At 65.8% G+C, this 56,048-nt stretch carries 56 protein-coding genes (1 of these 56 running past the window's edge); 25 read left to right on the forward strand and 31 right to left on the reverse strand.

Annotated features, from left to right (window positions below):
• Nucleotides 1-389: response regulator transcription factor (locus AC1DYK_RS12285; protein ID WP_478166559.1), on the forward strand; the 389-nt coding region annotated here is incomplete at its 5' end.
• A gap of 130 nt (nt 390-519) precedes the next feature.
• Nucleotides 520-831, forward strand: a complete 312-nt coding sequence (locus AC1DYK_RS12290; RefSeq protein WP_478166560.1) for a hypothetical protein — start codon at nt 520-522, stop codon at nt 829-831.
• A 13-nt stretch (nt 832-844) separates the two neighbouring features.
• Here the strand turns inward: AC1DYK_RS12290 and AC1DYK_RS12295 are convergent, their stop codons facing one another.
• Nucleotides 845-1,924: an AraC family transcriptional regulator gene (locus tag AC1DYK_RS12295; protein WP_478166561.1), complete on the reverse strand. Its 1,080-nt coding sequence runs from the start codon at nt 1,922-1,924 to the stop codon at nt 845-847.
• 138 nt (nt 1,925-2,062) lie between these two features.
• On the opposite strand from AC1DYK_RS12295, the gene AC1DYK_RS12300 reads away from it, so the two are divergent.
• Nucleotides 2,063-3,589, forward strand: a complete 1,527-nt coding sequence (locus AC1DYK_RS12300) for a coniferyl aldehyde dehydrogenase (protein ID WP_478166562.1) — start codon at nt 2,063-2,065, stop codon at nt 3,587-3,589.
• 12 nt (nt 3,590-3,601) lie between these two features.
• Here the strand turns inward: AC1DYK_RS12300 and AC1DYK_RS12305 are convergent, their stop codons facing one another.
• Nucleotides 3,602-3,934, reverse strand: a complete 333-nt coding sequence (locus AC1DYK_RS12305) for a cell envelope biogenesis protein TolA (RefSeq protein WP_478166563.1) — start codon at nt 3,932-3,934, stop codon at nt 3,602-3,604.
• A 309-nt stretch (nt 3,935-4,243) separates the two neighbouring features.
• Here AC1DYK_RS12305 and AC1DYK_RS12310 point away from each other — a divergent pair, with 309 nt between their 5' ends.
• Entirely contained in the window at nt 4,244-4,834 is a 591-nt protein-coding gene (locus tag AC1DYK_RS12310; RefSeq protein ID WP_478166564.1) for a hypothetical protein, read from the forward strand.
• 323 nt (nt 4,835-5,157) lie between these two features.
• Here AC1DYK_RS12310 and AC1DYK_RS12315 read toward each other — a convergent pair whose 3' ends face one another.
• From AC1DYK_RS12315 to AC1DYK_RS12355, 9 genes are all read right to left on the reverse strand, one after another.
• Complete coding sequence (locus tag AC1DYK_RS12315; protein ID WP_478166565.1) at nt 5,158-5,406, reverse strand: hypothetical protein; 249 nt, start codon at nt 5,404-5,406, stop codon at nt 5,158-5,160.
• Between the two features lie 47 nt (nt 5,407-5,453).
• On the reverse strand, nt 5,454-5,660 hold the full coding sequence (locus AC1DYK_RS12320; RefSeq protein WP_478093228.1) for a hypothetical protein: 207 nt from the start codon (nt 5,658-5,660) through the stop codon (nt 5,454-5,456).
• A gap of 784 nt (nt 5,661-6,444) precedes the next feature.
• A complete protein-coding gene (locus tag AC1DYK_RS12325; protein WP_478166694.1) occupies nt 6,445-7,446 on the reverse strand; it encodes a cysteine synthase A in 1,002 nt (333 codons plus the stop codon).
• Between the two features lie 202 nt (nt 7,447-7,648).
• Nucleotides 7,649-9,139 (reverse strand): arylsulfatase, encoded by a 1,491-nt coding sequence (locus tag AC1DYK_RS12330; protein ID WP_478166566.1) that lies wholly within the window; start codon nt 9,137-9,139, stop codon nt 7,649-7,651.
• 63 nt (nt 9,140-9,202) lie between these two features.
• Nucleotides 9,203-9,601, reverse strand: a complete 399-nt coding sequence (locus tag AC1DYK_RS12335; protein WP_478166567.1) for a hypothetical protein — start codon at nt 9,599-9,601, stop codon at nt 9,203-9,205.
• A gap of 12 nt (nt 9,602-9,613) precedes the next feature.
• A complete protein-coding gene (locus AC1DYK_RS12340; protein WP_478166568.1) occupies nt 9,614-10,027 on the reverse strand; it encodes a YidH family protein in 414 nt (137 codons plus the stop codon).
• Between the two features lie 47 nt (nt 10,028-10,074).
• Entirely contained in the window at nt 10,075-10,833 is a 759-nt protein-coding gene (locus AC1DYK_RS12345) for a hypothetical protein (protein WP_478166569.1), read from the reverse strand.
• 26 nt (nt 10,834-10,859) lie between these two features.
• The gene (locus AC1DYK_RS12350; protein WP_478091745.1) at nt 10,860-11,453 is read right to left on the reverse strand and encodes a hypothetical protein; all 594 of its coding nucleotides are present in this window, start codon (nt 11,451-11,453) and stop codon (nt 10,860-10,862) included.
• Between the two features lie 31 nt (nt 11,454-11,484).
• Complete coding sequence (locus AC1DYK_RS12355) at nt 11,485-12,333, reverse strand: DUF2092 domain-containing protein (protein ID WP_478166570.1); 849 nt, start codon at nt 12,331-12,333, stop codon at nt 11,485-11,487.
• A 273-nt stretch (nt 12,334-12,606) separates the two neighbouring features.
• On the opposite strand from AC1DYK_RS12355, the gene AC1DYK_RS12360 reads away from it, so the two are divergent.
• Nucleotides 12,607-12,969: a hypothetical protein gene (locus tag AC1DYK_RS12360; RefSeq protein WP_478166571.1), complete on the forward strand. Its 363-nt coding sequence runs from the start codon at nt 12,607-12,609 to the stop codon at nt 12,967-12,969.
• 98 nt (nt 12,970-13,067) lie between these two features.
• A complete protein-coding gene (locus tag AC1DYK_RS12365; protein WP_478166572.1) occupies nt 13,068-13,649 on the forward strand; it encodes a BPSL1445 family SYLF domain-containing lipoprotein in 582 nt (193 codons plus the stop codon).
• Between the two features lie 35 nt (nt 13,650-13,684).
• Here AC1DYK_RS12365 and AC1DYK_RS12370 read toward each other — a convergent pair whose 3' ends face one another.
• The 9 genes from AC1DYK_RS12370 to AC1DYK_RS12410 form a co-directional block, all read right to left on the reverse strand.
• Nucleotides 13,685-14,950: a PP2C family protein-serine/threonine phosphatase gene (locus AC1DYK_RS12370; protein WP_478166573.1), complete on the reverse strand. Its 1,266-nt coding sequence runs from the start codon at nt 14,948-14,950 to the stop codon at nt 13,685-13,687.
• Entirely contained in the window at nt 14,913-15,800 is an 888-nt protein-coding gene (locus tag AC1DYK_RS12375) for a patatin-like phospholipase family protein (protein ID WP_478166574.1), read from the reverse strand. The genes AC1DYK_RS12370 and AC1DYK_RS12375 overlap by 38 nt, the downstream gene beginning before the upstream one ends.
• Nucleotides 15,797-16,141, reverse strand: a complete 345-nt coding sequence (locus AC1DYK_RS12380; protein ID WP_478166575.1) for an STAS domain-containing protein — start codon at nt 16,139-16,141, stop codon at nt 15,797-15,799. Before AC1DYK_RS12380 ends, AC1DYK_RS12375 begins: the two co-directional genes overlap by 4 nt.
• Nucleotides 16,142-16,156: 15 nt before the next feature.
• Entirely contained in the window at nt 16,157-16,627 is a 471-nt protein-coding gene (locus AC1DYK_RS12385) for an ATP-binding protein (protein ID WP_478166576.1), read from the reverse strand.
• The gene (locus AC1DYK_RS12390) at nt 16,624-18,087 is read right to left on the reverse strand and encodes an ATP-binding protein (RefSeq protein ID WP_478166577.1); all 1,464 of its coding nucleotides are present in this window, start codon (nt 18,085-18,087) and stop codon (nt 16,624-16,626) included. The genes AC1DYK_RS12385 and AC1DYK_RS12390 overlap by 4 nt, the downstream gene beginning before the upstream one ends.
• Nucleotides 18,088-18,148: 61 nt before the next feature.
• Nucleotides 18,149-19,549, reverse strand: a complete 1,401-nt coding sequence (locus AC1DYK_RS12395) for an ATP-binding protein (protein WP_478166578.1) — start codon at nt 19,547-19,549, stop codon at nt 18,149-18,151.
• Nucleotides 19,546-21,738 (reverse strand): ADP-ribosylglycohydrolase family protein, encoded by a 2,193-nt coding sequence (locus AC1DYK_RS12400; protein ID WP_478166579.1) that lies wholly within the window; start codon nt 21,736-21,738, stop codon nt 19,546-19,548. Before AC1DYK_RS12400 ends, AC1DYK_RS12395 begins: the two co-directional genes overlap by 4 nt.
• Before the next feature lie 52 nt (nt 21,739-21,790).
• Nucleotides 21,791-22,852 carry a LacI family DNA-binding transcriptional regulator gene (locus tag AC1DYK_RS12405; protein WP_478166580.1) on the reverse strand — a complete coding sequence of 354 codons (1,062 nt, stop codon included), beginning with the start codon at nt 22,850-22,852 and terminating at the stop codon, nt 21,791-21,793.
• 178 nt (nt 22,853-23,030) lie between these two features.
• Nucleotides 23,031-24,122 carry a LacI family DNA-binding transcriptional regulator gene (locus AC1DYK_RS12410; RefSeq protein WP_478166581.1) on the reverse strand — a complete coding sequence of 364 codons (1,092 nt, stop codon included), beginning with the start codon at nt 24,120-24,122 and terminating at the stop codon, nt 23,031-23,033.
• A 93-nt stretch (nt 24,123-24,215) separates the two neighbouring features.
• Between AC1DYK_RS12410 and AC1DYK_RS12415 the strand changes: the two genes are divergently transcribed.
• A complete protein-coding gene (locus AC1DYK_RS12415) occupies nt 24,216-25,205 on the forward strand; it encodes a tripartite tricarboxylate transporter substrate binding protein (RefSeq protein ID WP_478166582.1) in 990 nt (329 codons plus the stop codon).
• Between the two features lie 124 nt (nt 25,206-25,329).
• Here AC1DYK_RS12415 and AC1DYK_RS12420 read toward each other — a convergent pair whose 3' ends face one another.
• The 3 genes from AC1DYK_RS12420 to AC1DYK_RS12430 form a co-directional block, all read right to left on the reverse strand.
• Nucleotides 25,330-25,680: a DUF2845 domain-containing protein gene (locus AC1DYK_RS12420; RefSeq protein ID WP_478166583.1), complete on the reverse strand. Its 351-nt coding sequence runs from the start codon at nt 25,678-25,680 to the stop codon at nt 25,330-25,332.
• Nucleotides 25,681-25,817: 137 nt separating this feature from the next.
• Nucleotides 25,818-27,692 (reverse strand): serine hydrolase domain-containing protein, encoded by a 1,875-nt coding sequence (locus AC1DYK_RS12425; protein WP_478166584.1) that lies wholly within the window; start codon nt 27,690-27,692, stop codon nt 25,818-25,820.
• Nucleotides 27,693-27,793: 101 nt separating this feature from the next.
• Entirely contained in the window at nt 27,794-29,752 is a 1,959-nt protein-coding gene (locus tag AC1DYK_RS12430) for a serine hydrolase domain-containing protein (RefSeq protein ID WP_478166585.1), read from the reverse strand.
• Between the two features lie 258 nt (nt 29,753-30,010).
• Between AC1DYK_RS12430 and AC1DYK_RS12435 the strand changes: the two genes are divergently transcribed.
• Nucleotides 30,011-31,177, forward strand: coding sequence for a glycoside hydrolase family 5 protein (locus tag AC1DYK_RS12435; protein ID WP_478166586.1), 1,167 nt, complete (start codon nt 30,011-30,013; stop codon nt 31,175-31,177).
• 102 nt (nt 31,178-31,279) lie between these two features.
• Complete coding sequence (locus AC1DYK_RS12440) at nt 31,280-31,477, forward strand: hypothetical protein (protein WP_478166587.1); 198 nt, start codon at nt 31,280-31,282, stop codon at nt 31,475-31,477.
• Between the two features lie 117 nt (nt 31,478-31,594).
• Here AC1DYK_RS12440 and AC1DYK_RS12445 read toward each other — a convergent pair whose 3' ends face one another.
• From AC1DYK_RS12445 to AC1DYK_RS12470, 6 genes are all read right to left on the reverse strand, one after another.
• Nucleotides 31,595-32,413 carry a c-type cytochrome gene (locus tag AC1DYK_RS12445; protein WP_478166588.1) on the reverse strand — a complete coding sequence of 273 codons (819 nt, stop codon included), beginning with the start codon at nt 32,411-32,413 and terminating at the stop codon, nt 31,595-31,597.
• On the reverse strand, nt 32,410-34,029 hold the full coding sequence (locus AC1DYK_RS12450; protein ID WP_478166589.1) for a cbb3-type cytochrome c oxidase subunit I: 1,620 nt from the start codon (nt 34,027-34,029) through the stop codon (nt 32,410-32,412). Before AC1DYK_RS12450 ends, AC1DYK_RS12445 begins: the two co-directional genes overlap by 4 nt.
• Nucleotides 34,016-34,579, reverse strand: coding sequence for a cupredoxin domain-containing protein (locus tag AC1DYK_RS12455; protein WP_478166695.1), 564 nt, complete (start codon nt 34,577-34,579; stop codon nt 34,016-34,018). Before AC1DYK_RS12455 ends, AC1DYK_RS12450 begins: the two co-directional genes overlap by 14 nt.
• 5 nt (nt 34,580-34,584) lie before the next feature.
• Nucleotides 34,585-34,779: a hypothetical protein gene (locus AC1DYK_RS12460; RefSeq protein WP_478166590.1), complete on the reverse strand. Its 195-nt coding sequence runs from the start codon at nt 34,777-34,779 to the stop codon at nt 34,585-34,587.
• A gap of 20 nt (nt 34,780-34,799) precedes the next feature.
• Nucleotides 34,800-36,011 carry a c-type cytochrome gene (locus AC1DYK_RS12465; RefSeq protein ID WP_478166696.1) on the reverse strand — a complete coding sequence of 404 codons (1,212 nt, stop codon included), beginning with the start codon at nt 36,009-36,011 and terminating at the stop codon, nt 34,800-34,802.
• 84 nt (nt 36,012-36,095) lie between these two features.
• Nucleotides 36,096-36,800 (reverse strand): c-type cytochrome, encoded by a 705-nt coding sequence (locus AC1DYK_RS12470; RefSeq protein WP_478166697.1) that lies wholly within the window; start codon nt 36,798-36,800, stop codon nt 36,096-36,098.
• A gap of 529 nt (nt 36,801-37,329) precedes the next feature.
• Between AC1DYK_RS12470 and AC1DYK_RS12475 the strand changes: the two genes are divergently transcribed.
• Complete coding sequence (locus AC1DYK_RS12475; protein ID WP_478166591.1) at nt 37,330-38,199, forward strand: crotonase/enoyl-CoA hydratase family protein; 870 nt, start codon at nt 37,330-37,332, stop codon at nt 38,197-38,199.
• Nucleotides 38,200-38,266: 67 nt separating this feature from the next.
• On the opposite strand, the gene AC1DYK_RS12480 is transcribed toward AC1DYK_RS12475, so the two are convergent.
• The gene (locus tag AC1DYK_RS12480; protein WP_478166592.1) at nt 38,267-39,517 is read right to left on the reverse strand and encodes an ABC transporter substrate-binding protein; all 1,251 of its coding nucleotides are present in this window, start codon (nt 39,515-39,517) and stop codon (nt 38,267-38,269) included.
• Nucleotides 39,518-39,717: 200 nt separating this feature from the next.
• Nucleotides 39,718-40,443: a GntR family transcriptional regulator gene (locus tag AC1DYK_RS12485; protein ID WP_478166593.1), complete on the reverse strand. Its 726-nt coding sequence runs from the start codon at nt 40,441-40,443 to the stop codon at nt 39,718-39,720.
• A 180-nt stretch (nt 40,444-40,623) separates the two neighbouring features.
• Here AC1DYK_RS12485 and leuC point away from each other — a divergent pair, with 180 nt between their 5' ends.
• From leuC to AC1DYK_RS12560, 15 genes are all read left to right on the forward strand, one after another.
• Nucleotides 40,624-42,030: a 3-isopropylmalate dehydratase large subunit gene (gene leuC, locus AC1DYK_RS12490; RefSeq protein ID WP_478166594.1), complete on the forward strand. Its 1,407-nt coding sequence runs from the start codon at nt 40,624-40,626 to the stop codon at nt 42,028-42,030.
• A gap of 24 nt (nt 42,031-42,054) precedes the next feature.
• Nucleotides 42,055-43,224, forward strand: a complete 1,170-nt coding sequence (locus AC1DYK_RS12495) for an enolase C-terminal domain-like protein (protein WP_478166595.1) — start codon at nt 42,055-42,057, stop codon at nt 43,222-43,224.
• Nucleotides 43,225-43,239: 15 nt separating this feature from the next.
• The gene (locus AC1DYK_RS12500) at nt 43,240-44,169 is read left to right on the forward strand and encodes a ketopantoate reductase family protein (RefSeq protein ID WP_478166596.1); all 930 of its coding nucleotides are present in this window, start codon (nt 43,240-43,242) and stop codon (nt 44,167-44,169) included.
• Entirely contained in the window at nt 44,166-44,813 is a 648-nt protein-coding gene (leuD, locus tag AC1DYK_RS12505; RefSeq protein ID WP_478166698.1) for a 3-isopropylmalate dehydratase small subunit, read from the forward strand. The genes AC1DYK_RS12500 and leuD overlap by 4 nt, the downstream gene beginning before the upstream one ends.
• Nucleotides 44,814-44,833: 20 nt before the next feature.
• A complete protein-coding gene (locus tag AC1DYK_RS12510) occupies nt 44,834-45,772 on the forward strand; it encodes a Bug family tripartite tricarboxylate transporter substrate binding protein (protein WP_478166597.1) in 939 nt (312 codons plus the stop codon).
• A 219-nt stretch (nt 45,773-45,991) separates the two neighbouring features.
• Nucleotides 45,992-48,142 carry a fatty acid oxidation complex subunit alpha FadB gene (gene fadB / locus AC1DYK_RS12515; protein WP_478166598.1) on the forward strand — a complete coding sequence of 717 codons (2,151 nt, stop codon included), beginning with the start codon at nt 45,992-45,994 and terminating at the stop codon, nt 48,140-48,142.
• Nucleotides 48,143-48,187: 45 nt separating this feature from the next.
• Entirely contained in the window at nt 48,188-48,970 is a 783-nt protein-coding gene (locus tag AC1DYK_RS12520) for an SDR family NAD(P)-dependent oxidoreductase (RefSeq protein ID WP_478166599.1), read from the forward strand.
• A 177-nt stretch (nt 48,971-49,147) separates the two neighbouring features.
• A complete protein-coding gene (locus AC1DYK_RS12525) occupies nt 49,148-50,326 on the forward strand; it encodes an acetyl-CoA C-acetyltransferase (RefSeq protein WP_478166600.1) in 1,179 nt (392 codons plus the stop codon).
• 75 nt (nt 50,327-50,401) lie between these two features.
• Entirely contained in the window at nt 50,402-51,217 is an 816-nt protein-coding gene (locus AC1DYK_RS12530) for an ABC transporter ATP-binding protein (protein WP_478166601.1), read from the forward strand.
• The gene (locus AC1DYK_RS12535) at nt 51,214-51,930 is read left to right on the forward strand and encodes an ABC transporter ATP-binding protein (RefSeq protein ID WP_478166602.1); all 717 of its coding nucleotides are present in this window, start codon (nt 51,214-51,216) and stop codon (nt 51,928-51,930) included. Before AC1DYK_RS12530 ends, AC1DYK_RS12535 begins: the two co-directional genes overlap by 4 nt.
• 11 nt (nt 51,931-51,941) lie before the next feature.
• On the forward strand, nt 51,942-52,814 hold the full coding sequence (locus AC1DYK_RS12540; protein ID WP_478166603.1) for a branched-chain amino acid ABC transporter permease: 873 nt from the start codon (nt 51,942-51,944) through the stop codon (nt 52,812-52,814).
• Between the two features lie 103 nt (nt 52,815-52,917).
• The gene (locus AC1DYK_RS12545) at nt 52,918-53,850 is read left to right on the forward strand and encodes a branched-chain amino acid ABC transporter permease (protein WP_478166699.1); all 933 of its coding nucleotides are present in this window, start codon (nt 52,918-52,920) and stop codon (nt 53,848-53,850) included.
• Nucleotides 53,851-53,877: 27 nt separating this feature from the next.
• Complete coding sequence (locus AC1DYK_RS12550) at nt 53,878-54,891, forward strand: phosphotransferase family protein (RefSeq protein WP_478166604.1); 1,014 nt, start codon at nt 53,878-53,880, stop codon at nt 54,889-54,891.
• Nucleotides 54,891-55,262 (forward strand): DUF6285 domain-containing protein, encoded by a 372-nt coding sequence (locus AC1DYK_RS12555; protein WP_478166605.1) that lies wholly within the window; start codon nt 54,891-54,893, stop codon nt 55,260-55,262. The genes AC1DYK_RS12550 and AC1DYK_RS12555 overlap by 1 nt, the downstream gene beginning before the upstream one ends.
• Nucleotides 55,263-55,265: 3 nt before the next feature.
• On the forward strand, nt 55,266-56,048 hold the 5' portion of the coding sequence (locus AC1DYK_RS12560; protein WP_478166606.1) for an acyl-CoA dehydrogenase family protein. Its footprint extends 507 nt past the window's final position; 783 of the gene's 1,290 nt are visible here — the first part of the coding sequence; its start codon is at nt 55,266-55,268; its stop codon lies beyond the right edge, outside the window.

Here is a 56,048-nt window from a genome sequence, read left to right on the forward strand (position 1 = left end):
ATCGTATCGTCTTCATCAGCGGCCATGGCGACATCACGATGGCGGTCAAGGCGGTCAAGGACGGGGCCGTCGACTTCGTACAGAAGCCCTACCGCGAGCAGCAGTTGCTGGACGCGATCGACGAGGCCTTGCGCCGTGATGCCGGCATGCGGGCAGGGCCAGTCGCCGATGTGCATCAGGGCCTGGCCAAGCGGATCGCCGCCCTGACCGATCGCGAACGCGAGGTGATGTCGCTGGCGCTCAAGGGCTTGCCGAGCAAGGTCATTGCCAAGGAGCTCGCGATCAGTCACCGCACCGTCGAGCAGCATCGCAGCCGGTTGATCGAGAAGCTGAAGGTGAATTCGATCACCGATCTGCTGCGATTGAATCTCGATGCGCCGGACGAATGAGCAGCCGCCGCCCGCCATCCCCGCAGCCACTTGGAACCACGTACGTGGTGAAGGCGGTGGAGACAACGGCCAGGCCCGCCATAGAATGGCCCTGCACTTTGCACGCCTTATGTCACGACATCGTTTGAGTTTGAAGAAGCCGCTGCTTGCCGCGATGGTCCTCGCGAGCGGGTGGAGTTCGAGCGCGCTGGCCTTCGATGACTTCGAGGGCACGTACGTGAGCGGCGACACCACGATCACGTGGCGGGCGGGCGGCCGTTCGGGCAACGAGTTCCTGTCCAGTCGCTGCCCTGGCGAGAAGTTTCGCCACCGCACGCAGCCGGGCGACGCCCATAAAGGCAAGGACTACGCCGTCAAGTCAGACTTCGGCTTCACGAAGCTGGTGGTCACCGGCTCCAGCAAGTGCCTGCCTCCTGGCACCTACCCGCGCGCGGGTCCGTAGGCGCGCCAGCGCTTCAGCCCCGAGGCGCGCGGAAATACGCCGGGGTCTGGCCGGTCCACTTGCGGAACGCCTTGCGGAAGTTGGACGTATCGGCGAAGCCGCTGCGCTCCGCGATCTCGTCCACCGACAGCTCCGTGCGCTCGAGCAGTTCGATGGCCAGGCGCTTGCGGATGCCGTCGATGATGTCCTGGTAGCACGTGCCTGCATCGACCAGGCGGCGATGCAGCGTGCGCGTCGACACGTGCAGCCGGCTGGCCATCTCGTCCGCCCGGGGCATGCCGCCCGCACCACGGTTGAGGCAGGCTTCCTTGATCGACTTGACCAGGGCGTCCTCGCCGCCGATGGCTTCGAGCATGCGGGCGCAGAAGTCGGTGGAGAGGCTGGCCGTGAGGGGGTTGGCGTTGGGCAGCGGGAGCCCCAGCAGGCTGGCGTCGAATTGCATCTGCATGACCTTCGCCTCGAAGCTCACGGGGCAATTCAGAATCTCCGGGTAGCGGCTGGCACAGGCCGGCGGCGCGTAGGGCAAGAGCATGCGCCGCGGCTGGAACGGTCGCTCGAGCACCCGCCCCAGCAAGGTCAGGATCGAGCTGAACCAGAACTCCGTCGCCAGCGGCAGCAGGTGCCCGAGGTCCAGCACATCCCGCCCTTCGAAGATCGCCAGTTCGCCCTCGATGCGGAACCCTTTCTCGAGCACAGGTCCGGCGAGCCGGATGTGCCGGATGCCGAAAGCCACCGCATCGGCCAGGGTCGCGCTGCTCAGCAGCACATAGCCGAAGACACCAAAGTCCGGAATCCGCTGCCGCTGCCCGGCCAGCAGGCCGATGGCCGGGTCCGGCGACAGGCGCTGCACGTTGTCGAACAGCGCCACCTTCTGGCGCTGCGACAACCGCGCGTTGTGGTCCGTGAGGGCCAGCGGCGAGATCCCCGTGCCTTCGAGCACCGCAGCCGCGTCGACGCCCAGCGCCGCCATCGTCTCGACCAGCGCGGGCAGGCCCAGCGTGCTCTCGGTCGGCGTGTCGAGGTCGCCGCGGCCGTGGCGATGCAGCAGGGGCGAGAGGGCCGGGGACGGGCGGGCAGTGGACTTGCTGGGCACGGGTCTGCTTGGAGGGTTGGCAGATTTTCACCCGAATCTGGCGAGCTGCAACCTGGGCGCCGAGGCCCGGCCCGCCTACAGTCGAGATCGACGCAGGCGGCGCCGACCCGGGCGCCCATCCAATCACCCGGAGACCGCATGAGCCATACCCTGAACGCGTCGCGCCCCGCGCCGGCCGTCGACCCCGCGTGCGAACGCGTCGCACGCCTCTTCGCTGCACAGCAGGCCGCCTTTGCCGCGGCGCCCTTCCCGGAGGCGGACCAGCGGCGTGCGCACCTGCGCTCGCTCAAGAAGCAGGTTTCGCGCTACCAGGATCTTCTCGCGGAGGCCATGAGCCGCGATTTCGGCTATCGCGCCGAAGCGGAATCGAAGATGCTCGACCTGCTGGGTTCGATGCTCGAACTCAACCATGCGATCTCGCATGTGCGGCGCTGGATGAAGCCCAGCCGCCGCTCGACGGAACTGCTGTTCCTCAGCAACGGCCTCAAGGTCGTCTATCAGCCCAAGGGCGTGGTCGGCGTGATCGTGCCCTGGAACTTTCCGGTCTATCTGGCGCTGGGCCCCATGGCGGCCGCGCTGGCCGCCGGCAACCGGGTGATGGTGAAGATGCCCGAGGTCACGCCGGCCACCAACGCAGTGCTCAGGCGGATGCTCGGCGAAGTGTTCCCCGAGGACCTGGTGGCGGTGGTCGGCGAGGAACTGGTCGACCCCAATGCCTTCACCTCGCTGCCGTTCAACCATATCGTCTTCACCGGATCGCCGGCCATCGGCCGCGTCGTGATGCGCACGGCCGCGGACAACCTCACGCCGGTCACGCTCGAACTGGGGGGCAAGTCGCCGGCGCTCGTCACCCGCAACTATCCGATCGCCGACGCCGCCAAGCGCATCACGCACGGGAAGTCGACCAACTGCGGCCAGATCTGCGTCTCGCCCGACTATGCGCTGGTGCCGCGCGAGCATGTCGACGCTTTCGTGGCCGCCGTGCGGCGCACCTTCAAGCAGTTCTACGACCACACGACGGTGGGCAACGCCGACTACACGGCCATCGTCAACGAGCGGCAGTACCAGCGCCTGAGCGGCCTGCTGGCCGATGCCCGCGCCAAGGGGGCGTCGGTCGTGAGCTGCGCGCCGATGCCCACCGGGGACGGCCGCCAGATGCCGCTTCAGATCATCACCGGCCTCTCGCCCGACATGCGGGTGATGTCGGAGGAGCTGTTCGGCCCGATCCTGCCGGTCGTGCCCTACGACACGATGGACGAAGCCATCGCCTTCATCAACGCCCGGCCCCGTCCGCTGGCGCTCTACTGCTTCAGCCATGACCGAGCCGAGCGCGACGCGCTGCTGCGCCGAACGCATTCGGGTGGCGTCGCGATCAACGACTGGGGCTGGCAGGTGGTCAACCACGACGCGCCCTTCGGCGGCATCGGCAACTCGGGCATGGGCACCTACCACGGCGTGGAGGGCTTTCGCGAACTCTCCCACGCAAAGACCGTGTTCAAGCGCCAGCGACTGTTCCCCATCGATCTCTTCTACCCGCCCTACGGCACGCTCGTGCAGCGACTGGCGCTGAAGTTCTTCGTCGGGCGCGCAGACGCCAGCCTGGCGGCCGGGGCGCCCGCCGCTGCGCATGCGGCCCGCGCCGGGACCGAGACGATCGGGACCTGAAAATCCCCGGCCCTACTTGGCGGGCGGCATGCCGGGCGTGTTGGGCGGGGCCTGGTACTGGCCTGGCGCCTTGCCCGGGTTGGCGGCTTCGCGGGCGTTGGCGCGCGACTGGCCGGCTTCCGCCGCCTTGCCCGAGCCGATGTTGTCGTTCAGGGGCGAATTCACTTCGTCACCCCCGACCTTCTTGACTTTGTCCTGCGGCCGTGCATTGACCTTGTCCTGCGCGCGGTCCTGCGGCTTGGTGTTGGTGATGACCTGTTCCTGCGACGATGCACCCGGCGGGTTTTGCGCGTAGGCGCCTGCCACGGACAGGCCAGCGATCAGGGTTGCGAGAATCTTGCTCATTCCGGGCTCCTCGGTGGGGATTGATCGATGCCTCATTGCCACGAAGATCTCATGCCGGCTCATGCCATCCGCGATGGGTCTGGCGAAATCATTCTGGGAGCGTCCACACGGCAAATCAACCCCGGCGGCCACCTACCTCCACGTACGTGTTCATGCGTGGCCGTCGGGATGGCGCGCGCCCCAGCAGCGGTGAGAATCGGCGGTCGGAGTGCAAGGGATTACTGCGAGGGATGCCCGGCTTGTCGATGTCCCGCGTGGCGAACGCGTTCCGCCTACCTGATCTTCCTGAAAGTGAAAGGAAAACGTGAAATGAAAGCAGCCTACTACCCCCTTCTCGCGTTGGCTTCGGCCCTGGCTTTCACCCCGCCGGCCATGGCGCAGTCGGGCACGCCTTCAACCTCACCCAAGGTGCTGGATGTCCGGGACATGATGAAAGAGGTCTCGATCTCCGCGCAGGTGACCGCGATCGACTCGAAGAACCGCATCGTGACCCTCAAGGGACCGGAGGGGAATGAATTCGCGGTGATGGTCGATCCGAGAGTCCGGAACCTGGCCCAGGTCAAGGTCGGCGACATGGTCGATGCCACCTACATCCAGTCGGTGGCGCTCGACTTCCAGACAGGCAGCGGGATCCGCATGGCGACGTCGACGACGGCCGTCGACCGCGCCCAGGTCGGACAGCTCCCCGGCGGGGCGGCGATGAAGCAGACGACGCTGGTGTCGAACATCTGGGCGATCGATCAGGCCAAGGGCACCGTGATGGTTCGGGGTCCGTTCGGTCACTTCACCGAAGTGAAGCTGAAGGACCCGGCCATGCTCAGTGGCGTCAAGGTCGGCGACCAGATGAAGATGACCATCACGCAGGCGATCGCCACTTCGGTGGTGGTGAAGAAGGGCTAGCTGGACCAACCACTGCCGTGATCCCGCCTCCTTGAGCGTGAGGCGTAAAACCTATGAGAACGTGGTGTTGAGTTTCAGCGTGCTCATTGAGCTGAGCTTGGTCGATTTCTAGTCGCGCGCGGCTTGTGGTTTTTCGGCAGCCTTCTGTCGAGCCGCAAGCTGGCGCAGCGCGGCGGCCATCGCTGCCGCGCTCTCTCGAAGTTGCGCGCCCAGTCAGCTAAGTGGGTCGCCGACCTCACTCCCAGCAAGCGCGGCACTGCCTGGGCTCCTGCTGGCGCAGGCCATCGGCCGCACGCGGCCACAAGGCCGGCGCACGCGTGATGTCAGGGCCCGGAAAACTCAAATTTGATGCGGCAGGCCTCGCAACGCGCTACGACCAGGGGGCCTACGCTGGGGAGCAGTTCCAGGCGCTGAAGGCTGCCGTCAAGGAAGCACTCAGGGCAAGGCAGCGGTTCATCAGGAAATCTCTGCGCCTGATACCACGCGCTCTCCCAAGCGTCGATCACAAACTGCACGGCTCCCTTTTGTCTCAGATAGCCCAGCAGTACGTGGTGCATGCCTTCGGGCGCCATTTCCACCTCCTTCCATCGGAGCGGTGCTCTCCATTCCTTTCGCGAGCCTACGGCCCAGCATCCAGCTCCTTGATCGCCGCGATGGCTTCGTGCCTCGCCTCGATCAGCGCCTCTTCCTCCGAGCGTGCACCGGACTCGGCAATGTCAACAGTCTTCCGGTCGTCGATCTGGTACGACCAACTCCAGCGCGCGCCGGTTGGCCAGACGTTGATCGTGACTTGGTGGCCGTGGTGTTCAAAGCTGGTGTCGGACATGTGTTTCCTCCAACGAAGAGGACGGACGTATCAAAGACCGCCCCACCCGCCTGTCGACGCCGAGGGCGCGCCCTTCTGGCCATGAGACTCGTCGAAAGCCCTCGTCAGGTTCTTCCCGTTTGGGATGAATGCCTCATCCCTTCCTTCGAGTTCGTCTGCTCGCCGACGTGTTCTTCCGACGCAGATCCTCCGGTCGCCATCACGGTGTCGATGTCTCTGTTGCGATGTTCCCTCGGCGGAATCAGGGCCGAGGGGTCCTCTGCAGCCAGCTTCGGGTCTTCTGAAAGTTGGGAGTTCTTGCGAGCGCGTGGCATAGGCGGTACCTCCAAACGTTCGGCCTACCCTAGACCTTCGCAGACAACGTTGCAAGTAGGGGCGAGCCGCAGAAGGGCCATCGCATGCAGCGTCCTCGAGGAGGCCTGAACCGATGACCCTCGCCCGCTTCAAATCAGCACTGCCGCATGGGCCGTACGAGCGTGAACCCACTTCATGGCCTGCGCTTCGGCGTGCCGGATGGCTTCCGCCTCGGTTCGACAAGTATCGGCGTCACTCAGCAAAGACACTCGCCCTTCGCTTGGCCAAGCAAGCCGACGCACGAGGACCGGCCGGTACACGCCACGGTCCAGACGCTCTGCCGAGCAGAGGAATCGATAGCCCTCGTATACGAGCAACACGCTTCTCGCCATGGTCGGCTCCCGATAGCCAACTTTATTTGGACATCGGGCACCCCATAAATGTTCCCGATCGCAACACCGGCGATCAGGCCTGCGATTTGGCTAACAGTTCACGCAAGCCACGCCGGAACCGGAAGATTCTTCTCGCGCAGGAAGGCGGGGTTGTACAGCTTCGACTGGTAGCGTGTGCCGGCGTCGGCCAGGATCGTCACGATCGTGTGGCCCGGCCCGAGCTCACGCGCCAGGCGGATGGCGCCGGCCACGTTGATGCCGCTGGAGCCACCCAGGCACAGGCCTTCCTCCCGCAGCAGGTCGAACAGCACCGGCAACGCCTCCTGGTCTTCGATCTGATAGGCGTCGTCCATCAAGGCGCCTTCCAGGTTGCCCGTGATGCGGCTCTGGCCGATGCCTTCGGTGATCGAGCTGCCGGTGCTGCGCAATTCGCCATGCTTGATGTAGTTGTACATCGCGGCGCCCATCGGATCGGCGGCGGCGATCACGACACCCGGCTTGCGTTCCTTCAGGTACTGGCCGACGCCGGCCAGCGTGCCGCCTGTGCCGATCGAGCAGATGAAGCCGTCGATCCGGCCGTCCGTCTGCTGCCAGATCTCAGGGCCGGTCGAGCGGACGTGGCCATCCCGGTTGGACAGGTTGTCCCACTGGTTCGCATAGAGCACGCCATGGGGCTCGCTGTGCGCGAGCTCTGCCGCGAGGCGTTCGGCCACGTGCACGTAGTTGTTCGGATCGCTGTAGGGCACCGCGGGCACCTCGCGCAACTCGGCTCCGTACAGGCGAAGCGCGTCCTTCTTCTCCTGACTCTGTGTCTGTGGGATCACGATCACCGTGCGGTACCCGCGGGCGTTGCCCACCAGCGCAAGGCCGATGCCGGTGTTGCCGGCCGTGCCCTCGACGATCACGCCTCCCGGCTGCAGGTCGCCGCGCGCTTCGGCATCGAGCACGATATAGAGCGCTGCGCGATCCTTGACCGATCCGCCGGGATTCATGAACTCGGCCTTGCCGAGAATCGCGCAGCCGGTCAGCTCGGAGGCCTTGCGCAACCTGATGAGCGGTGTATGGCCCACCGCCTGGATGAAGCTTTCACGCACGTCCATGATGAAGGTGGATAGTCTGCGCGTCCGGGCGTTCCAGGTTTGCGCGGCCCGCATCAGACTACCGGCGGAAAGGTCTTTGGCCGGGCGTCCCAGGCCCGGCCAGCCCCGCGGCCCATTGAGGGGCTGAGGTCCGCGGCTCCTGAAGAGCCGCTGCCTCTGTCAGCGACCCCGGGCGCCGAAGCCGCTTCGGGGGTGGGCCATTTCAATGCGCGGCGCTGGAGGATTCTTGCAATTTCCGCATGAGTTCGTCCAGGTTGAACGCGGCCGGCTTCTGGCGCGGTGGAAACTTCTCGAACGCTTCCATCTGCTGCGCGACCGCGCCCTGCATCGCGTAGACGATGTAGGCGTGCGAGATGACCCAGTCCCAGTAGGTGTTCGAGTTCTCGTCGGCCCGCTCGAACGGATCGCGGCGCAGATGGAACATCTTGGGTGCCCGGTACCTGACGAAGGGCTCGAACCAGCACTGCAGCGTCTTGGCGCGCTGCTCCATCAGCACGACCTTCCAGTCGTGCATGCGGATCGCCATGATGTCCCCGTCGTCGCTGATGTAGAAGAACGACTGCCKCGGRCTCTCCTGCACCTGGCCGCTCAGGTACGGCAGCATGTTGTAGCCGTCGATGTGCACCTTGAAGCTCTTCTCGCCGACCTTGCAGCCTTCGAGCAGCTTCTCCTTGACATCGTCTTCGCCAGCCGCTGCCAGAAGCGTCGGCAGCCAGTCCTGGTGCGACACGATGCCGTTGATGACCGTGCCGGCCTTGAACTTTCCGGGCCAGCGCACGAAGCACGGCACGCGCCAGCCGCCTTCCCAGTTGGTGTTCTTCTCGGCCCTGTAGGGCGTGATGCCGGCGTCGGGCCAGCTGTTGTAGTGCGGGCCGTTGTCGGTGGAGTACATCACGATCGTGTCGTCGGCGATGCCCAGCTCGTCGAGCTTGTCGAGCATCTGCCCGATGTGCTCGTCGTGCGCGACCATCACGTCGTTGTAGTCGCCCTGCCCGCCGCTCTTGCCCTTGTGCTTTTCCGCGCAATGCGTCCTGAAATGCATGGCCGTCGTGTTGTACCAGAGGAAGAAGGGCTTGCCGTCGGCGTGGCACTTGTCGATGAACTCGAGCGCCTTCCCGGTCGTTTCGTCGTCGATGGTTTCCATGCGCTTCTTCGTCAACGCGCCGGTGTTCTCGATCGTCTGTCCGCCCTTGCCATCGGCCAGGCAATGCAGCACGCCGCGCGGGCCGAAGCGCTTCTTGAACGCGGGATCCTTCGGATAGTCCGGATCCTCGGGCTCTTCTTCGGCGTTGAGGTGGTAGAGATTGCCGAAGAACTCGTCGAAACCATGCATCGTGGGCAGGTACTCGTCCTTGTCGCCGAGGTGGTTCTTGCCGAACTGTCCGCAGGTGTAGCCATGCGGCTTCAGCATCTCGGCAATGGTCGGGTCTTCCTTGTGCAGGCCGACATCGGCGCCAGGCATGCCGACCTTCGTCAAGCCGGTCCTGATGGGGTTCTGGCCGGTGATGAACGCCGCCCGGCCCGCCGTGCAGCTTTGCTGCGCGTAATAGTCGGTGAACGCGACCCCCTCGTTGGCGACGCGGTCGATGTTGGGCGTCCGATAGCCCATCTGACCCCGGCTGTTGTAGCTGATGTTCCACCAACCCACGTCATCGCCCCAGAGAATCAGGATGTTAGGCTTCTTCGTCGTCATGCTTCTTCCTCAACGTTGGAGAGGCGCCAGGTCACCTCGAAAAAATGCTCCTGGGAATGTGCGTCAGAGATGCGGCCGCCGGCGCAGGATGAGATTCACCAGGCTGCGAAATACCAGATAAGGCAGGACCGCCAGGACCACCGCGACCATCACGGCCTCGCCCGGATAGACCCAGCGCACCGAGATGAACTGGTAGACGGCGTCCATGACGATGGCCACGATGAAGACCTTCCCGATGTGCCGCCAGCCTTCGCGCAGCAGGGCCTTGCGTTGCACACGGTCGCGCATGAGCGCCCACATGTAGAGCGGTCGCCCGTCCCGCGCGTCCTGCCTTCCGGCCCTGAAGGCGAAGAAGGCCGCAACCGCCGGCTGGAGAACGAAGCGGAAAGCCAGCGGCGCATGCCGGCCGCTCGTGATGTCGTCCCAGATACGCATCCAGACTTCCAGCATCACGTCCCGCATGGTCGATTCACCTCAAAGCAGCCTGAAGGCGATGCCGGCAAAGATGAACAGTCCCGCCACGGACATGACCAGCGCCATCACCAAGGAAGGCTGCATGATGCGAAGCCGGCTGTTCTCGCGCAGGTGCTTGAGCCGCAGCCAGTACTCGATCGTTCCCATCACCATGGCCACGGTGCCCAGGCCGGTGAGGAACAGGCCCATGTCGCGTGGCATCTCGGCCTTGATGGTGTGGGCAGCTTCGTGCTGGAGCCCCTCGATGACCTTGTAGATGGTGAAGCCGAAGCTGATCATGGAAAGAGCCGTCCTCACCCATGCCATGAGCGATCGGTCCGCAGCCATGATGGTCCGTTCGACGGCCAGTTCGGTGTTGAACTGCGCCAGTTCGCCGGATGTCTTCGCCGGCGGCGTGCCCGTTTCCGGCTTCACCGTCGGAGGCGTTGGGGAACTGTCTTTCGTGTCCATCGCCGGTTCGGTCAGAACTTGAAACCGGCACCCGCGAACAAGCCGCCGAGCGCCACCTTGCTGAGGAGCCCGTCGTCACTCTTGAAACTCAGGTAGCGGTAGCCGAACTTGAACGAGACGGTGGTGGAGTACTGGTAGCTGGCTCCCGCGATGGCTTCCCAGCTCGACGTCGAACTTCCCCAGCCCGTGTCGAGGTAGCCAAGCAGCGACCACTTGTCGTTGATCGGCGCGATCACGCGCGCGCCGATGATGCCGTTCCAGAAGCTGATCGAATCGTGGAGCCCGGGGCCGGGCAGGTTCGGGGCAATATTCAAATCGGTCTTGGCGTTCACGTAGCGCCCGCCCGCCAGGACATCGACTGCGACGGCGCTGTCGAACACCCGATAGAGGCCGGCCAGGGTGTAGATCTGCTGCTCGTAATCGACGTCCAGACCCAAAGGGGCGCCGAAGGTCGGCTGCCGGGAGACGCCGAGCTTCACGTATTGCATGTCGAGCAGCGCACCCCAGGGGCCCTTGCGGGCCTCGAGCGTACCCATCGCGCCGAAATCGAGTGCGCCCAGCACGCTCGAGGAACTCACGTGCGTGGTGCTCCGGGGCGTCAGGCCGAAGCGAAGGTCCGACGAAACGCCGGCCGCCCAGAGGTACGGAATGAACTCGAACTGCCATGCATCGGCCGGCAGGACCGTCTGCCCGGCGGCCGAGAGACAGGTCAGCGCCGCGGCCAGTCCGCCGGCATTCTTCAGGGAGCGCGAGTACGTCGATTTGCACATGGTGTTGACCGATCGATGGTTCGAATTCAGGGCGCCGGGACCACGCTGTAGTACACGCCGTTGGCGCCGAACGAGGGCCTGAACCAGGAGTTGCCGACCTGGTAGTAGGTGACACCGGCACGATCCACATAGACCGCGCCTGTCGGCAGCGTGGAGAAGTTGGCGCCCAAGGGGTAGGCCGGCAGCGTGCTGGCCCGCGCCAACGCAGCGCCGGCCACCGCGCCCGCCGCCAGCCCGACGGCGGCACCCGCAGCGACCGCAGCGCCGCAGTCGTAATAGCAGCCCGGGTGGTAGTACGGCACGCCCACCGGCCGGTAGTACGGCGCATAGCCTCCATAGCCGTAGGCCGGTGGGCGGTAGGTCGTGAAGCCGCCGGCCGTGGTGTGCACGGCCCCCATGCCGTAGGCGCCGGTGGTGGTTCCCCCGTAGCGGTTGGTGTGGGTGGTTCCGCCGTACCAGCTGTGCGAGGTGCTGCCGCCGAACGCGTTGTCGTGGGTGAAGCCGCCGAATCCGCCCATCGTGCGACCACCCCAGGCGTTCGCCCGCGCCCAGGCCGAGGCGGAGGTGTGGAATCCCGTGGCCAGCAGCGCCGCGGCGAGCCAGGGAAGGATGGTTGTCATCGGTTTCATCTCGAGCGTCCTTCCGCGTCCTTCAGGGCGCCTTGCCCGCCTTGCCGGTCCTGGCCTTGGCGGCCGCCGCGGGCGGCTGCGGCGCGGCGAACGGAATCTTCCTCGCGTTGGCCGCGTTGACCGAGGCGAAGGCCTCCGCCGCCACGACCGGGTCGAGCTTCCAGTTCGAGAGATCCACCTGGTGGCGCAGCAGAAGCGGGTCGCCGCGGTAGGTGGCACGCAACCTGCGCGGCAGCTTGTCGTCGGCGCCGATCCAGATCTGCATGAACAGTTCGTCGCTGGCCACTGCCACCACATCGGTCGCGGTGCCGCCGACCGCCGTGGAGGGGCCGACGTAGAAGGCCTTGGTCAGGCCTTCGGTGAGGTTCTTGAAAGGATCGGCGCCCAACACATCGGCGAAGGGAAAGTAGATCGCGGCATCCTTGAATGCCGCCTCGAGCATGGCATCGATGGTGGGCGGCGCGGGCGCCACGGCGACCAGATTCTCGGAGGGCGCGAAGGCGGTGAAGGTCTTGCCGTCGTAGTAGTACTCCGACACCTTGCCCTCGCCGCCCGTGATCACCCGCAGCTTGTTCGGCCGCTGCACCAGGACTTCGGAGCTCGTCGTGAAGGCCAGCGGCGGGCCGATTCTGGTGGGGCTTTCATAGGTTGCAACGGCAGTGAACGCCATCGACGACGGTGCGGTGAGGGCGTTGCTCATTGCACGCAACATATCCATCACCTTGGCTTCCAGCTCGGGGGCCGACTTGGCCGACTTGCCCTGGGACGTGGAAGCCTTGGCCGGGGCGCCCTGGCCATTCGCCCCAATGACGAAGCTCAGGCTCGCGGCCAGCAGCAACACCTTGGCGAGGATCTGAAATCGGCTTTTCACTGAAATCTCCTTCCGTGGCGCTTCCTTGCCCCCGCGCAGCGACATGCGTCGGCGTGGCGCGATCATTGTGGAAGCGCCTGTGCGGCAAATCCAGCCGGGCGGCCACCTACTCCCACGTACGTGGTCCCGCGCGCACGTACGTGGCATACGTGGCCGCCGGGATGGCCGCCCGAAACGCGAGTTCCAGAATGCCGGATCGGGGCCACGCGCGGCGATCATGCAAAAGCGGCCCGCATTGGATACCATCTCTAACATTCAATGAGGGGCTTTCTCATGAACAAGCGATCCATCGCAGTCAAGAGCGATGCTGCGCTTCCCGGGGCGGCGCAGCCTGGCGAGTGGGAAGTCGTCGAGCCCCCCCGCCCCGCGACCTTCGGAAGCTTCACCTGGTCTGTCACAAAGGTAACAAGCTCCGCCGGCCGGACCCGCATCAGCGCCCGGACGACCCGTTTGACTGACGGACATCTCGTCTCGCGGCGGTTCGACGGCGAACTCGACGGCAGCGCGTTCGAGCGAATGGCCATGCAGGCCCATGCACAGTTCGTCGAACAGTGGCGTGCACTGTTGCGACCGATGAGTTGGCTTTTTCCGTTGCCTCGGGAACGGGATTCGCCCCGCAGGCGAAAAGGGCAATAAGACAGGCGCGTTCCTGCAAGCTCGACACTGGAACCATCCTGATTGCCCGGGCCGAGGCCTGAATTCGCCCAGTGATGTCGTGTGGAAAGGAGTCGATCATGCGTTCCATTCATCGATCAGTCCTGAGCGTCGCCTCGGTCGTCTTGGCGAGTGTCGCGTTCGTCGGTTGCACGACGACGCGGCCTGGAGACACGTCGAGCACCGCGTCGGCGCGCGCCTCCATGGAGGCCCAGGTGGATGCCGCATTGTCCAAGTTGTATGCCAGCGTGCCGGGCTCGCGCGAGATGGTGGCGAAGGCCAACGGCGTGCTCGTGTTTCCCGCCGTGGTCGGGGCGAGTTTCGGCGTGGGGGCCGAATACGGTCGTGGCGCGCTGCGCGTGGCCGGCCGTACCGAGTCGTACTACAGCACCACCCTGGGTTCGCTCGGGTTCCAGGCGGGCGCGCAATCCAAGGCGGTCATCTACGTCTTCAACACGAGGGATTCGCTGGACAAGTTTCGCAGCAGCAGTGGCTGGACCGCGGGCGCCGACGCCACCGTCGCGCTCGCGACTCTTGGCGCCACTGGCAACATCGACACCAACACGTTTCAACAGCCCGTGGTCGGATTCGTGCTGACCAACGTGGGGCTCGAGGCCGGCGTCTCGCTGCAAGGAGCCAAGATCAGCAGGATCAACCTGTGATGCGTTTAGCGTGTGACGAAGCGCAGCGGGCGTGTTCATGACCCCGCGGTTCCACGCGCCAGACAGAACAGCGTCACATCGTCATGCGCCTCGAACGCGCCCACATGCTCCGCCAGTTGCGTGCGCACGCTGTCGACCGTTTCCTGCGCAGAGCCGGCTTGGCGGGCGAGCGCGTGCCCGAGTGCCTCTTCGCCAAAGGGCCCCGACACGCCCCGCGCCTCGGAGGCCCCATCGGTGTACAGGAGCAGCCTGGCACCGGGCTGCATCGTGAAGGTCTGAACCGTGCAGCGTTTTCCGGCCAGCAGCCCCACCGCCGGCCCCGTGATGTCGAGCCGCGTGATGGTGCCGCCTTCGGCCTGCTGCACGAACGGCGCTTCATGGCCGGCATTGAGGTAGTGCATGCGCCCGCTGTCGGGCTCCAGCAGTGCGAAGAACAAGGTGGCGAACATGTTCTCGTGCCCGTGTACGGTGGCGATGTAGTCATTGGCGAACGCCACGCTGCGCACGAGCGTCGCGGGAGGTTCCTCCTCGAGCGTCGCCTGGCAGGCCATCGCGCGCAGCAGCGTGCGGAACAGCGCCATGTAGAGCGCAGCACCCACGCCCTTGTCGCACACGTCGGCGACCACCAGAGCGAGCGCGCCTCCGGGCAGCGAATAGGCATCGTAGAAGTCGCCGCCGACCTGTCGGGCCGGCGTACAGCTGGCGCCCAGCGACCATCCCGCCAGGCTCGGCAGCTCCGCGGGCAGGAAGCCCTGCTGGATCCGCTGGCCGATCTCCAATTCGCGTGAGAGCGCCTGCAGCAGCTGGCTCTTTTGATCCTGCAGGCGCTTCTTGGCCAGCGACGACTCGACACGCGCCTGCAGCACCACGGGGTTGAAGGGCTTGGGCAGGTAGTCGTCGGCCCCCAGCTCGAGGCAACGCACGACGCTCTCGCTCTCGTCGATGGCCGAGACCATCACCACGGGCAACTGCGCCGTCAGGGGTTCGGCCCGGATGCGGCGCAGGGTTTCGTAGCCGTCCATCTCGGGCATGGTGATGTCCAGCAGCACCAGGTCCCAGTCCTGCTGATGCAGCTTGTCGAGTGCATCGCGTCCGTTGACGGCGATGCCCGCCTCGTGGCCCAGGCGTTGGACGCGGCGTGCCAGGAGGTCGCGATTGAGCTCGAGGTCGTCGACGACCAGGATGCGCATCGGGCGTTCCACATGCTCCGTCGGCGTCAGCTTGGAAAGCATGCCATGGGCCCCCATGATGTCGGCCGCGCCCTCAGGCTGCGACAGCTTCGAGGCGTTCGCGGTTGGCATCGAGCAGCGCGTGAAGGTAGGGCATCTGCTGCAAGGCGGCTTGCTCGCCCTCTTCGATGATGTGGGGCACCTTGTCGGTGTCGAACAGGCGCACGCGTTGCTTGAACTGCGGCAGGATCAGGATCAGCTCCGAGTGGTGTGCCGCGCTCTGGAAGGCCAGGCGCGACTTGAGCAGATTGTTCGCGAGGATCGCGCTGAGCTGGGCCGCAAAGCGCCCGGCACTGCGGATGTTGTCCTGGTACGGGCTCTCGAAGCCCACCGCGACGATCACGCGGCTGCCGTTCTTCATCGCCACGCTGATCGGCAGCGGGTCGGCCAGATAGCCGTCGATCAAAAGCCGGCCGTCCAGCTTCACGGGCTTGAACGCCAGGGGCAGCGACACGCTGGCGCGAATCGCATCGACCAGGTCGCCACGCGTGATGTCGACCAGTTCGCCGTTCAGGAAGTCGGTGGCCGTGATGTGGAGTGGAATCGGCGTGTCCTCGATGCGCCGTTGCCCGAACACGTCGCGGAAGGCCGCGAGCATCGGGCCATCGTCGCGCAAGCCGAAACTGTCCGGCCGAAAACCGAAGAGCTTGGGTGCGAGAAGGCGCAGAACGCCCATGTTGCTGCGCTTGGAAGTCATCTTGCGGGTCCAGGTACGCAGGGTGATGTCCGTCATCCTGGCGGCGTCGAAACCGAGGGCCACTCCGGCCGCGAACAAGGCGCCGCCGCTGCAGCCGACCACGCGGTCGATGCCTATGCCCGCGTCGGTGAGCGCCTTGACCACACCGATGGCGGCCGCGCACTTGACGCTGCCCGAGCCGATCACCAGCGTGACCGCAGGCCCCTGAATCGGCGCGCGTTTCATGCGGCCTCCGCGAAGCTCTCCACCGCGTGGCGCACGTCGGGGAAGATGTTGAGAATGCTGGTGAAGCCGGAAATCTCGAGCACCCGCTTGACCTGAGGCTGCACCGCAGCCACACGCAGGTCGCCGCCGGCGAGGCGACAGCTCTTGACGGTGCCAAGCAGGGACCTCAGGCCGGCGCTGCTGGTGTAGTTCACCAGCGAGAAATCGGCCACCAGACGTACGTTGCCCCGGGAAATCGACTCCGCAAAGAGCTGGGTCAATTCGTCGGCGTTGAAGCTGTCGACGCTGCCTGTGATGGCCAGGACGAATATGGTGTCGTGTTGTGTGATGGCGATCTGCATGTGCTTTCTCCAGGGTCAGTGCGATGCGGGCGGCATCAGGTCTTTTTCGATGGTGAGGACGTTGCCTCGGAGCGGGTGGCGTTGGTAGTGCTGGCGGTCGGAGAGTTGGCGGATCAGGTGCACCCCCAAGCCGCCCGGCGCGCGCGCCTCGACCCCGGCGGAGGCGTCCACAGGCGCTACCGACAGCGGGTCGAACGGCCTGCCCCGGTCTTCCAGCGTCAACTCGATGCGGCGTGAACCGCCCTCATGCACGACACGGACCCCCAGGCTCAGCGGGCCGCCCTGGCCTGCCGGATAGGCGTGGTGCATGACGTTGACGCAGGCCTCCTCGACGATGAGCTGAAGGTCATGGCGCGTCGGGTCGTCGATCCGCTCGCGACTGCACATGGCGGCAACCAGGGCCAGCAGCGCCGGCAGGTTGGCGAGTTCGGCGCCGCACGCGATGCGATCGATCGCGCCAGCGGGCACGGTGCGCGGGTCCGTCATGCCCTGCGCTCCGATGCTGCGCCCGCCGGCGGTGGCTTGGGCGCGTCTTCCAGCAGCGTCTCCGGCCGCTGCGAGGGGACCGGCTGAGGCAGCCGGACGGTGAAGCAGGAGCCCGCGCCGGGCGTGCTCGCCACCTCGATGTCTCCGCCCATCAGGCGACACAGGCGGCGGCTGATCGCCAAGCCCAGGCCGCTGCCGCCGAAGGCGCGCGTCGTGCCCTCGTCGGCCTGCAGGAATGGCTGAAAGAGCTTGCCGATCTCCGCCGGGCTCAGGCCGATGCCGGTGTCTTCGACATCGAAGCGCACTTCCAGCACGCCGGGCTGTCGCTCGCGCGTGGAAGCACGCAGCTGCACGTTCCCGTGGGCCGTGAACTTGGCCGCGTTGGACACCAGCGCGATCAGCACTTGCCGCAGGCGCAGCGCATCCACATGGACCAGCGCCAGGTCCGGCTGGATGTCGACCCGCATGCGATTCCCGTTGGCCATCAGCATCGGCTGCGCGGCGGCCTCGACGGACGACAGCAAGCCGCGCAGGTCGCAGTCTTCGAGGTTGAGCTGGACCTGGCTGGCGTCGAGCCGGGTCAGGTCGAGCACGGCGTTGATCATCGACAGCAGATCCTTCGCCGCATGCTTGATGCGGCCCAGGTCGGCGCGGGCCGCGGGCGGCGTGCCGTCGGCCAGTTCGTCTTCGAGCAGCTCGGCGTAGCCGATCACGGCGTTGAGCGGCGTTCGCAGCTCATGGCTCATGTTCGCCATGAAGGCGCTCTTGGCCTTGTTGGCCGACTCCGCCTCCTGTCGCGCTTGTTCGAGGTGCAAGGCCTGGGCTTCGATCTCGCGATTGCGCTCTTCCAATGCCGCGCGCGTCCTGGCGGTGCGCAGCGATTCGGCGTGAATCGCATGGCCGAAGAGCGACAGGTAGAGGGCCGCGGCCACGGCCGACAACGAGATGGTCAGCAACGAGGTGTCCGGACGGACTTCGAAGCCTGTGGCGGCGGCGCCCGTCAGGATGCCGATCGCCATGGCCATCAGGCCGCGCAGCGCGTGGCGCGCCCCGCCTGAACCGAAATTCGATGCATACATGGCGCCCCCCAGGGCGACGATGATCCACGGGTTGAAGCCCGAGAGTCCACCGTAGGCGCCCATCAGGAACGAGTCGACCAGCAAGGCGCGCATCTCTGCGCGCCGGCTGTCGACGGCACGGCAGCTCAGCCGGTAGGCGAGATGCGGCCATGTCAGCATCACCACCACCGCTCCCCACAGCGCGATCGGCGGCTGCGTCGTGAACACCGAGCCGAGCAACAGGCCGGCGGCCAGATGGGCGCCGATGCGCACCGGGTAGTTCACGCGCACGCCGCCGTACAGGCGTCGTGGCGCGGCCGAACCCTCGTTGTTGGCCGGGCCCGGCGAATCGGGAGCGGAAGCGACGCCCGTGGCCGAGGGCATGGCGGGCAGCGCCGTCACAGGAGACCCTCGATCTTCGCCAGCAATCGCTCGAGTTCGATCTAGCAGGATCTTCGCCATGTCAATCCGCGGCGGCGTGGTCGACGAGAGGCAAGGTCGCGAGCACCGCCGCGCGAAACTGGCTGCCCTCGCCGGGCGTGCTGACGGCGGTCACGTCGCCGCCCAGCAGGCGGCACAGACGGCGGCTGATGGCCAAGCCCAGGCCCGTGCCGCCGTACTTTCGCGTCGTCTCGGAATCAGCCTGCACGAAGGGCTGGAACAGCCGGCCCAGCTGCGAAGGGGTCATGCCGATGCCGGTGTCGCTGACCTCGAACACCACGATGGATTGGCCGCCCGCGTCGAGGCCGCCGGTGGTCTTGATCGAGATGCTGCCGTCGCTGGTGAACTTGGCCGCGTTCGACACCAGGTTGATCAGCACCTGTCGCAGCTTCGTCAAGTCCGACTGCACCGGGCCCACCCCCTGCGCGCATTGCACTTCCAGGCTGTTGCGGTTGACCGCAAGCAGGGGCTGAGTGGTCGAGACCACCTGGTCCAGCAGTTCGGCCAGTTCGAAGGTCTCGACATGCAATTCGATCTTGTCCGCTTCGATCTTCGAGAGATCGAGCACATCGTTGATCATCTGCAGCAGATGCCGCGCGGCCCCCTTGATGCGGCCCAGGTCGGCGAGCGAGGTGTCGGTCTCGCCGCGATCGGCGAAGTCTTCCTCCAGCATTTCGGTATAGCCGATCACGGCATTGAGCGGCGTGCGCAGCTCGTGGCTCATGTTCGCCAGGAAGGCGCTCTTGGTGCGGTTCGCTGCCTCTGCCTGCTCGCGGGCCCGCTCGGCGATCGCGCGGGCCTGCTCGAGATCCGCCTTCTGCTGCTCGATGACCCGGTTGCGCGCGTGAACCTCCCGCTTGGCGCCAATGGCCTGGCGCGTCTGGAAATGAGACGCCAGGCCGAACGCGGAGGTGTAGGTAATGACGGCGAGCGCCGTCATCGCGTGCGCCAGCAGCGGCACCGGCAACACGTCGAACCCGGCGTAGAGCCCCATGGTCAGGATCCCGAGCACGAAGCACCCGGCGCCGATCAAACCCAGGCGCAGGCCGCCGATGCTCAGGTTGGCGGCGTTGATGGCGGTGAAGGACACCACGCAGATCCACAGATCGAGGCCGGTCAGCAGCGTGAACGCGCCCATGAAGAAGCTGTCGACCAGCAAGTTCCGCCGCTCGGCGGCCTTGCTGTCGCGCGCGCGGCTCGCCACCAGATATGCCAGATGCGGCCACAGCAAGGCCGTGCCGCAGATCAGCACCAGGACGCCGACGGGCATGGCCCGCAGCTGCAACACCGAGAGCGCCACCGCGCCGAAGAAGCCCTGCCCCAGCACGCGCAGGCCGTAGTCCAGGCGCACGGTGGGGTGCACTCGACGGGGCGAGCCCGGGGGTGGAAGGTCTTGCAAGGCGGTATCGGCGAGAGTGGTCATGTCGGTGTCGTGATGGGTCGGAGCGTCCGGACGATGACTTCGTCGGTCGACAGCGCGCCCGTGTCGCACATGAGGCCGATGCCGCCGGTGTTCAGCGCCTCGGGGCCGGCATCACCGACCGTGAACAGCAGGCTGTCGTCGACCCAGGCGCGCAGCGTCGTGCCGAGCACCTCGATCCTGAGCTTGCAGGGGCGCGCGGCGCGCCACGCGAACGGCGCGCTCGCGAGCGTCTGCGGCGTGTCGCGCATCCGCACCAGGCTGACACGATCGCCGTCGGCGCTGCCCGTGCCGACGCCGCGGTCGAACACCAGCCCATACCAGCGCCTCAATCCCTGGACGCGTGCGAGCAGGCCCCAGCTGTGGCCCAGATGCGGCGTCACGGTCGACTCGACGGCGTAGTCTTGCCAGTCGCGCGTGCCCTGCGTGACCATGCCGACGCCGTCCGACTGCGACAGCCGGAACGCCTCCCAGCGCGGGCTGCACGTGAAGTGCGTTGCCGCGTCGGCCCAGGCCTTGAACCACATCCGGCCCGGGCCTTCGGGGCGGCGCAACACCAGCTCCGGGGCGCCCTTCCAGTCCAGCGCGTGCAGCAGCACGCGGCCGTCGACGCGCGCGACTGGCGATTGCAGTTCCAGGCCGATGTCATAGGTCGGCAGCCCCTTCAGGTCGGGCACGGTCCAGCGCAGCTCGGCCTGACCGCCGGGTTGCAACAGCACGCTCGGGCCGGAGATCGTCACGAAACGGTCGTGGGCGTCGTAGTGGCCCAGGCTCAGTGCGACCCGGACCGACGCGGTGTTGTCGGTCGCTGCCGAGACGCTGGCGCGCAGGTGCTGGCCCGGGTACAGCGTCGGGCAGGCCACCAGCTCGTAGGCCGGCATGCCGAACACCTCGGGGTGGATGAAGGTCGGCGTGCTGATGCGCGCCACGCGGCCCGTGCTCAGCGCGGCGTAACGCACCTCGAGCGCACGGCCGTCGTCGACCGCGACGTTCCGCAGCGCCAGCGGGTGCACCAGGCTCGGGTCGCCGGCGCTGACGTGAAAGCCCTGCACGCTGCCGGGGAACGCGAAGCTGAAGCGCGCGCCGTCCTTGGGCCGGGCGGGGGCGCTGGCGCCGGCGAGGCGGTGACCGGCGTCGATCAGGCGCCAGCTTTCCTGCACCGCGTCGGTGATCGCGCCGCCTCCGTCGCCGGCGGACAGGTACATCCGGTCGGCGACCGGGCCGCGCCAGTCGGCACCGTGGTCGATGCCGTCCAGCCCGCCGCGTAGGCCCATCAGACAGCCGACGTTGCCGGCGTTGCAGTCGGTGTCCCAGCCGGCGGTGCACGAGATCGACAGCGCCTCGTCGAAGCTGTGCTGGCCGTAGAGCAGCGACAGGATGACCAATGCATGGTTGGGCACGACATGGCACAGCCCCTCGAAGCGGTCGTAGCCGTATTGCGCGGCGATGCGCTCGCGCGTCGAACGCCAGTCCTTGGCCGCGTCTTGCGCGTGCCAGCGGCGCACATCGTCGACCACCTTGCGGATGGTCGAATCGGCCGGTATCGCGGCCAGGCCGGTGTCGATCAGCTGGTCCATGTCGCGCTCGACGAAGGCCTGCGCCTCCATGGCCGCGATCAACTGCGCCGCGTGAACCGCGATGCCGTCGTGGCTGACACGCGCCGCCTGGCCGGCCAGCCTGGCGGCGAGCGCCGGGTTGCCCGGGGCGGCCATCGCCCAGCCGTCGATGAAGATCTGCGCGCCGATCTGCTCGGCTGCGGCCTTGCCATTCATCGCGATCGAACCGCTCTGCGGCGCGGGCACGCCCGAGTCCAGGCGCATGAACGCGGTGTGCTCGGTCGAGTTGCCCGGGCCGCCCCACCACAGCACCGAACGCTCCCTGACGATGTAGTTGAGCCAGGTCTGGCCGACCTGCCGCGCGCTCAGTTCGGACGTGTAGCCATGGTCCTCGAGTGCCCGCGCGAACACGAAGGTGCCGGCAATGTCGTCGTCGGTGACGACCAGCAGGTTGTTGCGCAGCGCCACGCCCTCGCGGTCGTGGACGTAGTAGCGGATGTCGCCGAGCTTGGCCGCGATGTCTTCATAGGACCAGCCTTCGAACGGCCGCCCGAGGTAGACGCCGATCAACTTGCCGAGCACGCCGCTGTAGACGCGTTCGGCATAGTCATGGGGAATCTCCCCGACTTGTCTCATCGCGATATCGCCCTTCTTCTCACGGGAAGGGCGGCCGGCCGGCCGACAAGGGTCAGGTCGAGTCGCGCATCACCAGCTGGTAGGGCATTTCGATGCTGCGGCCCGGGCGCTCGGCCGCGTTCTCGTCGAGCCGGGCAATCAACATTTCGGCGGCCATGCGGCCCACCGCCGGCTCGAAGCGGTGCACCGTCGTCAGCGTCGGAAACATCAGCGTCGCGGCCGGAATGTCGTCGAAGCCGGCCACCGCAATATCCTCCGGGATGCGCAGGCCGACAGCGCGGATCGCCGCCATCGCGCCGATCGCGAGCAGGTCGTTGGCCGCGAACACCGCGCTGCAGCGCGGCCGTTGCGCGAGGAATGCCGTCATCGCCCGTACGCCGTCCTCCTGCACGAAGCCGTCGGCCGGGATCTCGATCGGGCGCAGCCCCGCATCCTTCATCGCACTGCGGTAGCCCCGGCGCCGTTCCTCGCCCGGCCCGAGCGCGGGCGAGACCATCGCGATGTGCCGGTGCCCCTTGGCGATGAGCGCCTGCGTCATGGCCCGGGCGGCACCCGCGTTGTCGACATAGAGCTTGTCGATCGGCGTCGACGCCTTGCGCACCGGGCTTCCGATCAGCACGAGCGCGGTGCCGCGCTTGGCCAGGCCGGCCAGCTCCGCTTCGGCCACATGGAAGAACGACGCGAGCACGCCGTCGACATGGCCCTGCAGCAGCCAGCGCAGCGCCTTGCGCTCGCGCTCCGGACTGCCATCGGTGTCGAAGACCATCACGTCGTAGCCGGCCGCCTCGGACACCGCCTGGAAGCCGCGCACCATCGCCGGATAGGTGGGGTTCGTGATGTCCGGGACGATGCACGCGAGCGTGTGCGAGCGGGTCGCCTGCAGGTTCTGAGCGATGCGGTTCGGCACATAGCCGAGGCGCTGCGCGGCTTCCAGGATGCGCTCGCGGGCATCCGCCGAGACCGCCGGCACGTCGCCATGTCGAAGCACCAGCGAGACCGCGGTCTGCGACAGGCCGGTGGCCGCCGCGATATCTTGCTGCGTCGGCCGGCGAAGCGGCACCCGCGGCCTCTTGCCCGTGGGGTCCGGCTCGGCCCCCCCCGTGCCTGCTGCCATCCGCGATTTCCTTGTCATCTGCGACGACTATAAGTGCAGCCGCCCGAGCGTCGTCGGGCCCCGTAGACACGGCCGGGACGCGGGACTTTGCGGACTTCGTCGGGGACATAATACGTATTATTACATCCAAGGTATGCAATGCAACGTCCGCGAGCTGGATCAGGGCCTGTTTACAGGCCTAGGCTGAATCGCGCAGGACCAGCTGGAAAGGCAGTTCGAAGGCGCGACCCGGCCTGTCCGCATCGGGGCCGTCCAAGCGTGCGATCAGCAACTCGGCTGCAAAGCGGCCAATGGCCTGTTCGGATCGGCGCACCGTGGTCAACGCCGGATGCAGCAATTGCGCGGAGGGAATGTCGTCGAAGCCGGCCACCGCGACGTCGTCGGGAATACGTCGCCCTGCCGCGCGCAGCGCTGCCATGGCGCCGATGGCCAGGAGGTCGTTGGCCGCGAACACGGCGCTGCATGGGAAGTCGCCAGCCAGTTCGGTGGCCATGGCGCGCGCGCCTGCGGCTTGTGTGAAGTCATCGGCGACGATGCTGCAGGCCACCAGCCCGGCTTGCTGCATGGCGGCCTGAAAGCCGCGTTGGCGCTCCGCCCCCGGGCCTTTCGGGCAGGACAGCATGGCGATGCGTCGGTGCCCCTTGTCGATCAGGACCTGCGTCATGGCCTGCGACGCCGCCGCGTTGTCGATATAGACCTTGTCGATGTCGTCGCGGGCCGGCCTGGCCTCGCTTTCCACCAGAACCACGGCAATGCGCCCGCGCACGGCCTCCAGCAGCTCGGCTTCGTCGATGTGGAAGAACAGCGCCAGCACGCCGTCCACATGCCCCTGCGACAGCCACCGCAGCGCCCGCTGCTCGCGCTCGAGGGTGCCGTCGGTGTCGAAGATCATGGTGTCGTATCCCGCCGCGTCGGCGGCGGACTGGAACCCCCGCACCAGGGACGGATAGATCGGGTTCGTGATGTCCGGAACGATGCAAGCCAGCGTGCGCGTGCGCGCAGACTGAAGATTCCGGGCCATGCGGTTGGGGACATAACCGAGCCGCTCGGCGGTCTGCAGTATGCGTTCGCGCGCCTCCCCGGACACCGTGCACGGCTCCACGTGGTTGAGCACCAGGGACACGGCGGTTTGCGACATGCCCGTCGCAACGGCGATGTCGCGCTGCGTGGGCCGTCGCAGGGACATCGTGGGCGCCCTGGCCTTGCTGACGGAGGCCGCCGGAGGACTGGCCTCAGCGGGCGCTGACTTGCCGGTCGTTCGATTCTTCATGCTTGATCGCCATCCATAATACGTATCAACTTGCTCCAGGTTCGAAGGCTGCGGGGCATCGGTCCGGATGATGCCCCGAACACAGTTTCCACGATGAACATCTCGCGTCGCGCATTCGCACTGTCGGGCCTGGGCACCGCTTCGCTCACAGTCGCCCCCCGCCTTCGCGCCCAGACCCGCGGCGGCAATCTCACCATCCTCGTGGCGCAACCCGCGGGCGGCATCACGGATGTATTCGCGCGCGCCGTCGCTCCGGCGCTGGGCCAGGGGCTTGGGCGTGTCGCGGTGGTGGAGAACGTCACCGGAGCGAGCGGCTCCATCGCCGCCAGCCGCTTGCTGGCGGCCGCGCCCGACGGCACCACGCTCTTCGTGGGGTCGCCCTCCGAGACCGTACTCGCACCGCTCACCCTGCGCTCCGTCCGATACAAACCCAGGGACTTCCGGCTCTTGGGCCTGATCAACGATTCGCCGTTGGCGCTGTACGCGCGCAGCGACTTGCCCGCGAACAACCTGGACGAACTCGTCGCACTGGCGCGCCACGCTGGCGACAGGCCCTTGAGCTACGGCAGTACAGGCCAGGGCTCATTGTTCCACCTCGTGACGGAGATGTTGCTGTCCACCACGGGCATCGAGGCCACGCACGTGCCCTACCGTGGCGGCCTGCCCATGTTGAACGACCTTCAGGGCGGCATCATCGACTTCACGATCCTGCCCGTGGACGCACTTCTGGGAAGCATGGTCGCTGGCGGCAAGATGAAGGTGCTGGGCGTCACGTCTGCGCAGCGGCTCGCCCGGTTCCCTGCCGCCGCGACCTTCGATGAAAGCAGATCGGCGCCTGCCGTCGGTCGCCCGAGCATCTGGGTTGGTGTACTGGTGCCGGCCGCGATGAGCGAAAGCGCCAGTGTGCAGCTGCACAAGGTCGTCACGGACGCGCTCGGCAACTCGGACGTACGCAAGGCCATCGATGCCGCCGGGGGTGCCGTGCCCTCCCCGATGTCGCTGGTCGACGCCGCACGCTTCTACGCCGCAGACGGCGTGAAGCTACAGGCGCTGGCAAAGGCGGCGCGCGTCGAGCCCATGTAGTCGTCGAGCCGGCTTCAGCCGGCCCCGGCGCGATCCGCAAACACCAAGGCGCTCTTCGAGGGCAGTGATCGCCCCTGCCAACAGCGCCTCGTACGAAGTCCCCTTTGGAGCGGCGGCCCGGCCGTCAGGGCGCCCTGATGCCGTCGCGCGCGGACTCGATGGTGCCGTTGTAGAAGCGCGCGATGCTCATGAAGTTGCCCTGGCCGCGATAGTAGGTCCAGTCTTCCATCGGCACACATTGCTGCACGACGACCTGCTGGGCCGGGGCGCCGGGGTAGTTCGACGGCATCCAGACCATCTCCGGGCGCGGTACGCAGATGGCTTCCTTGTACATCGGCTCGCCGCACCGCTGCACGACCGAGATCTTGGAGTCCCCAACGCCGAAGAGCCCGCCGCCGCAGTTCAACGACTGCGCGGACGCGGCGCCCGGGTGCATGGCGGCCAGGAGGAGGATGGCGGCGGCGAGGAGGCGCATGGTGTTGTTGGGTTGTTTGACTCCGACTGTATCCGCTCGCGTGAGCAGCGGATACGCCTTGCGGCTGCGGAGCCGGATTTTCTCGATGGGGTCGTGGTGGCGTTCGAGCAGCCCGCGCCAAGCTTGCGATGGAAGACTCAGGCGGCGCTGCCGATCCGGCGGAAGATCGAGCCATTGCTGTTGATCTGCTCCACGCCATCCGCGGTCCGGAACACCAGCTCGGTGAGGTCGCGGCCGTCGTTGACCGGCACCTTCACCGTCATGCCGGCGCGCGTGTCGTCCAGCGGCCGCACCAGTTGGCTGTCGTCCCACAGCAGATAGCCGGGCAGCTCGGGCAGCAGCCCCAGCGAGAAGCGCACCGGGCCATCGCGCACGGCCGCCGAATCCGGCGACTCGTTGGCCAGTTCCCAGGTGCTGCCAAGGCGCGCCCGCCAGGCCGCCGAGAGGACGCCGTCCAGCGGCGACAGCTGCTGCCCCAGGGGCGCCGTTTGCCAGTAGTGGCCGTTGCCGCCGGGCCGGCGCTGGATCAGGTAGCGCAGCCCCTGCACGAGTTCGAACCGGAAGGCGTAGCCGTCGCCCGCCTCGCCCCACCACCTGCCGTCGCTGCGCAGCGCAAGGCCCTGGTACATCGGCGTCCAGGCACCGGCCTGCCAGCGCCGCAGGTTCAGGCGGCCGTTGACGAAGGCGGCCTGGATCGGGCCGCGGTAGTTGCCGTAGATCCCGACGATGGCCGGGTCCAGACCCGGCGCAGCGGCCAGGGCCGGTGGCGCGTGGCTGACGGGGTCCGGCAGCGCGGGGATCCGCTGGCGGTCCCGCAGCGCGTGCAGCATGATGTTTTCGGCCAGCACGGAGGACCCGTAGGCGGTGCTGTTGCCGGTCAGCATCAGCACCATGTCGGCCTCGGGCAGCACGTAGAACTCACTGGTGAAGAAGGTGGTGCCGCCGTTCTTCTGCCAGGCCGTCTGGCCGACGGCCTGCAGGCCCAACTGGCGCACATAGTCCCAGCCCAGCCCGAGTTGAAATTCCGGGCTCGGGTTGATCCACAGCGTGCTCGTCTGGTTGCGGCCCATCTCGGCCACGCCGGCGGCCGATACGATGCGCCGGCCCTCGAACACGCCAGCGCCGAGGAACAAGCGTCCCAGGCGCAGCATGTCGCCCGGCGTGCTGGCCAGGCCGCCCGTGGCGTAGGCCGAGACGAATTCCTGCGGCCATTGCTTGCCGTTGTCGTCGGGGTGGGCGAAGGTGCCCTGGGCAAAAGGCGCCAGCGTGTAGCTGGATTGGCCCATGCCCAGGGGCTCCAGGATGGTCGTGCGCACGAACTCCGGGTAGCTCTGGCCCGTGAGCGCCAGCACCACGCGTTCGATCATCGTGAAGCCGTCGTTGCAATACACCGCCAGCTCACCGGGCTCGTGCTTGAGGTGGGTGTCGGCCAGCGCGGCCTCGGCGTTGGCCGCATAGTCGGAGTGCGGTGCGAAGGTGAAGAGGTTGCGGATGTGCGTGCCGGGCACCCCCGAGGCATGGCTGAGCAGATGCCGCACCGTGATGCGGCGGTAGCCCTCGGACAGCATGCGGAATTCCGGCAGGTACTGGACCACCGGCGTGTCCAGGGTGAGCAGGCCGCGGTCCTGCAGGATCATGGCCGACAACGCCGCCAGCACCTTGCTGACCGAACCGATGTTGAAGCGCGTCTGCGTGCCGGCCGGGATCTTCGCCTCGCGGTCGGCCCAGCCGAAGGCTTCCTGCCACACCACCTGGCCGCCGCTCCACAGTGCCACGGACACCGCGCCGGTTCCGCTCTTGGCCATGGCGCTGGCGATGGCGTCACGTCCCCAAACTGCGACTGATGCGCTGTTCACGCTCGCGGGAAGCGCGATGGCGCCATCGTTCCCTCCGCCGCAGGCCTGCAGCAACGGCGCGACCAGCCCTGCCGTGGCCAGGCTCAGGCAATGACGACGCGACAAGCGCAGTGATGAAGCAATGGGAAGGTCAGGCGTGTTGTGTGATGAGGTCATGGCGAGGGGCGAAATTCCTGAAGGTCAGGCGCTGCCTGAGGGTGATGGAGTCATTGGGCGACGATGCCGTGAACGAGAGCGATGCGCGCATCCGCCGGGCGTCACGGCCCCGGCGGCGAGGTCGCAACCCGCTGGAACACCAAGCTGCCGTTGTGCAGTTCCTCTGACGGCCCCTGGGGATTCGTCGGATCCGGCACGGGAACCATGCGCAGTTCGACCAGGTCGCGGCCAGCGAAGCCAGGGGCCTTGATCGTCATGCCCGCCGTGCGGTCATCGACCACCCGCAGCAATTGCTTGTTGCTCCACAAGACATAGCCCGGCAGTTCCTTCAACTCGTCGATGCGGCCGATCGTCGGCCCGAGCACCTTGGTCAGCGACTCCGGGGATTCGTTGTTGCAGACCCATCGGCTGCCGACGCGCGCGCGCCAGGCGACCGGCAGCGGCGCATCCAGCGGCGGCAGCCGCTCGCCCACGATGTTGCCAATCCAGTACTGCCGATTGGCCGAGAGAACACGCGCGATCAGGTAGGGATGCCCATCCACCGATTGGAAGCGAACGGACAAGGCGGGATTTTCATCGGACCACCAGCGGCCATCGTTTCGCTCGCGAAGCTTCCCGGTCCCCGCTACGGCTTCCCAATGGCCGTCCGCCAACCAATGACTCAGCGTCAGCGAGCCGTCACCCTCGGCCAGAATCCGGAACGGTCCCGCTTCGCTGGCATAGATGCCGGCCAGCTTTGCAATGTCCGGCGATGAAGACGAGGCCGGCGGCACGGTGGAGACGATGGTTGCGGGCAGCGCCCCGATCGCGCCGCGCTCCCGGGCCGCGCGCAGCAACACACCCTCGGCCAGCGCGAGCGCGCCGTAGTCGAAACCGTTGCCGCTGATCATCATGGCCAGACGCGCCTCGGGCAGAACGAAGAACTGGGTCGAGAAGAAGAAGGTGTCGCCGCCCTTCTGCCAGGCCTGCAAGCCCCCGGCAGCCAGGCCTTCCTGTCTGACAGCGTCCCAGCCCAGCCCCCAGGTCGACGACGAAGCAACAGGGTTGATGCGGACGTAGGGGGCCTGGTCGATGCCCATTTCCCGAATCGCTTCGGCCGAGACGATCCGCCGGCCCTGGTACGCGCCCTGGTCCAGAAACAGGCGCGCGAGCTTCATCATGTCGGTGGGCGTGGAGAAGGCACCCCCCGTCGCATGGGCGGCCGTCATTTCCTGCGGCAGTCGCCGTCCCTTGTAGTAGGGGTGCACGAAGCTGCCTTCGGGCAAGGCCACGGTCGGATAGCCGGACAGACTCATGCCCAGGGGATCGAAGATCTCTTCTTGAACGAAGCCGGTGAAGCTCTTGCCGGTGAGCGCGCGCACCAGCGGCTCCACCAGGGTGAAGCCATCGTTGCAATACACCGCGAGTTCGCCCGGCTCATGCTTCAGGTGCGACTGCGACAGCGCGTACAGGGTGTCCTGCGCATAGTCCGGGATCGGGACGAAGTCGAAGAGGTTCCGGCTGTTGGTGCCCGGCACACCCGACGCGTGGGAGACCAGATGGCGCACGGTGATGCGGGTGAAGCCCGGCGAGAGCATGCTGAAGGCGGGCAGCAGCTCGACCAACGGCTGATCCAGGGCCAACTTGCCCCGGTCGCGAAGGATCATGACGGCCAGCGTCGCTACCATCTTCGAGACCGAGCCGATGTTGAAGCGCGTGTCGAGGGTGGCCAACAATCCGTTCTCGCGGTCGGCATGGCCGAAGGCTTCGCGCCAGACCACGCGGTCATCGGCCAGCAGGGCCACGGAAACGGCAGTCGTGGTGCTATTGCTTCGGCTCAGTGCCGCTTGAATGGCCTCGCGACACCAGCGCACCGATTCGGAGCCGGACGACTCGGACGGCGACGACGACAAGCCGGTCGCCCCTGAGCCGTCCCCCCCGCAGGCCTGCAACAGGGGCGCAACCAGTCCTGCCGTGGCCAGGCTCAGACAATGACGGCGCGACAGCCGCAGTGATGAGGCCGCGGGAAGATCAGGGGTGTCGTGAGTTGTGGTCATGGGGATTGTGAGCGATCGAGGCATCGGGCGACGACTCCTCCATGTCGCACGAGCTCGGTTGAAATCGAAGGTTCCAGCGCACCGCCTGGCTGATCACCACCGCTGGGAACGATGAGCGTGATACAGCGACCTCTTCTTTTGCATCGAGCAAGCTTACGGCATCGGCAATGCGAAAAGGCCCCCTGGAGTGGCGCGCGCGCCTCGGCGCGTATTACTCATGAAACTTAAGCACCTGCCGGCGTGCCAGATCTTCAGAATCCACGGCACGTCGACGACATCTGAATGCGCAAATCCGCAAACCACATGACAAACAGGACCCGAATTGAATTGCCGCAGTTCGCCATGGCGTTGACCTTCACTTTGTCTCTGTCAGGTTGTGGCGGTGGTGGTGGCAGTGGCGGTGGCTTCGCAAGCAACTTGGACTCGGCGCCTCAAACCACTGCGCCGGCAACAGTGACAGCACCAGCGCCAGCAACAGCAACAGCACCGGCATCGCCGTCCGCAACAAGCCCCGGACTTTCCTGGCGCGGAGTCAGCCTGGCGGGGGCCGAATTCGGCGAGTCCAAGCTGCCTGGCACCTATGGTGTGGACTACATCTACCCGAGCCATGCGAGCGTCGGCTACTTCAAGGGCAAGGGCATGAACCTGATTCGCCTGCCCTTCCGATGGGAGCGCCTGCAACCGCAACTGAACCAGATTCTGGATCCGGTCGAACTCAATCGATTGAAGAGCTTGGTCGATGCCGCCACGACCGACGGCGTGAATGTTCTTCTGGACCCTCACAACTACGCCCGCTGGCACGATGAAATTGTGGGCTCAGCCGCTGTGCCTCACACCTCGTTTGCTGACTTCTGGCAACGCCTGGCCCTCGAGTTCAAGGACAATCCGCGTGTGCTGTTCGGACTCATGAACGAGCCGAACACCATGCCCACCGAAACCTGGGTTGCTGCCGCCAACGCTGGCATCGCAGCCATCCGTGCGGCCGGCGCCACCAATGTCATCACGGTACCGGGCAACGGCTGGACGGGGGCTCACGGTTGGTCGCAAAGCTACTACGGCACGCCCAATGCCCAAGCCATGCTCGCTGTGACCGACAGCGGCGACAACCTTGTATTCGAAGTTCATCAGTACCTCGACGCCGATAGCTCTGGCGTGTCGGCAAACTGTGTGAGCGAGACCATCGGCGTCGAACGCCTGCGAGATTTCACCGATTGGCTGAAGACCCACGGCAAACGCGGAATGTTGGGCGAGTTCGCGGGGGGTGACAACGAAACCTGTCGCATCGCCGTTTCTGCGATGCTGCAGTACATGAGGGACAACGCCAACCAATGGGCGGGATGGGTCTGGTGGGCCGGCGGGCCGTGGTGGAACGACTACATCTACTCCATCGAACCGCAAGGAAGTACCGATCGTGCGCAGATGAAGTGGCTGGCGCCTTATCTGAATTGAGGGCGAGACACTTCACCAGATTGCCAGGTTGTTCGATCTCGCGCGCACTGGTGGCTGGTCCTTTCTACAACAGGACATGTTGCGCTGTATGGCTTCATTCTGGTGGTGCCGATCCTGGCCCTGCTGCGCAGCTATGGCTCTGGACGTGCCTTCGTGCCGTTCGGCATACCGCTGTGGGGCGCCGGCGAAGACAAGATCGCATGGATGGTCGCGGCCGGCGATGCGGCACATGGCCTGCTGCTTGGGGGCTGCTGGCGCTCATCGTGGGCCATGCTGGCGTGGCGGTCTGGCACCGCATAGTCAAATGCGACCACGTGTGGCATCGAATGATCTGAACGCTTGCGAAAGGGGCGCCCGATGGTCTGTGCAACGTGGACGGCCGAAACCGATCCTGGCGCCGAGCGATCGGAATGATCTTCAGCGCTCGCGCGCGGGCTCCCGCCGCGCATAGAACTCCGCGACGCCGTCGAGTTCCTGTGCCGTCAAGGGCCGCACCATGTTGCGCATCTGGCCGAAGCTGTCGTTGCGGCGATCGCCCGACGCGAAGGCTTTGAGCTCCTTCAACAGATACTCCTTCGGCATCCCTTCCAACCACGGCGCGCCCAGCTTGTGGTCGATGCCGCCATGGCACGCAACGCAAGGCACGATGTTTCGCAGCGGGTCACCCACGCGCACCAACGCCGGTGCACCCGGTTCATTGGCATGCACCGGAGCCGCGCGCGCCTTGGGCAGCGAGTCGTAGTACGCGGCGACGTCCTGGATGTCCCGCTCCGACAGCTTGTTGGCGATGGACTGCATGAACGCGCTGGCCCGGTTGCCGCGCTTGTAGTCATGCAACTGCTTGATGATGACCTCCGGATACTGCCCGGCCAGGTTGGGCGAACCCCCATCGCTCATGCCCTGCGCGCCATGGCACATGCTGCATTGCTGGATGGCGATGGTCGCTCCGCGGCCAGTCGCATCGCCTTCGCCGGGGCGCCCCATGGCGTTGGTCAGTATGACGCTGGTCGCCCCGACGCCCGGCTTCGGCCATTCCTTCGCGGCCGTCCATTCGCGGGGCACGCCTGCCGCACGGCAGATGCTGTCCCAGACGCTCTTGGCGGTGAAGTCGCCGTGCCTTGACGGCAGCCACACGAAGCCCACGAGCAACGTCGCCGCGGTGAGCGCCACGAGGCCCAGCACGCTCCACCGAAACCATCGGTTGCTCCACGCGAACAGTCTGGCTTCCTGCATCATCGGCCCCCAATGGGAACGACGGGGACCGAGGCGTGCTCCAGCATCGCCAGCTGCGCGATCGGAAAGCCGTAGTTCACGACCGTGAGGGCGATCATCAGCAAGACCCAAAGTGCGAAGCCGTTCAATGCCACCGGCGTGGACGCAGGCATATGGACCGGCGTGCTGAAGGTGTAGGGTGCAGGGGTTGCTTCGCTCCTGCCCGCGCGTGCCAAGATGTAGATGAAGAGCAGAGCGGACAGCACCAGCATCAGGCCGCCGAGGGTACCCGCCACGAGTGTCCACCCCTGATTGCTGAGCGCAGGATTCGAAAAGTCGAAGTACGCCATGCGCCGTGGCTGCCCGAGCAAGCCGACCCAGTGCCACGGCATGGTCATCACCATCATTCCGACAAACCACAGCCAAAGCTGCGTCTTCAAGAGACCTGCAGGCAGCGGCTTGCAGCCGGTGACTTGCGGCCACAGGTCATAGGCCACCACGAAGTACATGATGACGATGGCGCCCGCGAAGATCAGGTGGAAGTGCCCCGTGACCCACTGCGTGTTGTGGATCGTCTCGTTGAGCTGGAAGCTCATGTTGATGAGCCCACCCGCACCGCCGAAGCCCAGCATGATGAAGGAGAAGGTGACGGCCAGCATCATCGGATTGTCCCAAGGCAACGCCTTCACCCATCCGAAAACTCCCTTGCCGCCGCGCAAGCGTGCCGCAATCTCAACCGACGCCACGATGGTGAACACAGTCAGGAAAGTAGGCACCGCGACCATCGCCGTGAACACCGCATGCAGGAACTTGAACCCAGCGCCCACCTGCGGGTCGGCAAAGAGGTGATGGATGCCGATGGGCATCGAGAACACGAGGAAGAGCACGAACGCGACGCGTCCCATCGTGTCGCTGTACAACCGTCCGCCGATGGCACGCGGCACGATCGTGTAGAACGCGATGTAGGCCGGCATCAGCCAGAAGTACACGATGGCATGCAGTGTCCATGAGAAGAACACGCGTGCCAGTGCGACATTGATGGTATCCGTCAGACCGATCGCAGCGGGCAGGATCAGCAGAAGAATCTCGACCGCCGCACCCACCGATGTCCACGCCCACAGGTAGGCGCCGGCCACGTTTCCGAACATCGCCAGCGGTACCGCCGTGCCGGCGTTCTTTTTCTTCCACGCCCGCAGGTTGATCGCCATGAGCGCGACCCAGATCCACGAGCCGACCACCACCAGCACGACGCCGAGGTAGTAGAACGGACTGCCGATCATCGGCGGGTAGAAGGTGTAGAGCACCGAAGCAAGGCCCAGCGCGACCGGCGTTGCCGCGATCACGGTGCCGACGACCACCAGCCAGAAGCCGGCCCATGCCCAGCGCAGGCCGACGAGCGGCTGCTTCAGCGCCAGCTCGCTGATGGCGTAGCCGAAGCCCATGGCCACCAGCGTCGGGAAGACGTATCCCATCACCGTGCCGTGCGCGGTCACCGACCGGTAGTAGTGTTCCGGGTCGCCCACCCAGGCGCTCAGCGGGCTGCGCACGAACATCTGCCATTCCCCCAGGAGGATGGCCGCCCCGAAGGCGATGAAGGCGATCCAGAAGTGCGCCAGAACGAGTTTCTTAGCGAGGAACACAGCTCATCCTCTCTGCGCCCTTGGCCTTGGCGAGGAACTCGTCGGCCGGCAGCACTTGCACACGACCCCACATCGCCTCGTGGCCCGTGCCGCAATATTCGTGGCAAGGCATCAGGCGCTCGCCAGCCTTGTCGAAGGTGGCGGTGAAGGTCGCGACGAATCCCGGAATCAGCATCACGTTGGCGTTGGTCTTGTCGACGACAAAGCCATGGACGGCATCGGCACTGGTCGCGCGAAAAGTGACCGGCACACCGGCCGGAACGACCAGGCACTGTGGTTCGAAGGAATACTGCTGCGCGACGAGCCGCACCATGACCTTGCCGTTCGCATCGACCGTGGTGCCCAGGTTGTTCTCGACGAACTCGCCCGACACGTGCAGCGTGCGCGAATCGACCGTCTCCACGCGGGACGGTGGCATCGACGCCCAATGCAGTCCGGTGAAGATCATCATCGCGAGCAGCAGGGCGATGATGAGCATCACGATGATCGCCCAGCGCCTTTCCGCCCCGGCTGCAACGGCCTCCGATGCGTGCGACGCGCCGGCGTTCATCGAGGTCACTGGATGGCTCCTCGCGGCATGTACACCAGAAAGTAGAAGAGCAAGACGATGGCGACCACGATGAAGGTGGCGAGTCCGACGACGGCGAAAGTGCCCGCCGGTCCACGCGCGACGATGTCATCGATACGCGCCTCCTCTTGCGCCAGGTCGGCCCGATCGGCCGCAGTCGGAAGATCGTTGTGGGTTGCCATTGCGCGGACCTTCGTTGCTGCTATTCGGGGACGAGCGTGCGCAGTTCGCTGACGTCGACGGCGGTCACCGGCGTCCCGCTGTTCTCCCATGCGACGCGGATATAGGTCACTACCGCCGCCACCTCGTCGTCGTTGAGGATGTGCGAGAAGGGCGGCATGCCGTGCGGCTTCGGGTTTCGCTTCGTGCCGGGCGCATAGCCGCCGTTCAGCACCATGCGGATCGAGTTCACCGGGGAACTCATCGTGATCGACTGGTTGCCGGCGAGCGGCGGAAACTGGGGCGGGTGGCCCTTGCCTTCCTCGCCGTGGCACATGAAGCACTGCGTCGCGTAGATCTTGCGGCCGAGTTCCATCACGTTCGGGCTCACCAGCCGCGCGCTGCTCGTCGGCGGTGGTTCAGCGTCGCGCTGCGGAAGCTCCTTCAAATAGACCGCCATCGCCTCGACATCCACGTCCGAAAGGTACTGCAGGCTGTTGTAGACCACCTCCGCCATCGGACCGTAGACCGTGGCCCGATCCGAGATGCCGGCCTGCAGGAGGTCGGTGATTTCCTTCAAGCTCCAGTTGCCAAGGCCCGCTTCGCGGTTCGACGTGAGCGAGGGCGCATACCAGTTCTGGTTGGGGATCATCCCGCCTTCGAACTCCTGCGACGCCTTCGAGCCGCCGAGCTTGTTGATCGCGGTGTGGCACATCGCGCAATGGCCAAGGCCCTCCACCAGGTAGGCGCCGCGATTCCATTGCGCGGACTTGCTCTTGTCCGGTTGGTATTCGCCCTCCTTGAAGTAGAGCGCCCTCCAGCCGATCAGCAGGTCGCGCTGATTGAACGGGAAGTTCAACTCGTGGGGCCGGTTCTTCTGGCTCACCGGCGGCACGGACATCATGAACGCGTAGATGGCGTCCGAATCCTCGCGCGTCACCTTGGTGTACGAGGCGAAGGGCATCACCGGGTACATCAGGGAGCCATCGCGCGAGACGCCCTGATGCATCATTCGATAGAAGTCGTCGGCGGTCCAGCGGCCGATGCCGGTTTCATCGTCCGGGGTGACATTGGGAACGAAAAGGTTGCCAAAGGGTGTGGCCATCGCGCGGCCACCCGCGAACTGCTTGCCGCCGGGTGCGGTGTGGCACGCGATGCAATCGCCGGCGCGCGCCAGATACTCGCCCCTGGTGATCGTCTGTGTCGTCGGGCTCGCTTCGAGCTTGCCGGGCTCCGTTGGCAGATACCCGGGCATGAAATAGAGGAAGCCGGCGACGACCACCACCACGACCGCCAACACGGCGAGAACGAGGTTGCGTGTTCGGCTCTGCATGGAGGCCTACATCTGGCTGCCGCACGACAAGGGCATGCGCTGGAGATTGGACGACGCGGGAGACGCATCGCGCGGCGGATCTCGAGACGAGAGCCATGTCGCCACCGCGTGCACATCCGCTTCTGACAGGCGGTCTGCGATGCGCTTCATGCAATCGGGTTGTGCAGCTTGCCGGTTGCCCGTGCGCCAGCGCGTGAGCTGCGCAACGATGTACGAGGGGCGCAACCCGACGAGTCCCGGGATGCCCGGCTCCATGCCGGTGAGCCCGGGGCCGTGGCAGGTGATGCAAGGTGGTATCTGCTTGCTCGCATCGCCCGAGATGGCGATCGTCGCGCCGCGCGAGATCACCGACTCTGCGGCGGTCGTCGGTTGCTTTGCTTCGAAGGCTGGCCGCTCTTTTGCGAAGTGCTCGGCGATCTCCCGCAGATAGGAGTCCGGCAGATAGGCGACCAGGTAGTTCATCGGCGGATAGACCCGCTTGCCATCGCGAAAGGCGACCAATTGGTTGTAGAGATAGGCCGCAGGCTTGCCCGCGATGCGTGGAAAGTACTGATCGCTGGTCCCTTGTCCGCTTTGACCGTGGCAGGTGACGCAGCCTTGCACACGCGCTTCCATCGAATCGACGGACTTGAAGGCGGGGATCGCCGGATCCTGCTGCGCCAGGGCGGCGCGGGCAAAAGCCATGATGAACATCGCGGTCGCCAGCAGCATGGCGCGCCTGCGCTTGAACCCGAAGCGTCGCGACGACTGCTGGTCGGGAGCCGAGACCCATCCGTTCACCATGAATTGAGCTGAGGCCATCATCTGTGTCGAGATCCAAGGCATCGTGCTCTCGATGGAACGAGAAACGGTGAGATACACCTGACGCTGGCAGGGGGAAGCGTCAGCACCACCGCGCTGGCCGGGATGGCGCGCGCTGCGAACTTGACAGTCATGGCTCACGGTGTGACATTCTCACCGTCAAGCGCGCCGGGGTCAGCCGAAGCGCGCTCCTGCACCACTTTCCGAGCCACGCCGAACGGGTCGTCAGCATCTTGTTCGCGCCGCTGCGGGACCGTCCTGCATACGGCGCCGTCGTGACACTGAGCACCGAGTTTCTACGCGGCCTGGCATTGGCCGGCGTGTTGCGCGACGACCCTGCTCGACAGGGCCGCCTGCTGGATGACTGGATCGAGTCCGTGCGCGTTCTGCTCGATCGACGGCCCGATCCTCGCCCCGGTCCTCAACCCAGGAGTAGACGATGACTGACTTTCAAACCCTTCGCTATGAGTCGCGCGACCGAAAGGCGTACATCACGCTCTCGCGTCCAGAGCGCCTCAACGCCATCGATGACCGCATGCCAGGCGAGATTCGCGCCGCTGTCGAGCGTGCCGACAACGACCCCGACGTTCATGTGATCATCCTGAGCGGCGACGGCGATGCATTCTGTGCCGGCTACGACTTGAAGAAGTTCGCCGAAGAAGACAACAGCGAATGGAACCAGACCGGCCCTTCGTGGGATCCGATTCGCGACTATCGTGGCATGCGCCGCAACACGGACGACTTCTTCACGCTGTTCCGTTCATTGACGCCCTCGATCTGCAAGATTCACGGCTATGCCGTCGCCGGCGGCAGCGACATCGCGCTCAGTTGTGACCTTGTGGTGATGGCCGAGGATGCCAGGATCGGCTACATGCCTGCCCGCGTCTGGGGATGCCCAACGACCGCGATGTGGGTCTACCGCCTCGGCGTGGAGCGCGCCAAGCGAATGCTGCTGACAGGCGACAAGATCGACGGCCGCACTGCCGCCGCTTGGGGCCTGGTGCTCGAAGCGGTGCCCGCTGACCAGCTCGACGCCCGCGTCGAAGAGTTGGCCGACCGCATCGCCGGCGTTCCCACCAACCAGCTCGCGATGCAAAAGCTCATGATCAACCAGGCGCTGGACAACATGGGTCTGACGTCGACCCAGACGCTGGCGACGCTGTTCGACGGCATCACCCGCCATTCGGCGGAGGGACGCTGGTTCAAGGAGTTTGCCGAGAAAAAAGGTTTCCACGCGGCAGTGGAATGGCGCGACTCCGGAAAGCCGATCCCCAATGGCGGGGGCCCGATTCCAGAGAATCTGTCATGAGCACCGCCCTGAAGGCCTCCTGCTGGCCCGCTCCGGGGATTCGACCCCTCACAATGGTCCTATGGGTTCATTTTTTTACGAGCTTGCACGTGCTTTGCTCCAGTGGCCGGAATGCCATTTCCGCAGGAATCGTCGCGCGCAGCTTGTAATAGTCCCACGGATATTTCGACTCTTCGGGAGACTTGATCTCCCACAAGTACATATCGTGCACCATTCGACCGTCCTCCCGAATCTTGCCGTTCGTGGCGAAAACGTCGTTGACGGGGATCTTCTTCATGGCTGCGACCGTGGCCTTGGCCTCGTCGGTTCCCGCCGATTGAACACCCTTTAGATAATGCAAGACAGCCGAGTACGTTCCGGCCTGAACCATCGTGGGCATTTTCTTTTTCTGTGCGAGGAATCGCTCTGACCATGCACGTGTTTCGGCACTGCGATCCCAGTAAAAGCCGTCGGTCAGATACATGCCCTTGGTTGATTTCAGGCCCAAGCCGTTGATCTCGGTGATGTGAATCAACGATGCGGCAATGATCTGTTTGGGAGTTACGCCGAAACTCGCGGCCTGTTTGACAAAGTTCGCAGAATCCCCGGCCGCATTGGCCATGCCGATCACGTCTGCCTTGGAGTTTTGTGCCTGTGCAATTTGTGACGCAAAGTCCATGGCACCCAGTGGGTGCTTCGCCGAGCCGACAACATTGCCACCAGCCGCTTTCACGGCATCTTCGAAGCCGGAACGCAGTGCCCTGCCACCCGCGTAATCAGCCTCGATGAAGAACCAGTTCTTGTGACCGGCCTCCGTGATGGCACGTGCCGTGCCTTGCCCCTGAGAGTATTCGTCGTAGGCCCAATGCAGTGCGGTGGCCATGCAGTCTTCATTGGTGATACGCAGCGATGCCGGGCCGGTAGGAATCACGACCTTGTTCTTCTCGGCCGCCAGATTCATGACAGCCAGCGTCACTGCGGATGACGGTATGTCGACAATCATGTCCACGCCATCGCGATCGAACCACGTCCGGGCGATGGTAGCGCCGACATCTGGCTTGAGCTGCATGTCCGCCGACAGAAGCTTGACCTTGAACTTCGGCTTGGCTTGCGCAACGAAGTCGTCGATGGCCATTTGCGCTGCGATCACCGATCCGCGGCCGCTGGCGTCGGAATAGACGCCCGAAAGATCCGTCATGACGCCAATACGCACCTCATCGTCGGAGATGCCGGTTTGTTGTGCGCTGGCAGAAGAGGCCGCTGCCGCAATGAGCAAGACGGCCGCTGCCGCCTGCGTGAGCCTGCTGCCTGCGTACGATGGTTTTTTTCTCCGATTCATTGTCTTTGTCTCCTTATGTTTCGTGGTTTTTTCAACGATGGAGCGTCCAGATGACTCGACCATCGCTGATCAGCAAGTATCAGGAAAGGGGAAGGCCTGGGCATCGTCCGAAACGATGGTTCTTGAGGGCATCCGCAGGGCGATGCTCATCTGTCTGCGACGCGACCTTGATCGAGATCGGGTTCAAGTCCCAACTGGGTTCAACTTGTGCGCACCAAGGTTGTCGAGATGACATAGCGATCCGCCGGGTAGTACGAACGGGTGACCAGCACCATGGCGTTTGCCGCGTCCCGATACTTCCGAATGATCTCCAGTCCGGGCGTTCCTTCCGCCACCGACAGCCTCTTCGCAAGCTCGCCGCCGAGCGCTCGAGCACCCACCGTCTGCTCTATGGTGGCGATGCGCCGCCCGTAGTTCATCTCGATCAGATCGCACAACAACCGGTCGGGATGCTTCCTGGCCAGCAGGCGCACACCGGAATAGTGCGGATCGACATAGGCATCCGTCCACGCGAGGGGAATGGCCGCCCCGGGCTCGCTTCGCGTCATCGCGATGTGGAGCCACCGAGAGCCTGGCTGGCATCCGAGGGCGCGCGCAGTATCGATGTCCAACACCATTTCTCTGCTGGCGTTCACCGCGCGGGTTGCCGATTTGGCAAAGCTGACCAGATCATCCAGTGTCGACAGTGACTGAGTAAAGGCCCCTGCGGAAGGACGCGCCTGGATCGTTGTGCCGCGATTGCGCTTGCGCGAAATCAGCCCGATGTCCTGCAGTTGCTTCAACGCGGCCCGCACGGTGTTGCGGCTCGTGCCATAGGTCTCCATGAGCTTGAGCTCGCTCGGCAGCACGCTGCCAACCGGAAAAACGCCAGACGTCACTTTCTGGACCAGGTCCTGCGCGAGGTGTTGATAAAGAGGAATGGGCATGTTGCGAAGGGCTTTGAATCCAGTCTAACAACGCGACGGGGCTGGTCCACGCCCGCGTCGATTGACACGGTGGAAGTCGCCAGTTTAATATGTACCTACATATCGTTTAACTAGTACATATGCTCGGTTCCGTTCGCATGGACGGGCCGGCAGACCGCGAACAACGCAGCAAGAACATCAATGGCGGGACAGACTCTATTCGACAAGGTTTGGGATGAGCATGTCATCGACGTGGCACCGGACGGAACCACCCTCCTGTACATCGACCGCCACCTTCTGCATGAAGTGACCAGCCCGCAGGCGTTCCAGGGCCTGCGCATCGCCGGTCTGAAACCGTGGCGCCTGGGCGCGAATCTGGCGACGCCGGATCACAATGTGCCGACCCAAGGCCGCGGGCAGAAGATCGAGGACCGGGTCGCTCGCGTGCAGATCGAAACACTCGACCAGAACTGCGCCGAATTCTCGGTTCCGCTGTTTGCGCTCGCGGACCGCCGACAGGGCATCGTCCATGTCGTCGGCCCCGAACAGGGCGCCACCCTGCCGGGCGCGACAGTCGTGTGCGGCGACAGCCACACCAGCACGCACGGTGCCTTCGGCGCCATCGCACACGGCATCGGCACTTCCGAAGTCGAGCACGTGCTGGCCACCCAGACACTGCTGACGCGCAAGCCCAAAAGCATGCGGGTCAACTTCCGAGGAACCCTGGCGCTAGGCATAGGCGCCAAGGACCTGGCGCTGGCGATGATCGCGAAGATCGGCACGGCAGGCGCAACCGGCCATGCCATCGAATATGCCGGCGAGGCGGTGCGGAACCTGTCCATGGAAGCTCGCATGACTCTGTGCAACATGTCGATCGAGGCCGGGGCACGGTGCGGCATGGTCGCGGTCGACGAAAAGACCGTCGACTATCTGCGCCACCGCCCGTTGGCCCCCAAAGGTCGCACCTGGGAGGCGGCGCTACCGGTCTGGCTCGCCCTCAAGACGGACGACGACGCGCGTTTCGACGCCGAGGTCGACATCGACGTCAGCTCGCTCGGTCCGCTCGTGACTTGGGGCACATCGCCGGAAATGGTGGTCTCGGTGGATGGTCGGGTTCCGGACCCCGCGCTTGAGCAGGATGTGACACGCCGCGCAGCCATGGAGCGCGCACTGAAGTACATGGCAGTCCGGCCCGGAATGGCCATCGCCGACATTCACCTCGACAGCATCTTCATCGGGTCGTGCACCAACTCGCGCATCGAGGATCTGCGTGCCGCAGCGGGCGTCGTGCGCGGCAGGCATCTGGCGCCGACTGTCCGTCGGGCATTGGTCGTGCCGGGCTCGGGCCTGGTCAAGCTGCAGGCCGAAGAGGAAGGGCTCGACCGCGTCTTCATCGACGCCGGCTTCGAATGGCGCGATGCCGGCTGCTCGATGTGCGTGGGCATGAACCCGGACCGTCTGTCTGCCGGAGAGCGGTGTGCCTCCACATCCAATCGCAACTTCGAAGACCGGCAGGGCGTCGGCGGTCGCACGCATCTCGTCAGCCCGGAGATGGCGGCCGCTGCCGCCATCGCAGGCCACTTCGTCGATTTCAGGCGACTGAATTGACAGCCACCCATCCCAAGGAACCCCATGCGAATCGTCGATATTCGTGAGATGTCCATTCCACTGCGCGGGGATGTATCCAACGCGCTGGTCAATTTCTCGGAGCACACGGTCTCCCTGGTTGCGGTCTTCACCGACGTGATCCGCAACGGAAGGCCTGTCGTCGGAGTCGCATTCAATTCGATCGGCCGCTTCGCACAAGGAGGCCTGATGCGCGAGCGGTTCATCCCCCGCGTGCTCAAATGCCCGCCTGGAGATCTGCTGGCACCTGACGGCAGAAGCTTTGCAGCGGATGCGGTGTACCGCGCCGCAATGACGAACGAAAAGCCGGGAGGCCACGGCGATCGGGCCACCGCCGTCGCCGCGCTCGAGCTCGCGATCTGGGATTTGAACGCAAAGCTCGCGGACGAGCCGGCGCATGTGACGATCGCGCGCGCGGCCGGCCGACCGGCCGCGGTCGACCCGATACCGGTCTATGCGGCAGGCGGCTACTACTACCCGGGCGACTCGCTGAATCGATTGCAGACCGAGATCAGGACCTACCGAGATCTTGGCTTTGTCGACTACAAGATCAAGATCGGGGGCGCTTCCCTGGATGAAGATGTGCGGCGCATTCACGCGGCGCTCGAAGTCGCTGGCGCTGGCGAGCACCTGGCCGTCGATGCCAATGGCCGCTTTGATCTGAAAACCGCGCTGGCCTATTCGGATGCCATCGCTCCATTGAGACTGCGATGGTACGAAGAAGTGGGTGATCCGCTGGACTTCGGCCTCAATGCAGAGCTGTCGACACACTATGGCGGCGCGATCGCCACAGGCGAGAACCTCTTTTCCACCATCGATGCCGTCAACCTGCTGCGCTTTGGCGGCATGCGGCCAGGCAGGGACATCTTTCAGATGGAAGCTGGACTGAGCTACGGCCTGACCGAATACATGGCCACCATGCGGGCGCTGGAGGCACGCGGCTTCTCCTTGGCTCAGGTGTTGCCGCACGGTGGCCATCTGATCAATCTTCACGTCGTGGCTGGCCTGGGGCTGGGGGGATGCGAGGTCTATCCAGGCGTCTTCCAACCGTTCGGAGGCTACCCCGAGGCCTGCATGGTTTCGCAAGGCCACGCCCTGCCCACGCAAGCGCCCGGCTTCGGCCTCGAGGAAAAGGCCGGCCTGCGCGAGGCGATTGCCGACCTGATCAAGAACTGAGCAAGAGCAAACGTCATGAAAATTGCAATCGTAGGCTGTGGAGCGATGGGGTCGGTCTACGCCGCGCTACTCGCCGCCGCCGGGAACCAGGTGTGGGCGCTGGCCCGATGGGACGCCCACGTGCAAGCCATCAACGACAACGGCTTGCGCCTGGAAGGGCCGCTCGGGGATCGGTGGGTCAGGATCCAGGCATCGACCCGTGCACCCGAAGAAGCGATGGATCTCGTCGTGATTGCGGTGAAGGCAGCGGACGTGCAGGCCGGCGCCTTGCAGGCCCTCCCCTTTCTCGGCACCGACACCGTCGTCATGACGATTCAGAACGGCCTGGGCTCGGCCGACACGGTCGCGCGCGTCGTGGGCGCGGATCGCCTCGCAGTCGGCATCGCGAGCGGATTCGGCGCATCGTTGAAGGGTCCTGGCTACGCACACCACAATGCGATGCAGGCGATGCGCTTTGGCGTTTACGGGGCCCTGCCGTTCGAGCGGCTGCAAGCCGCGACGCAGATCTGGGAAGACGCCGGCTTCGATGCCAAGGCCGTGCACGACATCGTGGCGATGCAATGGGAAAAGCTCATCTGCAACGTGGCCTACAGCGCGCCATGCGCGCTGACCGGCATGACGGTCGGCGAAGTACTCGACGATCCCGAGATGGGCCCGATCAGCCGGGCCGCGGCGACCGAGGCCTGGAGGGTGGCCAAGGCCCTGGGGGTCAAGATCGAGGTCGCAGATCCGGAGGAACATGCCAGGGCTTTCGGCATGCGGGTATTCAAGGCCAAGCCCTCTGCCCTGCTCGACCACGAGGCGGGCCGCGTCAGTGAGATCGACGTCATCAACGGCGCGGTACCCGCGCAGGGCGCCAGGGTCGGCATCGCGGCACCTGTGAACAGCACGCTGGTCGGCCTGGTGAAGGTCAAGGAGCGGCAATGGCAGCGGAACCCTCGATGAAGCCGTTCGACTGCCAACGGGGCACAGTCGTGCCGATCGACCGTGCCAATGTCGATACCGATGCAATCCTGCCCAAGCAATTCATGAAGTCGATCGAGCGCACCGGCTTCGGACCGCACCTGTTTGACGGCATGCGTTACCTCGATGTGGGAGAACCCGGCATCGACTGCAGCGCCCGGCCGCTCAATCCCGACTTCGTGCTGAACCAGCCACGCTACCAGAATGGATCGATCCTGCTGGCGCGCCGCAACTTCGGATGTGGTTCGAGCCGCGAGCACGCACCGTGGGCGCTGGAGCAATACGGTTTCCGCGTGCTGATCGCACCGAGTTTTGCGGACATCTTCTTCGCGAACTGTCTCAAGAACGGATTGCTGCCGATCGCACTCCCCGAAGAAGAAGTCGAGTCCCTCTTTGGCGAAGTGTCACGCCAGGCAGGCTATGCGCTCGAGGTCGACCTGCCATCTCAGACGATCGTCACGCCGCACCGGCGACGCATCGGATTCGACATCGAGCCCACTCCCAAGGAACAGCTGTTGAAGGGGCTCGACGAGATCGGCGCAACTCTGACGCTGGCACCGCGAATCAGGCAGTTCGAGGCCGACCGGCGCCGGACGCGACCATGGTTCTTCAGCGACCCCAACTAATCACCTCGACGGAGAATCTCATGCGCCTCGTTAGATTGATCACTGCCGCGCTGGCGTCGTTTGTCACGAGCGCGGCTTTGGCTCAGGGCTATCCCAGCAAGCCGATCCGACTCATCGTTCCGCAGGGCGCCGGCGGAGGTGCCGACCTCGTGGCGCGTCTGATGGGCGATGAGCTGCGTCAACGCCTGGGCCAGCCAGTGGTCGTCGAAAACCGGCCTGGCGGCAATGAATCGATCGGGCCCGATGCGGTGGCCAAGTCCGCACCCGACGGCTACACGCTCGGAATCATCAGCGCCACGCATTCCATCAACCAGACCAGCGCCGGCATACGCCTGCCCTTTGATCCGCAGAGCTTCGTGCCCATTGCGCCCATGATGAGCGTTCCGATGATCGTCATCGTGAACAGCGACGTCGACGCCAGTGACATCAAGGCACTGGTCGCCAAGTCGAAGGCCAACCCGGGCAAGTTCAACTATGGCTCGGCGGGCCCCACCACCTTTGCTGGCATGGCGACGGAATGGTTTGTGCGCATGAGCGGGGCAGACCTCACAGGCGTGACGTATGGCACCAAGGGCATTCTTCAGGGCATCGTTGCCGGCGACATCCAGATGGCCTTTGGGGGTTTGGCCGCAGCCTCGCCCATATTGCAGACCGGCAAGGCAAAGGTCATCGCGGTGACCAGCGCTCGCCGAACGGCACGCCTGCCAGACGTTCCCGCCGTCGCCGAAACCTATCCCGGCTTTGCAGTGGTGCCCTGGTATGGATTTGTTGCGCCACCCGGCACGCCGCCGGAGATCGTTGCGCGGCTCAACAAGGCGATTGGCGAGACCATCACCGCAATGAGCCCCAAGCTGGTGGACATGGGCAATGAGCCGATGGTCATGACTCCGACCGAGTTCCAAGCCTTCCTGAAGAAGGACTTGAAAGATTGGCAGAAGATCGTGGAGGCAGCAAAGTAGAGCCGTGAGCTGTAGCGCGGCTCCATCGGCCTGAGCCCTCGTCGATCTGTTCCGCCCAAGACTTCCGCTGATCGACGGTCCCGCAGCCGATGAGGCTGCGCGGCCATTTTCAGTCGCCCGACTGCCTCAATCGTCGCTTCGGACGATGTCTGCGGCAGGGGCACATCCCTAAACTTTTCCCCATTGGCCGGCGTGTCGCCGGCTGTGAGGAGAATTTCTTTGTTCCAGGGCGAAAGTATCGAAATCCTGCCGTTGCAGGACGGACTGGTGGAGTTGCGCTTCGACCGGCGCGGCGAGGCCATCAACAAGCTCGACGTGCGCACCGTCGATGAGTTCCGGCAGGCCAGCGAACGCATCGCGGCTTCGCCGGAGGTGCGCGGCGTGCTGGTGACGAGCGCGAAGGACGTGTTCATCGTCGGCGCCGACATCACCGAGTTCGGCGCGACCTTCCAGCAGCCCGAGGCGGAGATCGCGCGCGGCGTGCGCGCGAGCAACGAACTTTTCAACGCCTTCGAGGACCTGAAGGTGCCCAGCGTGGTCGCCATCAACGGCTTCGCGCTGGGCGGAGGCCTGGAGCTGGCAATGCTCGCATCATTGCGCGTGATGGCGGACACGGCCCAAGTGGGCGTGCCCGAGGTGAAGCTTGGCCTGATCCCGGGGTTCGGCGGCACGGTGCGGCTGGCGCGCCTGGCGGGCCTGGCAACCGCCATTGATTGGGTGGCGAGCGGCAGACCCGCCAAGGCGCCGGCTGCGCTGGCGGCAGGCGTGGTCGACGAGGTCGCCGCTCCTGACGCGCTGCGCGAACGGGCGCTGGCGCTGCTGCAGCGCGCGGTGCGCGGCGAGGTCGATTGGCAGGCCGCGCAACAACGCAAGCGCTCGCCCCTGGGCCTGGCGACGCGGGAGGCCGGCGCGCTGGCGGAAACTGCGCGCGCACAGGTGATGGCACGCAGCGGCAAGCATCAGCCCGCAGCCGTCATCGCGCTCGAAATGATGGCCGAAGGCGCGGGCCGTGACCGCGCGGGCGCCCTCGATCTCGAATCGATCGCTTTCGGCCGCGTGGCGAAGACGCAGGCGGCCGCCTCGCTGATACAAGCCTTCCTGAACGAGCAGGCGCTCAAGAAACTCTACAAGCGCCATGCCCGCAAAGGCCGTCCGGTGAATCAGGCAGCCGTTCTCGGTGCGGGCATCATGGGCGGCGGCATCGCCTACACGAGCGCGCTGCGCGGCACGCCGGTCCACATGAAGGACATCGCGCAACCGCAACTCGACCTCGGCATGGCCGAGGCCGGCAAGCAGCTGGCCAAGCAGGTGAAGAACGGCCGGCTCGTGCAGGCCAAGGCCGACGCGGTACTTGCGTCCATCGTGCCGCAGCTCGACGAGACGGGTTTCGATGCGGTGGACTGCGTGATCGAGGCCGTGGTCGAAAACCTCCAGGTCAAGCGCAAGGTGCTGGCCGCATTGGAGCACGGCGTGAGGCCCGGCACCGTGATCGCCTCGAACACCTCGAGCTTGCGTATCGATGACATTGCCCAGCCGCTCGCGCGGCCCGAGGACTTCGTCGGCATGCATTTTTTCAACCCGGTTCCGGTGATGCAGCTGGTGGAAGTGATCCAGGGCGCCAAGACCCGAGACACTGCCGTGTCCACCGCCGTGGGCTATGCGGTCGCCATGGGCAAGACGCCCATCGTGGTGAAGGATTGCCCGGGCTTCCTGGTCAACCGAATCCTCACGCCATATGTCAATGCCTTCGTGCAGCTGGTGGCCGACGGCGCCGACTTCGAGGCCGTGGACCGCGCGATGGAAGCCTTCGGCTGGCCGATGGGTCCGGCCTATCTGCAGGACGTGGTGGGTATGGACGTGGGCGCGCACGTGGGCGACGTGATCGCCGCTGGCTACCCGCAGCGCATGCCGACCATCGAGCGCAACGCGGTGAAGCTGATGGTGGCGAACAAGCGCTACGGCCAGAAGAACGGCGCAGGCTTCTACCGCTACGAGAACGACCCCTCGGGCCGTCCGCGCAAGTGCACTGCGCGCGAAGCGCATGCGCTGGTCGCCGCGCTGCAGCCGCAGGGCCGGCGCGACTTTGCCGACGCGGAGATCGTCGAACGCATGATGCTGCCGATGATCGTCGAGGCCGCCCACGCACTCGAGGACGGCGTCGTCGCCACGCCGGCAGAGCTGGATATGGCACTGCTGCTCGGCGTGGGCTTTCCGGCTTACGCGGGCGGCGCGCTCAAGTACGCGGACTGGCTCGGACTGGCGCGCGTCGTCGCGCTGTGCGATAAACATGCGGCCCTCGGTGCGCCGTACGTGCCCACGGCAGGCATGCGTGAGATGGCGGCGCAGAAGCAGCGTTACTACCTTCTCTGAGCGGCAAGCACCTTTTCCCTCTTCTCTATCCAAGGACAACAAGAAATGCATCTCGATTCCAGCATTGCCGCCGTCGTCACAGGTGGCGCCTCGGGCCTGGGTGCCGCCACCGCGCGGCGCCTGGCTTCCCACGGCGTGAAGGTCGCGCTGTTCGACCTCAACGCGGAGCACGGCGAGGCCCTCGCGAAGGAACTGGGTGGCGTGTTCTGCAAGGTCGACGTCACTTCCGAGGAGCAGGTGGACGCCGCTTTCGCCAAGGCCCGCGCGGCGCACGGTCAGGAGCGCGTGCTCGTGAACTGCGCCGGCACCGGCAACGCGGTGAAGACCGCGAGCCGCGACAAGAAATCGGGCGAGATCAAGCATTTTCCGCTCGCGAACTTCGACCGCATCATCCAGATCAACCTGGTCGGCACCTTCCGCTGCATCGCCAAGTCGGCGGCAGGCATGCTCACGCTCGATGCGCTGGAAGACGGCGAGCGCGGCGCCATCGTCAACACCGCCTCGGTCGCGGCGCAGGACGGGCAGATGGGCCAGGCGGCCTACACGGCCTCCAAAGCTGGCGTGGTCGGCATGACGCTGCCGATCGCGCGCGACCTGATGGGCGAAGGCATCCGTGTGAACACCATCCTGCCGGGCATCTTCAACACACCGCTGCTGCAGGCCGCGCCCGACAATGTGAAGGCAGCGCTGGCCGCTTCGGTGCCGTTTCCCAAGCGACTGGGCAACCCGGCCGAGTACGCGACGCTGGCCGAGCTGATGATCACCAACGGCTATTTCAACGGCGAGAGCGTGCGGCTGGATGGCGGCATCCGGATGGCGCCGCGCTGAAGACAAAGGAAGAAGCGGCGCCCCCAGGAGCGCGTTGCGCCACCGCGCATGCGCTTGAGGGCTCCGGTGACTTCCTGACGCGGGGCCCAAAACCGTCGGTTCCGACGACACCGCAATACGGCACTGCGTCAACAATTCTCCGACGTACCCAAATGATGGTGCAACCGGAGAATTCGCATGACTGAAGCCTACATCGTTGCCGCCGCGCGGACCGCCGGAGGCCGCCGCAATGGCCGCCTCGCCGGATGGCACCCGGCCGACCTCGCCGCGCAGGTGCTCAACGCGCTGGTGCAGCGCACCGACGCCGACCCCGCGCTGATCGAGGACGTGATCATGGGCTGCGTCGGCCAGGCCGGCGAGCAGGCCTCCAACATTGCGCGCAATGCCGTGCTGGCCTCGCAGCTGCCCGAGTGTGTGCCCGCCACCTCCGTCGACCGCCAGTGCGGCTCTTCGCAGCAGGCGCTGCACTTCGCGGCGCAGGCCGTCATGTCGGGCACGATGGACATCGTCATTGCCGCCGGTGTCGAAAGCATGAGCCGCGTGCCGATGGGCCTGCCCACCACATTGCCGCTCAAGAACAACCTCGGCTTCTACGTGAGCCCGCTGATGCAGAAGCGCTATCCCGGCGTGGAGTTCAGCCAGTTCGCGGGCGCCGAGATGATCGCCCGGAACCACGGCATCGAGAAGGATGCATTGGACCGCTATGCGCTGGAAAGCCACCGCCGCGCGATTGCCGCCACCCAGCAGGGTTATTTCGAGCGCGAGATTGTGCCCGTGGCCGTGCGGATGGCCGACGGCGCCGAGACCGGCGAGCAGCACACCACGGACGAAGGCATCCGCTTCGACGCCACGCTCGAGAGCATCGCCGGTGTCAAGCTGATCGCCGAAGGCGGCCGTTGCACCGCCGCCACCGCCAGCCAGATCTGCGACGGCGCCAGCGGCCTGTTGGTGGTCAACGAGCGCGGCCTCAAGACGCTGGGGGTGAAGCCGTTGGCGCGCGTGCATCACATCAGCGTCATGGGGCACGACCCGGTCCTCATGCTGGAAGCACCGCTGCCCGCCACGCAGCGCGCTCTGAAGAAGGCCGGCATGAAGATCGAAGACATCGACCTGTACGAGGTCAACGAAGCCTTCGCGCCGGTGCCGCTGGCCTGGCTGAAGGCATTGGGCGCCGACCCCGCGCGTCTCAACGTGAACGGCGGCGCCATCGCGCTGGGCCATCCGCTGGGCGCCTCGGGCACCAAGCTGATGACCACGCTGGTCAACGCGCTGGGCCAGCGCGGCAAGCGCTACGGCCTGCAGACCATGTGCGAAGGCGGCGGCATGGCCAACGTGACCATCGTCGAACGGCTCTGACGCCGGCGCCGCCATTCGACGGCAGCCGCATGGGCGGTGCTGTCATACCCCGCCCCAATGCAAAGAGATCGAAATATGGTTCAAGATTGCGATCGCGCAGACAAGAACGCCCCCCTGTTGCGCATCGACGGCGTGTCGGTGCGCTTCGGCGGCATCGTGGCGCTCAATGGGGTCTCGTTCGACCTCCAGCGGGGGCAGATCTGCGGCCTCATCGGGCCGAACGGAGCAGGCAAGAGCACGCTGTTCAACTGTCTCTCGCGTCTGTACGACTGCAGCGCCGGCCGCATCGAATTCGACGGTCATCCGCTCACCCACATGCCGCGCCATCGCATGGCCGGCATCGGCATCGGCCGTACCTTCCAGAACCTCGCGCTGTTTCGCACCATGACGGTACGCGAGAACGTGCTGATGGGCTGCCACAGCAAGCACCACGCAGGCTTCCTGCGCAACGCCTTCCGGCTGCCCGGCGTGGCGGCCATCGAGTCGCAGGCGCGCGCGCGCGCCGACCACTTCATCCATTTTCTCGAACTGGATGCCGTGGCCGACCGCGAGGTGGGCGACCTGCCCTTCGGCACGCAGAAGCGGGTCGAGCTGGCGCGTGCGCTGGCGGCCCAGCCCCAACTGCTGCTGCTCGACGAGCCGGCCTGCGGCCTCAACCACGAGGAACTCGAAAACCTGGGCGCGCTGATCCGCAATATCCGCGACAGCCTGCACATCACCGTGCTCCTGGTGGAGCACCACATGAGCCTGGTGATGGGCGTCTCGGACAAGGTGGTGGCACTCAACTTCGGCAAGAAGATCGCCGAGGGCACGCCAGCCGAAGTGCGCGCGCACCCCGAGGTGATTCGCGCCTACCTGGGCGAAGACGCGGAAGCGGAGGCCATGGCATGACGAACATCCTCGAAGTGCGCGATCTGCGCGCCGCCTACGGCCACACGCGCGTACTGCAAGGCATCGACCTCGACATTCCCACGGGCCAGGTCGTGGCGCTGCTCGGTGCCAACGGCGCCGGCAAGACCACCACGCTGCGCGCGCTGTGCCAGATGATGGTCAGCACCGAGGGGTGCGTCATGCTGGCCGGCCAGCGTATCGATGGCCGCTCCACCGAGCAGATCGCCAAGTCCGGCGTAGGCCACGTCCCCGACGGGCGCGGCACATTTCTCGGCCTCACGACCGAAGAGAATCTGCGCCTGGGCGCCTACGCCCGCGGCAACCGCGAGGGCGTGGACGCCGACATGGTGCGCGTGTTCGACTACTTCCCGCGCCTGCGCGAGCGCCGCAACCAGCAGGCCGGCACGCTGTCGGGCGGTGAGCAGCAGATGCTCGCCATCGGCCGCGCGCTCATGGGAAAGCCGCGCCTGCTGCTGCTCGACGAGCCGTCTTTCGGGCTCGCCCCTCTGGTCGTGAAGGACATCTTCGCGATCATGCGGCGCATCAACAAGGAAGTGCGCGTGTCGATCCTGCTGGTGGAGCAGAACGCGAAGCTCGCGCTCGACCTGGCCGATTCGGCCTACCTCCTCGAGACCGGCCGCATCGTGCTCTCAGGCCCCAGCGCCGAAATCCGCCGCAACGACGCCGTCCGCAAAGCCTACCTCGGCGATTGAGACCTACACACATGAACGCATTCCTGCACCAACTTCTGGCGGGCCTGGCCACCGGAGGCATCTATGCCTGCGTCGCGCTGGCGCTGGTGATGATCTACCAGGCCACGCACCACATCAATTTCGCCCAGGGCGAGATGGCGATGTTCTCGACCTTCATCGCATGGAGCCTGATGCAGGCCGGGCTGCCGTACTGGGTCGCCTTCACCGCGACCGTGGTGCTGTCCTTCGCACTCGCGGTGGTCGTTGAATTCACCGTGATCCGGCCGATGCACGACAAGCCCGCACTCTCGGTGGTGGTGGTGTTCGTCGGCCTGCTGGTGATCTTCCACAGCATCGCGGGCTGGCTCTTCGGCTTCACCATCAAGCGCTTCCCGAGCCCCTTTCCTGCGGACGCGTGGTTCGGCAGCACGATGATGTCGGCACACGAGGTCGGCGCCATCGGCGTCACGCTGTTGGTGCTCGTGCTGCTGTTCGCGTTCTTCCGCTTCACGCCCCTGGGCTTGGCCATGCGCGCTGCCGCGCAGAACGCGGCCTCGTCGCGGCTGGTGGGCATCAATGTCGGGCGCATGCTGATGCTCGGCTGGGGTCTGGCCAGCGCGATCGGAGCGGTGGCCGGGATGATGGTCGCTCCTGTGGTGTTCCTCGATCCGGACATGATGACCGGCGTGTTGCTCTACGCCTTCGCGGGCGCACTGGTCGGTGGCATCGACAGTCCCGTAGGCGCGGTGCTCGGCGGCTTCATCGTCGGCGTGCTCGAGAACCTGATCGGCACCTACGTAGTGGGCACCGAACTCAAGCTGTCGGTCGCGCTCGTGCTGATCGTCGGCGTGCTCATCGTCAAGCCTTCTGGTCTCATGGGCCGCAAACTGGTCACTCGTGTCTGATCGCATGAACTTCGCTCAAGCCTCCTCCACGACACATACGCCCATGGCCACGTCGGGCGCCCGCAATGAAACACGCTCTGCGGTGGATTCGCGTCGGAAGCTCATGTGGCTCAGCGTGCTGATCCTCCTGGCCATCGGCATCACCTTTGTGGCGCGCGGCTACCAGTTGTTCCAGGCGACCATGGTGCTGTCGTACGCCATCGCTCTGGTGGGCCTGAACATCCTCACGGGCTACAACGGCCAGATCTCGCTCGGTCACGGCGCCTTCTTCGCCATCGGCGCCTATACCACCGGCATCCTCATGGAGCATGCGGGTGCGCCGTACTGGCTCACGGTTCCGGCTGCGGCGCTGGTGTGCCTTGTCGTCGGCTACCTGTTCGGGCGGCCCGCGCTCAAGCTCGAAGGGGTGTACCTCGCGCTGGCCACCTTTGCGCTCGGCGTGGCGATGCCTCAGCTGCTCAAGTACAAGCACCTCGAGCCCTGGACCGGCGGCGTGCAGGGAATTGTGCTCATGAAGCCCGCCGCGCCCTTTGGCCTGCCGCTCAGCGACGACCAGTGGCTCTACCTGTTCTCGCTGTTTGTCGCGGTGGTGGCGTTCGTCATCGCGCACAACCTGCTGCAAAGCGGGAGCGGCCGGGCCATGCGCGCCATCCGCGACCACGCAATGGCATCGGAGGCGATGGGCGTGGACAACAGCCACTACAAGGCCATGACTTTTGGCGTCTCGGCCGCGTACACCGGCGTAGGCGGTGCACTGTCGGCCATCGCGGTGCAGTTCGTGTCGCCCGATTCGTTCACGCTGTTCCTTTCGATCTCGCTGCTCGTGGGCATCGTGGTGGGCGGCGTGGGCACGCTGTACGGCGCCATCTTCGGCGCCATCTTCATCATGTTTGTGCCCTCGCTGGCCGAGCAGATCTCCAAGGCCGTGCCCTGGGCGGTGTACGGTGTGGTGCTCATTGCCTGCATGTTCGCGATGCCCGGTGGCGTGATCGGCCTGCTGCGCAAGATCCAGGAGCGCTTCGCCCGCGCCAGATAGCCGCCGCGCCACATCACGAAACAACGAATGAACGACGAAGCGACGCTCGTTGCACACGCGCTGCAACGCCTGGCCGGGCGCATGGCGCCCGGTGGCCAGGCGGTCCAGGCGCTGCGCCGACTCTCCGGCGGCGCCAGTCAGCAGACCTGGGCTTTCGACGTGGCAATGGCAGGCGCGCAGTCTGTCTTGCCACTGGTGCTGCGCCGCGCGGCCGATGCCTCAGGGGCGCGCGCACTGGGCACCGCCGGCCTGGGCACCGAGGCGCAACTGATCGATGCTGCGCGCGCAGTTGGCGTGCCCGTGCCCGGTGTGCGGCATGTACTGCAGCCCGCCGACGGACTGGGCGAGGGCTTCGTCATGGACCGCATCGAAGGCGAGACACTGGGCCGCCGGATCGTGCGCGATGCGCGGCTGGCCGGCGCGCGCCGCGTGTTGGCGCGCCAATGCGGCGCGGCCATGGCCCGCATCCACTGCCTGCCTGCGCGTGGTCTGCCGCCCCTGCGCACAGCAGCCGCGCGAGCGGAACTCGATTTCCAGATCGGCCTGCACCGCAGCCACGGCACCGCACGGCCGGTGTTCGAACTCGCCTTCCGATGGCTGCGCGCACACGCGCCCGCCGACGTGTCGACACCGGTGCTCGTGCATGGGGATTTCCGCAACGGCAACCTGATGATCGGCGAGGAGGGCCTGCGCGCCGTGCTCGACTGGGAGTTGGCGCATCTCGGCGATCCGATGGAGGACCTCGGCTGGATGTGCGTGCGCTCCTGGCGCTTTGGCCACGGCGCACTGCCGGTGGGCGGCTTCGGCACGCGCGAGCAACTGTTCGAAGGCTACGAAGCCGAAGGCGGGCGGGTCGACGCGGACCGCGTGCACTGGTGGGAAGTGCTGGGTACGCTCAAGTGGGGCATCGTCTGTGAAGCCATGGCGCATGCCTGGCTCAGCGGCCGCGAGCGCGACGTCGAGAAAGCCGCCATTGGCCGCCGCGCATCGGAGGTCGAGTCCGACCTGCTGGCGCTGCTCGTACCCGAGGAGGCCATCTGATGCAGGACCGTCCCAACGTCATCGAACTGCTGGAGGCCGTCGCCGCCTTCCTGCGCGAGCAGGTGGTACCGGCCACCGAGGGCCGGGTGGCCTTCCACGCACGCGTGGCCGCGAACACCCTCGACATCGTCCGGCGCGAAGTGCAGCTCTGTCCGCAGGCGCAGGCGCGCGAAGCGACGCGGCTGCATGAGCTGCTGGGATCCGATGCGCCCGCCGACTTGGCGGCGGCCAACCGATTGCTCTGCGATCGCATCGCCGCCGGCCGGCTCGGTCCCGACACCCCGGGCCTGGTCGCCCACCTGCGCCAGACCACACGCGACAAACTTGCCATCGACCAGCCGGGCTACGCCGCCGGCACGGAGGGAGACTGAGCCATGGATTTCGACCTGCCCCGCGACCTCGTCGACTACCTGAACGAACTTGACGCCTTCATCGACCGCGAGATCGCACCGCTGCAGGCGCAGGACGACAACGAGCGTTTCTTCGACCACCGTCGCGAATGGGCGCGCACCGATTTCGACAACGGCGGCCTGCCGCGACCCGAGTGGGAAGCCCTGCTGGCCGAAGCGCGTCACCGTGCCGACCGCGCGGGCCATCTGCGCTTCGGCCTACCGGCCGAGTTCGGCGGGCGCAACGGCAGCAACCTCTGGATGGCCGTGATCCGCGAGCACTTCGCCGCGCGCGGCCTGGGCCTGCACAACGACCTGCAGAACGAACACTCCATCGTCGCGAACAACCCCTTCGTGCTGGCCATCCGCGACTTCGGCACGCCCGCACAGTGCGACGAATTCGTCCTGGGCATGCTCGACGAGCGCTTGCGCCTCGCCTTCGGCCTGACCGAGCCCCGCCACGGCTCCGACGCCACCCACATGGAGACGCGTGCCGTGTCCGAGGTGCGCAACGGCCGCGCGGGCTTTCGCATCGACGGCGAGAAGATGTGGGCCACCGGCATGCACATCGCCACCCATTGCGTGGTGTTCGCGCGCACCAGCGGTCGCGATGGCGATGCGCGTGGCATCAGCGCGCTGCTGGTGCCGGCCCAGGCCCCGGGCCTCAAGATCGAAGAATACCTCTGGACCTTCAACATGCCCACTGACCATCCGCGCGTGAGCTTCACGAACGTGTGGGTGCCCGAGGACGCCGTGCTCGGCCCGCTC

Source organism: Variovorax sp. P2_H12 (genome assembly GCF_056403395.1).

Excerpts from the sequence above, each read along its gene's own strand:
- AC1DYK_RS12300 (WP_478166562.1), top strand. The coding sequence starts at position 2,063 with ATGAGCCATACCCTGAACGCGTCGCGCCCCGCGCCGGCCGTCGACCCC.
- AC1DYK_RS12305 (WP_478166563.1), bottom strand. The coding sequence starts at position 3,934 with ATGAGCAAGATTCTCGCAACCCTGATCGCTGGCCTGTCCGTGGCAGGC.
- AC1DYK_RS12310 (WP_478166564.1), top strand. The coding sequence starts at position 4,244 with ATGAAAGCAGCCTACTACCCCCTTCTCGCGTTGGCTTCGGCCCTGGCT.
- AC1DYK_RS12315 (WP_478166565.1), bottom strand. The coding sequence starts at position 5,406 with ATGGCGCCCGAAGGCATGCACCACGTACTGCTGGGCTATCTGAGACAA.
- AC1DYK_RS12320 (WP_478093228.1), bottom strand. The coding sequence starts at position 5,660 with ATGTCCGACACCAGCTTTGAACACCACGGCCACCAAGTCACGATCAAC.
- AC1DYK_RS12325 (WP_478166694.1), bottom strand. The coding sequence starts at position 7,446 with ATGGACGTGCGTGAAAGCTTCATCCAGGCGGTGGGCCATACACCGCTC.
- AC1DYK_RS12335 (WP_478166567.1), bottom strand. The coding sequence starts at position 9,601 with ATGCGGGACGTGATGCTGGAAGTCTGGATGCGTATCTGGGACGACATC.
- AC1DYK_RS12345 (WP_478166569.1), bottom strand. The coding sequence starts at position 10,833 with ATGTGCAAATCGACGTACTCGCGCTCCCTGAAGAATGCCGGCGGACTG.
- AC1DYK_RS12350 (WP_478091745.1), bottom strand. The coding sequence starts at position 11,453 with ATGACAACCATCCTTCCCTGGCTCGCCGCGGCGCTGCTGGCCACGGGA.
- AC1DYK_RS12360 (WP_478166571.1), top strand. The coding sequence starts at position 12,607 with ATGAACAAGCGATCCATCGCAGTCAAGAGCGATGCTGCGCTTCCCGGG.
- AC1DYK_RS12365 (WP_478166572.1), top strand. The coding sequence starts at position 13,068 with ATGCGTTCCATTCATCGATCAGTCCTGAGCGTCGCCTCGGTCGTCTTG.
- AC1DYK_RS12370 (WP_478166573.1), bottom strand. The coding sequence starts at position 14,950 with ATGCCAACCGCGAACGCCTCGAAGCTGTCGCAGCCTGAGGGCGCGGCC.
- AC1DYK_RS12375 (WP_478166574.1), bottom strand. The coding sequence starts at position 15,800 with ATGAAACGCGCGCCGATTCAGGGGCCTGCGGTCACGCTGGTGATCGGC.
- AC1DYK_RS12380 (WP_478166575.1), bottom strand. The coding sequence starts at position 16,141 with ATGCAGATCGCCATCACACAACACGACACCATATTCGTCCTGGCCATC.
- AC1DYK_RS12385 (WP_478166576.1), bottom strand. The coding sequence starts at position 16,627 with ATGACGGACCCGCGCACCGTGCCCGCTGGCGCGATCGATCGCATCGCG.
- AC1DYK_RS12395 (WP_478166578.1), bottom strand. The coding sequence starts at position 19,549 with ATGACCACTCTCGCCGATACCGCCTTGCAAGACCTTCCACCCCCGGGC.
- AC1DYK_RS12400 (WP_478166579.1), bottom strand. The coding sequence starts at position 21,738 with ATGAGACAAGTCGGGGAGATTCCCCATGACTATGCCGAACGCGTCTAC.
- AC1DYK_RS12405 (WP_478166580.1), bottom strand. The coding sequence starts at position 22,852 with ATGGCAGCAGGCACGGGGGGGGCCGAGCCGGACCCCACGGGCAAGAGG.
- AC1DYK_RS12410 (WP_478166581.1), bottom strand. The coding sequence starts at position 24,122 with ATGAAGAATCGAACGACCGGCAAGTCAGCGCCCGCTGAGGCCAGTCCT.
- AC1DYK_RS12415 (WP_478166582.1), top strand. The coding sequence starts at position 24,216 with ATGAACATCTCGCGTCGCGCATTCGCACTGTCGGGCCTGGGCACCGCT.
- AC1DYK_RS12420 (WP_478166583.1), bottom strand. The coding sequence starts at position 25,680 with ATGCGCCTCCTCGCCGCCGCCATCCTCCTCCTGGCCGCCATGCACCCG.
- AC1DYK_RS12425 (WP_478166584.1), bottom strand. The coding sequence starts at position 27,692 with ATGACCTCATCACACAACACGCCTGACCTTCCCATTGCTTCATCACTG.
- AC1DYK_RS12430 (WP_478166585.1), bottom strand. The coding sequence starts at position 29,752 with ATGCCTCGATCGCTCACAATCCCCATGACCACAACTCACGACACCCCT.
- AC1DYK_RS12435 (WP_478166586.1), top strand. The coding sequence starts at position 30,011 with ATGCGCAAATCCGCAAACCACATGACAAACAGGACCCGAATTGAATTG.
- AC1DYK_RS12445 (WP_478166588.1), bottom strand. The coding sequence starts at position 32,413 with ATGATGCAGGAAGCCAGACTGTTCGCGTGGAGCAACCGATGGTTTCGG.
- AC1DYK_RS12455 (WP_478166695.1), bottom strand. The coding sequence starts at position 34,579 with ATGAACGCCGGCGCGTCGCACGCATCGGAGGCCGTTGCAGCCGGGGCG.
- AC1DYK_RS12460 (WP_478166590.1), bottom strand. The coding sequence starts at position 34,779 with ATGGCAACCCACAACGATCTTCCGACTGCGGCCGATCGGGCCGACCTG.
- AC1DYK_RS12465 (WP_478166696.1), bottom strand. The coding sequence starts at position 36,011 with ATGCCCGGGTATCTGCCAACGGAGCCCGGCAAGCTCGAAGCGAGCCCG.
- AC1DYK_RS12470 (WP_478166697.1), bottom strand. The coding sequence starts at position 36,800 with ATGCTGCTGGCGACCGCGATGTTCATCATGGCTTTTGCCCGCGCCGCC.
- AC1DYK_RS12475 (WP_478166591.1), top strand. The coding sequence starts at position 37,330 with ATGACTGACTTTCAAACCCTTCGCTATGAGTCGCGCGACCGAAAGGCG.
- AC1DYK_RS12480 (WP_478166592.1), bottom strand. The coding sequence starts at position 39,517 with ATGAATCGGAGAAAAAAACCATCGTACGCAGGCAGCAGGCTCACGCAG.
- AC1DYK_RS12485 (WP_478166593.1), bottom strand. The coding sequence starts at position 40,443 with ATGCCCATTCCTCTTTATCAACACCTCGCGCAGGACCTGGTCCAGAAA.
- leuC (WP_478166594.1), top strand. The coding sequence starts at position 40,624 with ATGGCGGGACAGACTCTATTCGACAAGGTTTGGGATGAGCATGTCATC.
- AC1DYK_RS12495 (WP_478166595.1), top strand. The coding sequence starts at position 42,055 with ATGCGAATCGTCGATATTCGTGAGATGTCCATTCCACTGCGCGGGGAT.
- AC1DYK_RS12500 (WP_478166596.1), top strand. The coding sequence starts at position 43,240 with ATGAAAATTGCAATCGTAGGCTGTGGAGCGATGGGGTCGGTCTACGCC.
- leuD (WP_478166698.1), top strand. The coding sequence starts at position 44,166 with ATGAAGCCGTTCGACTGCCAACGGGGCACAGTCGTGCCGATCGACCGT.
- AC1DYK_RS12510 (WP_478166597.1), top strand. The coding sequence starts at position 44,834 with ATGCGCCTCGTTAGATTGATCACTGCCGCGCTGGCGTCGTTTGTCACG.
- AC1DYK_RS12520 (WP_478166599.1), top strand. The coding sequence starts at position 48,188 with ATGCATCTCGATTCCAGCATTGCCGCCGTCGTCACAGGTGGCGCCTCG.
- AC1DYK_RS12525 (WP_478166600.1), top strand. The coding sequence starts at position 49,148 with ATGACTGAAGCCTACATCGTTGCCGCCGCGCGGACCGCCGGAGGCCGC.
- AC1DYK_RS12530 (WP_478166601.1), top strand. The coding sequence starts at position 50,402 with ATGGTTCAAGATTGCGATCGCGCAGACAAGAACGCCCCCCTGTTGCGC.
- AC1DYK_RS12535 (WP_478166602.1), top strand. The coding sequence starts at position 51,214 with ATGACGAACATCCTCGAAGTGCGCGATCTGCGCGCCGCCTACGGCCAC.
- AC1DYK_RS12540 (WP_478166603.1), top strand. The coding sequence starts at position 51,942 with ATGAACGCATTCCTGCACCAACTTCTGGCGGGCCTGGCCACCGGAGGC.
- AC1DYK_RS12545 (WP_478166699.1), top strand. The coding sequence starts at position 52,918 with ATGTGGCTCAGCGTGCTGATCCTCCTGGCCATCGGCATCACCTTTGTG.
- AC1DYK_RS12550 (WP_478166604.1), top strand. The coding sequence starts at position 53,878 with ATGAACGACGAAGCGACGCTCGTTGCACACGCGCTGCAACGCCTGGCC.
- AC1DYK_RS12555 (WP_478166605.1), top strand. The coding sequence starts at position 54,891 with ATGCAGGACCGTCCCAACGTCATCGAACTGCTGGAGGCCGTCGCCGCC.